The organism is Flavobacterium sp. Root420 (genome assembly GCF_001427905.1).
GTDB lineage: Bacteria > Bacteroidota > Bacteroidia > Flavobacteriales > Flavobacteriaceae > Flavobacterium.
Genome location: NZ_LMEF01000012.1, coordinates 581,292 through 626,513, shown reverse-complemented (window position 1 = coordinate 626,513; position 45,222 = coordinate 581,292). Strand labels below are relative to the sequence as shown.

At 33.4% G+C, this 45,222-nt stretch carries 42 protein-coding genes, 1 tRNA gene and 1 riboswitch (1 of these 44 cut by a window edge); of the genes, 25 read left to right on the top strand and 18 right to left on the bottom strand.

Annotation, left to right across the window (positions count from 1 at the left end):
• Nucleotides 1-129 precede the first annotated feature (129 nt).
• Nucleotides 130-1,338, bottom strand: coding sequence for an MFS transporter (locus ASC72_RS10370; RefSeq protein ID WP_056190469.1), 1,209 nt, complete (start codon nt 1,336-1,338; stop codon nt 130-132).
• 100 nt (nt 1,339-1,438) lie between these two features.
• Here ASC72_RS10370 and ASC72_RS10365 point away from each other — a divergent pair, with 100 nt between their 5' ends.
• On the top strand, nt 1,439-2,245 hold the full coding sequence (locus ASC72_RS10365) for a helix-turn-helix domain-containing protein (protein ID WP_056190467.1): 807 nt from the start codon (nt 1,439-1,441) through the stop codon (nt 2,243-2,245).
• Between the two features lie 145 nt (nt 2,246-2,390).
• Here the strand turns inward: ASC72_RS10365 and ASC72_RS10360 are convergent, their stop codons facing one another.
• The 4 genes from ASC72_RS10360 to rimP all read right to left on the bottom strand — a co-directional run bounded on the left by ASC72_RS10360 (nt 2,391) and on the right by rimP (nt 7,704).
• A complete protein-coding gene (locus ASC72_RS10360) occupies nt 2,391-2,900 on the bottom strand; it encodes a DUF4920 domain-containing protein (protein ID WP_056190465.1) in 510 nt (169 codons plus the stop codon).
• Nucleotides 2,901-3,035: 135 nt separating this feature from the next.
• On the bottom strand, nt 3,036-5,924 hold the full coding sequence (gene infB / locus ASC72_RS10355; RefSeq protein ID WP_056190463.1) for a translation initiation factor IF-2: 2,889 nt from the start codon (nt 5,922-5,924) through the stop codon (nt 3,036-3,038).
• A 48-nt stretch (nt 5,925-5,972) separates the two neighbouring features.
• The gene (gene nusA / locus ASC72_RS10350) at nt 5,973-7,226 is read right to left on the bottom strand and encodes a transcription termination factor NusA (protein WP_056190461.1); all 1,254 of its coding nucleotides are present in this window, start codon (nt 7,224-7,226) and stop codon (nt 5,973-5,975) included.
• 13 nt (nt 7,227-7,239) lie between these two features.
• Complete coding sequence (gene rimP / locus ASC72_RS10345) at nt 7,240-7,704, bottom strand: ribosome assembly cofactor RimP (protein WP_056190519.1); 465 nt, start codon at nt 7,702-7,704, stop codon at nt 7,240-7,242.
• 177 nt (nt 7,705-7,881) lie between these two features.
• Between rimP and ASC72_RS10340 the strand changes: the two genes are divergently transcribed.
• Entirely contained in the window at nt 7,882-8,706 is an 825-nt protein-coding gene (locus tag ASC72_RS10340) for a universal stress protein (RefSeq protein WP_056190459.1), read from the top strand.
• A 75-nt stretch (nt 8,707-8,781) separates the two neighbouring features.
• Here ASC72_RS10340 and ASC72_RS10335 read toward each other — a convergent pair.
• Nucleotides 8,782-8,852, bottom strand: a tRNA-Gln gene (locus tag ASC72_RS10335).
• Nucleotides 8,853-9,097: 245 nt separating this feature from the next.
• On the opposite strand from ASC72_RS10335, the gene ASC72_RS10330 reads away from it, so the two are divergent.
• On the top strand, nt 9,098-12,379 hold the full coding sequence (locus tag ASC72_RS10330) for a DUF2723 domain-containing protein (protein ID WP_056190456.1): 3,282 nt from the start codon (nt 9,098-9,100) through the stop codon (nt 12,377-12,379).
• 95 nt (nt 12,380-12,474) lie between these two features.
• Nucleotides 12,475-13,113 carry a polysaccharide deacetylase family protein gene (locus ASC72_RS10325; RefSeq protein ID WP_056190455.1) on the top strand — a complete coding sequence of 213 codons (639 nt, stop codon included), beginning with the start codon at nt 12,475-12,477 and terminating at the stop codon, nt 13,111-13,113.
• Nucleotides 13,114-13,139: 26 nt separating this feature from the next.
• On the opposite strand, the gene ASC72_RS10320 is transcribed toward ASC72_RS10325, so the two are convergent.
• The 6 genes from ASC72_RS10320 to ASC72_RS10295 all read right to left on the bottom strand — a co-directional run bounded on the left by ASC72_RS10320 (nt 13,140) and on the right by ASC72_RS10295 (nt 17,640).
• Nucleotides 13,140-13,442 (bottom strand): co-chaperone YbbN, encoded by a 303-nt coding sequence (locus tag ASC72_RS10320; RefSeq protein WP_056190453.1) that lies wholly within the window; start codon nt 13,440-13,442, stop codon nt 13,140-13,142.
• Between the two features lie 70 nt (nt 13,443-13,512).
• Nucleotides 13,513-14,748 (bottom strand): metallophosphoesterase, encoded by a 1,236-nt coding sequence (locus tag ASC72_RS10315; protein ID WP_056190451.1) that lies wholly within the window; start codon nt 14,746-14,748, stop codon nt 13,513-13,515.
• 178 nt (nt 14,749-14,926) lie between these two features.
• Nucleotides 14,927-15,109, bottom strand: coding sequence for a hypothetical protein (locus ASC72_RS10310; protein ID WP_056190449.1), 183 nt, complete (start codon nt 15,107-15,109; stop codon nt 14,927-14,929).
• 102 nt (nt 15,110-15,211) lie between these two features.
• Entirely contained in the window at nt 15,212-16,549 is a 1,338-nt protein-coding gene (locus ASC72_RS10305; RefSeq protein ID WP_241775675.1) for a cell wall metabolism sensor histidine kinase WalK, read from the bottom strand.
• A 10-nt stretch (nt 16,550-16,559) separates the two neighbouring features.
• Entirely contained in the window at nt 16,560-17,234 is a 675-nt protein-coding gene (locus ASC72_RS10300; RefSeq protein ID WP_056190444.1) for a response regulator transcription factor, read from the bottom strand.
• Between the two features lie 187 nt (nt 17,235-17,421).
• The gene (locus ASC72_RS10295; RefSeq protein ID WP_056190442.1) at nt 17,422-17,640 is read right to left on the bottom strand and encodes a hypothetical protein; all 219 of its coding nucleotides are present in this window, start codon (nt 17,638-17,640) and stop codon (nt 17,422-17,424) included.
• Between the two features lie 326 nt (nt 17,641-17,966).
• On the opposite strand from ASC72_RS10295, the gene polA reads away from it, so the two are divergent.
• Both polA and ASC72_RS10285 read left to right on the top strand, forming a co-directional pair.
• Complete coding sequence (polA, locus tag ASC72_RS10290; RefSeq protein ID WP_056190440.1) at nt 17,967-20,816, top strand: DNA polymerase I; 2,850 nt, start codon at nt 17,967-17,969, stop codon at nt 20,814-20,816.
• A 145-nt stretch (nt 20,817-20,961) separates the two neighbouring features.
• The gene (locus ASC72_RS10285; protein WP_241775674.1) at nt 20,962-21,972 is read left to right on the top strand and encodes a hypothetical protein; all 1,011 of its coding nucleotides are present in this window, start codon (nt 20,962-20,964) and stop codon (nt 21,970-21,972) included.
• Between the two features lie 40 nt (nt 21,973-22,012).
• On the opposite strand, the gene ASC72_RS10280 is transcribed toward ASC72_RS10285, so the two are convergent.
• Nucleotides 22,013-23,038 (bottom strand): LacI family DNA-binding transcriptional regulator, encoded by a 1,026-nt coding sequence (locus ASC72_RS10280; protein WP_056190436.1) that lies wholly within the window; start codon nt 23,036-23,038, stop codon nt 22,013-22,015.
• 190 nt (nt 23,039-23,228) lie between these two features.
• Between ASC72_RS10280 and ASC72_RS24085 the strand changes: the two genes are divergently transcribed.
• From ASC72_RS24085 to tsf, 5 genes are all read left to right on the top strand, one after another.
• Entirely contained in the window at nt 23,229-23,366 is a 138-nt protein-coding gene (locus ASC72_RS24085) for a hypothetical protein (protein ID WP_157849276.1), read from the top strand.
• A gap of 295 nt (nt 23,367-23,661) precedes the next feature.
• Nucleotides 23,662-24,117 carry a 50S ribosomal protein L13 gene (rplM, locus tag ASC72_RS10270; protein WP_026983738.1) on the top strand — a complete coding sequence of 152 codons (456 nt, stop codon included), beginning with the start codon at nt 23,662-23,664 and terminating at the stop codon, nt 24,115-24,117.
• The gene (rpsI, locus tag ASC72_RS10265; RefSeq protein WP_007808909.1) at nt 24,117-24,503 is read left to right on the top strand and encodes a 30S ribosomal protein S9; all 387 of its coding nucleotides are present in this window, start codon (nt 24,117-24,119) and stop codon (nt 24,501-24,503) included. The genes rplM and rpsI overlap by 1 nt, the downstream gene beginning before the upstream one ends.
• A gap of 173 nt (nt 24,504-24,676) precedes the next feature.
• Entirely contained in the window at nt 24,677-25,480 is an 804-nt protein-coding gene (gene rpsB, locus ASC72_RS10260) for a 30S ribosomal protein S2 (RefSeq protein WP_026983739.1), read from the top strand.
• Nucleotides 25,481-25,617: 137 nt separating this feature from the next.
• The gene (gene tsf, locus ASC72_RS10255) at nt 25,618-26,580 is read left to right on the top strand and encodes a translation elongation factor Ts (RefSeq protein ID WP_056190433.1); all 963 of its coding nucleotides are present in this window, start codon (nt 25,618-25,620) and stop codon (nt 26,578-26,580) included.
• 118 nt (nt 26,581-26,698) lie between these two features.
• Here tsf and ASC72_RS10250 read toward each other — a convergent pair whose 3' ends face one another.
• Nucleotides 26,699-28,819: a M3 family metallopeptidase gene (locus ASC72_RS10250; protein ID WP_056190516.1), complete on the bottom strand. Its 2,121-nt coding sequence runs from the start codon at nt 28,817-28,819 to the stop codon at nt 26,699-26,701.
• A gap of 244 nt (nt 28,820-29,063) precedes the next feature.
• Between ASC72_RS10250 and ASC72_RS10245 the strand changes: the two genes are divergently transcribed.
• The 13 genes from ASC72_RS10245 (at nt 29,064) to ASC72_RS10190 (ending at nt 41,971) form a co-directional block, all read left to right on the top strand.
• A complete protein-coding gene (locus tag ASC72_RS10245; RefSeq protein WP_056190431.1) occupies nt 29,064-32,744 on the top strand; it encodes a TraB/GumN family protein in 3,681 nt (1,226 codons plus the stop codon).
• 58 nt (nt 32,745-32,802) lie between these two features.
• Nucleotides 32,803-33,465 (top strand): queuosine precursor transporter, encoded by a 663-nt coding sequence (locus ASC72_RS10240; RefSeq protein WP_056190429.1) that lies wholly within the window; start codon nt 32,803-32,805, stop codon nt 33,463-33,465.
• 25 nt (nt 33,466-33,490) lie between these two features.
• Entirely contained in the window at nt 33,491-33,679 is a 189-nt protein-coding gene (locus ASC72_RS24010) for a hypothetical protein (protein WP_131725805.1), read from the top strand.
• Nucleotides 33,680-33,682: 3 nt separating this feature from the next.
• A complete protein-coding gene (locus tag ASC72_RS10235) occupies nt 33,683-34,252 on the top strand; it encodes a DNA-3-methyladenine glycosylase I (protein WP_056190427.1) in 570 nt (189 codons plus the stop codon).
• A gap of 89 nt (nt 34,253-34,341) precedes the next feature.
• Nucleotides 34,342-34,440: riboswitch (TPP riboswitch) on the top strand.
• Between the two features lie 63 nt (nt 34,441-34,503).
• The gene (thiS, locus tag ASC72_RS10230; protein WP_056190425.1) at nt 34,504-34,710 is read left to right on the top strand and encodes a sulfur carrier protein ThiS; all 207 of its coding nucleotides are present in this window, start codon (nt 34,504-34,506) and stop codon (nt 34,708-34,710) included.
• A 121-nt stretch (nt 34,711-34,831) separates the two neighbouring features.
• Nucleotides 34,832-36,655 (top strand): phosphomethylpyrimidine synthase ThiC, encoded by a 1,824-nt coding sequence (gene thiC, locus ASC72_RS10225; RefSeq protein WP_056190422.1) that lies wholly within the window; start codon nt 34,832-34,834, stop codon nt 36,653-36,655.
• 75 nt (nt 36,656-36,730) lie between these two features.
• Nucleotides 36,731-37,321 (top strand): thiamine phosphate synthase, encoded by a 591-nt coding sequence (locus ASC72_RS10220; protein WP_056190420.1) that lies wholly within the window; start codon nt 36,731-36,733, stop codon nt 37,319-37,321.
• Nucleotides 37,297-38,052 (top strand): hydroxymethylpyrimidine/phosphomethylpyrimidine kinase, encoded by a 756-nt coding sequence (locus ASC72_RS10215; RefSeq protein ID WP_056190418.1) that lies wholly within the window; start codon nt 37,297-37,299, stop codon nt 38,050-38,052. The genes ASC72_RS10220 and ASC72_RS10215 overlap by 25 nt, the downstream gene beginning before the upstream one ends.
• Complete coding sequence (locus ASC72_RS10210) at nt 38,042-38,680, top strand: thiamine phosphate synthase (protein WP_056190415.1); 639 nt, start codon at nt 38,042-38,044, stop codon at nt 38,678-38,680. Before ASC72_RS10215 ends, ASC72_RS10210 begins: the two co-directional genes overlap by 11 nt.
• Entirely contained in the window at nt 38,661-39,437 is a 777-nt protein-coding gene (locus tag ASC72_RS10205; RefSeq protein ID WP_056190413.1) for a thiazole synthase, read from the top strand. The genes ASC72_RS10210 and ASC72_RS10205 overlap by 20 nt, the downstream gene beginning before the upstream one ends.
• Nucleotides 39,438-39,577: 140 nt before the next feature.
• On the top strand, nt 39,578-39,955 hold the full coding sequence (locus ASC72_RS10200; RefSeq protein ID WP_056190410.1) for a GxxExxY protein: 378 nt from the start codon (nt 39,578-39,580) through the stop codon (nt 39,953-39,955).
• Between the two features lie 90 nt (nt 39,956-40,045).
• A complete protein-coding gene (thiH, locus tag ASC72_RS10195) occupies nt 40,046-41,167 on the top strand; it encodes a 2-iminoacetate synthase ThiH (protein WP_056190408.1) in 1,122 nt (373 codons plus the stop codon).
• A 93-nt stretch (nt 41,168-41,260) separates the two neighbouring features.
• On the top strand, nt 41,261-41,971 hold the full coding sequence (locus ASC72_RS10190; RefSeq protein ID WP_056190407.1) for a HesA/MoeB/ThiF family protein: 711 nt from the start codon (nt 41,261-41,263) through the stop codon (nt 41,969-41,971).
• On the opposite strand, the gene ASC72_RS10185 is transcribed toward ASC72_RS10190, so the two are convergent.
• The 4 genes from ASC72_RS10185 to ASC72_RS10170 form a co-directional block, all read right to left on the bottom strand.
• Nucleotides 41,968-42,762 carry an MOSC domain-containing protein gene (locus ASC72_RS10185; protein ID WP_056190405.1) on the bottom strand — a complete coding sequence of 265 codons (795 nt, stop codon included), beginning with the start codon at nt 42,760-42,762 and terminating at the stop codon, nt 41,968-41,970. The genes ASC72_RS10190 and ASC72_RS10185 overlap by 4 nt on opposite strands.
• Before the next feature lies 1 nt (nt 42,763).
• Nucleotides 42,764-43,402, bottom strand: coding sequence for a leucyl/phenylalanyl-tRNA--protein transferase (gene aat, locus ASC72_RS10180; RefSeq protein WP_056190403.1), 639 nt, complete (start codon nt 43,400-43,402; stop codon nt 42,764-42,766).
• A gap of 140 nt (nt 43,403-43,542) precedes the next feature.
• Nucleotides 43,543-43,914 (bottom strand): DUF3127 domain-containing protein, encoded by a 372-nt coding sequence (locus tag ASC72_RS10175; RefSeq protein ID WP_056190401.1) that lies wholly within the window; start codon nt 43,912-43,914, stop codon nt 43,543-43,545.
• Nucleotides 43,915-43,944: 30 nt separating this feature from the next.
• The gene (locus ASC72_RS10170; RefSeq protein WP_056190400.1) at nt 43,945-44,820 is read right to left on the bottom strand and encodes a flavin reductase family protein; all 876 of its coding nucleotides are present in this window, start codon (nt 44,818-44,820) and stop codon (nt 43,945-43,947) included.
• Between the two features lie 159 nt (nt 44,821-44,979).
• Here ASC72_RS10170 and ASC72_RS10165 point away from each other — a divergent pair, with 159 nt between their 5' ends.
• Nucleotides 44,980-45,222 carry the beginning of a PAS domain-containing sensor histidine kinase gene (locus ASC72_RS10165; RefSeq protein WP_056190398.1) on the top strand. The gene runs 912 nt beyond the window's last position, so the window shows 243 of its 1,155 coding nt (coding positions 1-243); the start codon lies at nt 44,980-44,982; the stop codon falls past the right edge of the window.

Here is a 45,222-nt window from a genome sequence, read left to right as displayed (position 1 = left end):
TTGAATCTCATATATAATCAGCTGTTAATCACTGATTAAATATACAAAATTGACCAGAAAAAAACAAACTCAAAAAAAATAGCTGCCTCAGTTTTGAGACAGCTACTTTTTGTTACATATCTAAATCTATTAAGCTTTCTTACTTTCAATATTAGGCAAAAAACCTGCAATTACACCAATTAACGGTAAAAAGGCACAAATTTTAAACACATATTCAATACTAGTCAAATCGGCGAGCTTACCTAAAATGGCAGATCCCAAACCTCCCATTCCAAAAGCAAATCCAAAAAACAAACCTGCTACCAAACCAACTTTACCCGGCAACAACTCTGTGGCATAGACCAAGATTGCCGAAAAAGCAGATGAAAGAATTAGCCCTATCAATACAGATAAGACACCAACCCAAAATAAAGAAACATAAGGAAACATAAGCGTAAAAGGCGCAACTCCCAAAATAGAAATCCATATTACATATTTTCTACCAAACTTATCTCCTACCATACCTCCTATAAGAGTTCCTGCAGCAACCGAACCCAGAAAAACAAATAAATAAATTTGAGATTCTTGTATCGATACATGGAATTTATCTATTAAGAAAAAAGTATAATAGCTCGTAATACTTGCCATATAAAAATATTTAGAAAAAATTAAAATCAGTAAAATCACCAAAGATGACCACACTCTTCTTTTAGATAGATGATGAACAACAGCCTCTTTTGTAACTGTATTATTTACTCGTTTTATTTCTAAATGTTCACTGTACCAAATCGCAATTTTATACAAAGCAAAAATACCGATCAAAGCAATTAGACAAAACCAAATTATATAAGATTGTCCATGTGGAATAATAATTAATGCAGCTAATAAAGGCCCAATAGCACTGCCTGCATTTCCTCCTAATTGAAAAATAGATTGCGCCAGCCCCCTTTTTCCTCCCGATGCTAAGTGAGCCACTCTCGAAGATTCCGGATGAAATATAGAAGAGCCAATACCAATGAAGCTTACAGCAACCAACAAATAGATAAAACTACTAGCAACAGAAATAAAAAATAAACCCAGCAATGTAAAACTCATTCCAACAACTAATGAATAGGGTTTAGATTTTTTATCTGTATGCATACCAACAAAAGGCTGTAAAATAGATGCTGTAAGTTGATAAGTAAAAGTTATCATACCTATTTGAGCAAAACTTAAATTAAATTTTTCTTTAAATAGTGGATAAACAGAAGGTATTACAGCTTGCAGTAAATCATTTATAAAATGGGAAAAGCTAATTATAAAAAGGATAGAATAAATTGTTTTCTGAATAATTTCAGGCTGCGTTTTGGTAGTTGTCATAGATTATTTTTTATTTTCTTATACATTAATAAATTTTAAATATTTATTTTTTTACAAAGATGGCATTAAAATATATTGTCGGAATTACTACATTTGGACAATGAATAATGAATATCAGACACATCTGGTCGTTGATTACGGATATATAATAAATGCCGCTTTACCTGTTGTAGGTTATACTACAACAATCACAAATGCCATTTGCTCATCACATTCGCATCCTCGCGCACAACTCATTTACGCCACTAGCGGCGTTATGAATGTTGTTATAAAAAATGAAATTTGGGTAGTCAATCCATTACAAGGACTATGGATTCCGGAAGGACTTGAACATCAAGTTTCTTTTCAGCAGAATGTAAATTTATATAGTATTTTTATTGATCCTTCATTTACTAATAATCTGCCAACGAATAGTTTTTCTTTTGATATTTCTTCTTTTTTAAAACAGCTGCTTTTTAAAATTGTTTCTTTTGACGATGATAAAGATATTACCCTTTCACAAAGAAAAATCATGGATGTTTTTTTAGATGAATTAACGTTAATCGAACCGAGTTCTACTTTTTTACCTACCAGCAATCATATACAATTAAAAAACGTTATTGCTCTTTTAATAAATGATGTATCCAGTAAATACACAATAGACTATTATGCTGATTTGTCCTGCATGAGCAGCAGAACATTATCCAGGCTTTTTATTAAAGAATTGGGAATGAATTTTAGTGATTGGAGAATCCGATTAAAACTATTGGAGGCCATAAAAAGATTAGGAGAAAAACAATCCATAAAAGAAATAGCTTTTGATTTAGGATACGAAACAACCAGCGCTTTTATTTTTATGTTCAAAAAAAATCTAGGCAAAACTCCATCAAACTACATTTTGGAAAATAAAATAAATGAAATTTTTTAATTAATTCTAAAATCAAATATCACAGAAAATCAGAATCATATTCAAAGCAAAAGGCCTCAATTCTAAATGAGGCCTTTTGCTTTGAATATAATGATTGTATAAATCCATTCGATAAATTTATACTGCATAAAAACTTAACAATCTATTATTCTACTACCTTAATTCCAGCTGCTAAAAACCGTATTTCTTCTTTGGGTGTAATAATAGCGTCAATTTCTGCTTTTGTTTTTTTAGCATCTTTAGCATAATGTTTCAACTCCTCTATGGATGTGATCATTTTTTCTGCAGTACCTTCTAAAACAACGTTTTTTCCCTTTAATGTAGTAGGGACAAAAAATGCATAATCTTTCATTTTTACAAAAAAGCCAGAACCGTCTTCTGTTTTAATAGTTAACCAACATCCCCTTTTCTCACAGACATCTGTCACCAATCCTTTTACAGTAACATTTTCTGATTTTTTTGTATTCTTTAATTCATTTTCTAATTTCTCTACTGAAATAGCCTTGCTTTCCGAAATTTCAGAAACATCAGTACCATAATAATCTCCTACTATGGCATTCCCTGCTGGCGGAGATTTTTTTTCTACTGCTTCCTGTGAAAAAGAGAGCGTAGAAAAACATATCGATAATAGGATTGAACATATTACTAGTTTCATAATCAAATAATTTTACCAAAAATAATACTAAAATTTGAAATAAATAAACTGTTTTTTTTGACTCGAATCAGAATAAAATATAGCAACAAAAAAGCCCCAATTTTCATTGAGGCTTTAAAATATAATTACTGAATATTATTTCAATTTCTTTTTAATTGCAACTTCATGGTATGCTTCAATAACATCTCTTTCTTCAATGTCGTTGTAACCTTTAATCTGAATACCACAATCGTAACCTTTAGAAACTTCCTTAACATCATCTTTGAAACGTTTCAATGCTACAAGTTCACCTGTATGCACTACTACTCCATCTCTGATAACTCTAATTTTAGAAGTTCTCATGATTTTACCATCCATTACCATACATCCTGCAATAGAACCTACTTTAGAAATTTTGAAAATCTCACGAATTTCAGCAGTTCCTAAAATTTCTTCTTTCATCTCAGGAGCTAACATTCCTTCCATTGCATCTTTCAAGTCATCAATAGCGGCGTAGATAATAGAATAGTAACGGATATCGATTTCTTCTTTATCTGCAAGTTGTCTCGCATTTCCAGCAGGGCGAACGTTAAATCCGATAATGATTGCATCAGAAGCAGAAGCCAACATAACGTCAGTCTCTGTAATTGCTCCAACACCTTTATGGATAATATTAATTTGAATTTCTTCAGTAGAAAGTTTAGAGAACGAATCTGATAATGCTTCAACAGATCCATCAACGTCTCCTTTAAGAATAACATTAAGTTCTTTAAACTGACCAAGAGCAATACGACGACCAATTTCGTCAAGTGTGATATGACGTTGTGTACGTACAGATTGTTCACGCATTAATTGAGAACGTTTAGACGCAATTTGTTTCGCTTCTTTTTCGTCTTCAAAAACGTTGAATTTATCACCCGCAGTTGCAGCACCATCAAGACCTAAAACAGATACAGGAGTAGAAGGACCAGCTTCTAAAACAATATGCCCTCTTTCGTCATGCATCGCTTTAATTTTACCATGATGTTTTCCAGCTAACATATAATCTCCAATTTTCAAAGTTCCATGTTGAACCAAAATTGTCGACACATATCCTTTTCCTTTATCTAAGAAAGCCTCAACTACAGTTCCCTGAGCTGCTTTGTTTGGATTCGATTTTAAATCTAAAATCTCAGCTTCCAATAAAACTTTTTCTAATAATTCTTTTACTCCTGTTCCAACTTTTGCAGAAATATCATGTGACTGAATTTTTCCACCCCAATCTTCAACAAGTAAATTCATACCAGCCAAACGTTCTTTGATTTTCTCAACATTCGCATTTGGTTTATCAATTTTATTGATTGCAAATATAATTGGCACTCCCGCAGCTTGTGCGTGAGAAATTGCTTCTTTTGTTTGTGGCATGATATCATCATCCGCAGCAACAACAATAATAGCGATATCGGTAACCTGAGCTCCACGTGCACGCATTGCGGTAAACGCCTCGTGACCCGGTGTATCTAAGAATGCGATTTTTTGACCATTATCTAAAGTCACTCCGTAAGCTCCAATGTGCTGTGTAATACCTCCAGACTCCCCAGCAATAACATTTTCTTTACGAATATAATCCAGTAAAGATGTTTTACCGTGATCGACGTGACCCATTACAGTAACAATAGGCGCCCTAACAACTAAATCTTCTTCTCTATCAGCAACGACTTCAATAGCTTCTTCGATATCAACTGTGATAAACTCAACTTCGTAACCAAACTCATCAGCTACAATCGTTAAAGTTTCAGCATCTAAACGTTGGTTCATGGTTACCATGATACCCAGAGACATACAAGTTCCAATTACTTTAGTAATCGGCACATCCATCATGATTGCAATTTCACCAACAGTAACAAATTCCGTAACTTTTATAGTTTTACTTCCTTCGTCAATAGCTCTTTGCTCCTCATCAGATTTCTGACGGTGTGTATCTCTTTTATCTCTTCTGTATTTAGCAGCTTTAGATTTTCCACCTTTCCCCTGAAGTTTTTCAAGAGTCTCTCTAATTTGGTTTTTTACTTCCTCTTCAGTAGGCTCAACCTTAGCTACAATTGCAGGACGGTTTCCTTTTACAAAACCAGGTCTTGCACTTCTGTTGGCATTAAAGCCTCCACCACCAGTATTTGGCGTAATTTTATTTGGGTTTGGAGTTCCCGGCGCATTTCCTGTAGCAGGTTTTGGTGCACCTGGCGCTCCTGGTTTAGGAGCAATTCTTTTACGCTTATTTTTATTAGCGTTATTATTTGCACCTGGAGCTCCTGGTTTATTAGGAGTTATTTTCGGATCTTCTTTCTTTTTCTTAGGCTTATTAAATTGAGATAAATCAATTGTTTGCCCAGTCAAAGTAGTTCCGGATAATTTTTGATATTGAGTAGTAATAGTCTCTTCAGCAGTTGCAGGATCTGTTGAAACAACAGGCTCTTGCGTTACTTTTGGTGCTGAAACTTCCGGACTAGATTTTACCTCTTTTTTCTCTGTAATAATAGGTTTTTCTACCTTTTTCTCTTCAGAAACGACAGGAGCAACTGGCTCAGGCTGTACAATTTCTTTTTGAACAGGTTTTTCTGGTTGAGCTGGAGCAACAACTGCTTTTGGTTCTTCTGCTTTAGCAGGTTCCTCAGCAGGAGCAGAAACAATTGCAGGTTTCTTTGGATTTAAATCAATTTTACCAACTTGAACAGGTCCGGTTACAACAGCTCTCGCTTTTATAATCTCTTGCTGTTTTTGGCGCTCTTCGTCTTGTCTGCGTTTGTCCTCAATTTCTTTCTCACGTTCAACACGTAAAGCCTCTTTTTCTTTTCTTTTCTCTTCTCCTACCTCTTTAGAAGCTTCCTTATTCCCCTTATCGCCCGCAAATTGGCTTTGTAGGATATTAAATTCGCTATCAGAAATTTTCGCATTTGGATTTGCATCAATAGCAATTCCCTTATCTTTTAGATAATCAACAGCTCTTTCTAACGAAATATTTAATTCCCTTAAAACCTTGTTTATTCTTATTACTCTCTCTTCAGACATATAACCTTTTTATTATTACCTTTTTCGTTGTGTTGTTAGAGTAGATAATTAGTTATCAAACTCTTCTTTTAGTATTTTCATAACGTCAAGAATAGTTTCCTCTTCTAAATCCGTTCTTCTTACTAAATCTTCTACTTCTTGTTTTAAAATACTTTTTGCAGTATCTAAACCTATTTTAGCAAATTCTTCAATTACCCAGTCTTCGATTTCGTCTGAAAACTCTGTTAATTCAACATCGTCTTCATCAGCAGTTGCACCAGCAACATCTCCCTCACGAATAACATCTAATTCGTAACCTGTTAGCTGACCTGCTAATTTAATATTGTGACCTCCTCTACCAATTGCTTTAGAAACTTCTTCTAATTTCAAGAAAACTTCAGCTCTTTTATTTTCTTCATCAATTTTGATAGAAGAAACCTTCGCAGGGCTTAATGCTCTTGTAATAAACAATTGAATATTACTTGTATAATTGATTACATCAATATTTTCGTTTCCTAACTCACGAACAATTCCGTGAATACGAGATCCTTTCATACCTACGCAAGCTCCAACAGGATCAATTCTGTCATCATAAGAATCAACAGCTACTTTTGCTTTTTCACCAGGAATACGAACTACATTTTTAACTGTAATTAATCCGTCGAATACTTCTGGAATTTCTTGTTCAAATAATTTCTCCAAAAACTTTTCAGAAGTTCTGGACATAATAATTTGAGGTTTATTTCCTTTTAATTCAACGCTTTCAATAATTCCACGAACATTATCTCCTTTACGGAAAAAGTCAGATGGAATTTGTTTTTCTTTCGGAAGTACAATTTCGTTTCCTTCATCATCTACTAAGATAACTACTCTAGGACGTACGTGGTGCACTTCGGCAGTATAAATATCACCGATAATATCTTTAAATTGCTTGTAAAGATTTGTATTATCGTGTTCGTGAATTTTAGATATTAAGTTTTGACGCAAAGCCAAAATAGCTCTTCTTCCTAAATCGATCAATTTAACTTCTTCAGAAACTTCTTCACCAATTTCAAAATCCGCCTCGATCATTCTAGCTTCAGTCAAGGTAATTTCCTCGTTCTCAAAATCAAGATCTTCGTCAGCAACGATTACTCTTCTTCTCCAAATCTCCATATCCCCTTTATCAGGATTTATAATAATGTCGAAGTTATCATCAGAACCGTATTTTTTTTTCAATGCATTTCTAAACACGTCCTCTAAAATTGCCATAAGCGTTACACGATCAATAAGTTTATTATCCTTAAACTCTGAGAATGAATCGATTAATGCTAAATTTTCCATGCGAATTCTTTAATTAAAATGTTACTGTAACAATTGCCTCTTTAATTTCTGTATAAGGTATTTGTTGCTCTTTTTGAACTGTTTCTTTTCCTTTTCCTACTTTTTTAGGTTCTCTTGCTTTCCAAGACAAAATTATAAAAACATCGTTAGCTTCTACTAATTCTGCTTCAATTTTTTCAGTATTTGTAGTAACAATCAACGTTCTACCAATATTTTTCTTGTATTGCCTTGTCATTTTCAAAGGAGACCCTACTCCAACCGATGCTACTTCAAGCGAAAAATCCTGTTCTTCACGATCCAGATTATTCTCGATTGCACGACTAATATCAATACAATCCTGCAGCGCCACTCCATTATCTCCGTCTAAACCAACACTAATTTTGAAAGAATCCGAAATAGACAAATCAATCAAAAAGACTGAAGGCTTTTCCAGAAGAGCTTCTGCGATTAATCCGTTTACTTTTTCTTTAAATGTCATAATTTTATAAAAAGAGGGGACACTTAGTCCCCTCATTATTTAGATTTTAATAAATAACGGTGCAAATATAGTGTTTTTTTTATAAATCAAAATAAATTGATTGCTCTAAAAATATTTCTTATCTTTATAGAAGCATTAAAATCACGGATTATTCAAATAATTTAACCTCAAAAAATTATGAAACGAATTTTAGTCCCTACTGACTTTTCAGAACACGCAGAAGATGCCCTAAAAGTTGCCGCTCAAATCGCTAAAAAAAACGATTCCGAAATCATCGTTTTACACATGCTCGAACTGCCACATCAAATGAATGATGCCATACTAGGCGGCGCAAGCATTCCTGAAACCATGCTTTTCATGAAAAAAGCAAACGAAATGCTTGACGAGATCTCATCAAAACCCTATTTAGACGGAATTCCTGTTACTGAAATTGTAAAAATGGACAAACCCATTCACGGAATCACACAAGTTAGCAAGGATTACGACATTGACTTAATCATCATGGGATCACATGGCTCTTCTGGTGTTGAAGAATTATTAATTGGCTCCAACACTGAAAAAGTTGTTCGAAATTCAGAAATCCCTGTTTTGATTATCAAAAAAGACATTTCTAATTTTAATGTATCTAATATTGTTTTTGCTTCTGATTTTTCTGCAGAAACAAAAAAACCATTCGAAAAACTCCTAAACTTTACCAAATTCTTTGAAGCAAAAATACATCTGGTTACAATCTGCACACCAAACAGCTTCAAACCGACACACGTTATCGAAAAAGCGATGAAAGATTTCGTAACCGAATTCAATATTACCAATTACACCACTCAAATTTACAACGACACTAATATTGAAAAAGGAATTATCAATTTTGCAAATAGCATAAATGCAGACATCATAGGAATGTGCACTCACGGAAGAACCGGTTTTGCACACTTTTTTAACGGAAGCATCAGTGAAGGCTTAGTAAATCATGCCGTTCGGCCTGTTATTACTTTAAAAATTTAAAAGTAAATCAGATTTATCAGGATTCACTTGAATTTGTTCCATAAAAAAAGCCTCTCAATCGAGAGGCTTTTTATGTTGGTCTACTAGGACTCGAACCTAGAAAGACTGCACCAAAAACAGTTGTGTTACCATTACACCATAGACCAGCAGTGCGGTTAAGCGAGTGCAAATTTAAAGCTTTTTTTAGTTTGCGCAAACTTTTTGAGAAAAAAAATCATTTTTTTTTCATTTTTTTTTCTTTCGATTCTGTAATATCACTGCAAGTATTTCACAAACAATGCGTTACTTTCGCCAAATAGTTTTGTAGAATTTTTTGTTAATGCTCGTTTCTTTACACAAAAAAACATTTTCTTTGTAGAATAGAAAACATACAAAATTTTAACATCTAAATATGGCACAATTCAATTTCAATAAATGGAATACAATTATTGGTTGGTTTGCATTTGCAATCGCTTTAACTACTTATACACTGACTGTTGAACCTACTATGAGCTTCTGGGATTGTGGCGAATATATTGCTACAGCCGCCAAACTAGAAGTTGGTCACCCACCGGGAGCACCTTTATTCCAGATGATGGGAGCTTTTTTTGCCATGTTTGCCATAGACAATCAACATGTAGCGGTGATGGTAAATATGATGTCTGTTTTTTCTAGTGCTTTCACTATTTTATTTATGTTTTGGTCATCGTCTATGATTTTGAAAAAAATTGTATCTCGTTTTGCAGAAATTGATCAAAACAATTCAATTGTTATTTTAGGAAGTTCATTTGTTGGTGCATTGGCCTATACTTTCTCTGATAGTTTTTGGTTTAATGCTGTTGAAGCCGAAGTTTATGCAATGGCTTCCTTATTAATTGCATTGCTTTTCTGGCTTGGTCTTCGTTGGGAACAAGATATGGATCAGCCAAAAGGAAATAAATGGCTGTTAATTATTTCACTTGTTGTCGGACTTTCTTTTGGAGTTCACTTTATGGCTTTATTGACAATTCCTGCAATTGGTTTTCTATATTACTTTAAACATTACGAAAAAGTCACTGTTAAAAATTTTATTATTGCGAACGCTGTTGTAATTGCTATTTTATTATTCATTTTCAAATTACTTTTGCCTTTAACCATGGCTTTCTTTGGAAAAACAGAAGTTTTCATGGTAAACAGTATGGGACTTCCTTTTAATTCAGGATCCATTTTCGTTGCTTTACTTTTTATCGCTTTCTTTTATTTTGGATTAAAATATACAAAGCAAAAAGGCTTGGTTTTCTATAACACTATTATTCTTTGTGTTTTATTTATCCTGATTGGTTTCTCAACCTGGATAATGCTGCCTGTTCGTGCAAATGCCAATACAGTTATCAATGAAAACAAACCATCAGATGCTACAGAGGTTTTAGCGTATTATAATCGTGAACAATATGGTGTAAATCCATTATTTTATGGACCTCAGTATACTGAAGTTTTTTCCGGACTTGACGAAAAAACTCCTTATTTAGATAAAAAACCTAACTACGAAAGAGATTATAAAACTGGTAAATATGTGATTACCAACAATTACAAAAACGCAGATCAAAATTCTGATGACAATCAAAAAACGATTTTGCCAAGAATGTGGAGTACCGAAACCGGGCACATTCAAAACTATATCAGTTTCACTAATCCTCCTGCCTTTAAAATAAATCCAAATTATCCTTATGAAGATGATTTAGCAAAATACGGTATTGATGCGAGTCAATTAAGTGAAGAGGAATACAATAAAGCTACAGCCCAATTACGAAACGAGGTTGAAAAAACTGTTTCTGAATTCAGAAAAGCTTACTCGCAAAAACAAATTGACAATGAAGGCTATGTTAAGTTCTTAAATAGTTATAAAGATTATTTAATCATAGAAAAACCATCAACCGCAGACAACTTCAGTTTTATGTTCGAATATCAGTTTGGATACATGTATTGGAGATATTTGATGTGGAATTTTGTTGGACGTCAAAGTGACGAACAAGGAAAATACGATAATTTAGACGGAAACTGGATTAGCGGAATCAAAGCTCTTGATTCATTACATCTTGGATCTCAGGACAATTTACCTTCTGATGTTTTAAACAACAAAGGAAGAAATGTTTACTTTTTCCTTCCATTTATCTTAGGACTTATTGGAATAATGTATCATGCCAATAAAGATCTTAAAAGCTTTTATGTGCTTTTGGCATTGTTTTTATTTACTGGTATTGCATTGAAAATTTATTTAAATGAAAGGCCTTTTGAACCTCGTGAAAGAGATTATGCACTGGTAGGATCATTTTATGTATTTGCAATCTGGATAGGTTTTGGAGTCTATTCCTTATACGAAAGTATTCAGAAATACATTGCTCCAAAAATCGCCGGGCCAATTATTATTACCGCAAGTTTATTAGCTGCGCCTATTTTAATGGCGTCTCAAAACTGGGATGATCATGACAGATCAAACAAATATACTGCAGTTGCAATGGCTAAAGCATATTTAACTTCATGCGACAAAAACGCTATTCTATTCACTATTGGAGACAATGATACTTTCCCGCTATGGTATGCCCAGGAAATCGAAGGCATTAGGACAGACGTAAAAATCGTAAATACAAGTCTGTTTATGACGGATTGGTATATTGATCAAATGAAGGCAAAATCATATGAATCTGATCCATTACCAATATCATTCACTCATGATGAATATGTGGGAGATAAATTAGACTACGTGGCTTACATTCAGAAAATAGACACTCGTTGGAATGTCAATGACTTTATTAGTTTTATTAAAAATCCAAAATCGACCGTAGGTTTACAAAACGGACAAACAATTCATTTTTATCCAACGAATAAAATTAGAGTTCCCGTAGATAAAAATCTAATCATCAAAAACAAAGTTGTTAACCCAAAATACAACGATTCTATCGTTCCGTATATGGACATCGATATCAAAGGAAGCGCGATCTACAAAAATCGTTTGATGATGCTTGATATTTTAGCCAATAACAACTGGAAAAGACCAATCTATTTTAGTGGTGGTGCTTTTGACGATGAAGATTATTTATGGTTAAAAGATTATTTACAATTAGATGGAATGGTATACAAATTAGTTCCTATTAGAAATGTCCCTTCAAAAGAAGGCGGACCAATGGATATGGGACAAATTGATGCAGATAAAATGTATGATATTGTAATGAAATGGGACTGGGGTAATAGTGATAGTGATAAAATTTATCACGATCCTGAAACCAGAAGAAACAGCATTACATACCGCACTAATTTATCTCGCTTAAGTGATCAATTAATTGCAGAAGGTAAAATAGACAAAGCTAAAAATGTGATTAATCTGGCAATGACAAAATTACCTGTGGACAAGTTTGGATATTACTCATTAGTCGAGCCTTTTGCAAATGGATATTACAAAGTTGGTGAAACTGCAAAAGCACATGACCTGCTAAATAAATTAGTTCAGAAATATAAAGAGAACTTAAATTATTATGCAACATTGACTCCAGGCGATCAAACCGATTTAGCTATGGATATTATCACTGATATTGAGCGTTACAGAAGTCTGCTACAGGTTATGGAACATAACAAGGATAAAGCATTCTACGAAAAACACAAGGTTACGTTTAATACGTATGTAAATGTTTTCGAACGTTTTGGACGCGAAAAAGAATAATAAGATACGAAAAATATACTGATTAAAAAAATGCAGTGCTACTAGTTAAATAGCGCTGCATTTTTTATTTTTACATATATCTAAATCATTTCACAATGAGCTTTTATTGGGTAAAAACAAATTCATTTATAAAAAGGGTGTTTTCTAAGTATTGTTGGGATATTCCAAATCAAGAAAAGAAAATATACCTCACTTTTGATGATGGTCCAACTCCTGAAGTTACAGATTGGGTTTTATCCGAATTAAAGAAATTTGATGCAAAAGCCACTTTCTTTTGTATTGGAAAAAACATTAATGCCAATTCATCTTTGTTTGAAAGATTAATCGCAGAAGGACATTCTATTGGAAATCACACCATGAATCATATCAATGGATGGAAAAGCCAAACAAATGATTATATTGAGAATGTAAAAACTTGTGCTTCTATTTTATCAAATGAAAAAAGGCTGAATGGCTTACTATTTCGTCCTCCTTATGGGAAAATAAAAAAAGCACAATCTAAAATTTTACGAAGTTTAGGCTACAAAATAGTAATGTGGGATGTTTTAAGTGCGGATTTTGATCAGAGTATTACACCAGAAAAATGTCTTGAAAACGTAACTAAAAATGTAACATCGGGAAGTGTAATCGTTTTTCATGACAGTATAAAAGCATCGCAGAATTTAAAATTTGCGTTACCTAAAACTTTACACTTTTTAAAAGAAAATGGATATACGTTTGATATTATTCATTAACAATACCAACTTGAGAAGAAGGAGTTTTAAATACTGAATTGATCCTGGACAATTCCTATAATCGTATTTGCATCAAGTTCTCCTGATTGCCTCCAGATCATTTGTCCTTCTTTATAAATCATTAAAGTAGGAAGTCCTTTTATACGCAAGGCTTCAGCAAGTTCCTGATTTTTATCTACATCAATTTTAATTACTTTGGCTTTATCGCCTAGTGCAGCAGCTACATCCTTAATAACAGGATGCATTGATACAGATGATTCGTTCCAATCTGTGTAAAAGTCTATTAACACTGGAACCTGAGCATTTATAAGTTCTCCAAATTTTGACATAAACCAAAAATTTAATTCTTTTAATCTATTAAAAAGAGATAATTAATACAAATGTAGCATTTTTAACGAATTAAGCCACATTCTTGCCTTTTTTTAGTTCGATGACTGTTATTTCCGGCATGATACCAACTCGTCCCGGATACGCATGAAAACCAAATCCACGATTCACGTAAACATATCTGCCAACATTTTCATACAGACCAGCCCATTGTTTGTAAATATATTGCGCCAGACTCCATTTAAAATAACCCGGAATTTCTATTCCAAATTGCATACCATGCGTGTGGCCTGACAATGTTAAATGGAAGTTTTTGGGATGGTCTTTAATTTCAGCTTCCCAATGACTAGGATCATGGCTCATTAAAACCTTAAAATCATCCTCAGGAACATTTTCTGATGCTTTATTTAAATCGCCTGCCTTTTTAAAATTAACCCCCCAATTCTCCACTCCAATTAAGGCAATTTTATCATCCCCTTTTTGAATATAAGTATGTTCATTTAGCAATAGTTGAAATCCAATTTTTCCATAAAGACCCTTAATCTCCTGAAAATTTTCGTTTTTTTGCTTTTCAGAAGGCCAGGTAACATATTCCCCATAGTCATGATTTCCTAAAATTGAAAACTTACCGTATTTATACTCTTTAATTCGATTAAAAGTCTCCAGCCAGGGATGCATTTCTTTTGCGTGTGTATTTACAATATCTCCTGTAAACAAAATCATATCGGCTTCCTGCTCATTGATTAGATCAATTGCATAATTTATCTTTTCGGGATCGTCAAAACTCCCACTATGAACATCTGAAATCTGAGTGATTCTAAAACCATCAAAAGCATCTGGTAAATCAGGAAAAAAGACGGTTTGCTTAAATACTTTGAAATTATATTTTCCTTCGAAGATTCCGTAAATCAAAGATAAAAATGGAACAGCTGCCAAACCTAATGCTATCTGACTGATAAACTTTCGTCTGTCTGGCATCATTTCTTTTCTTGGAGCATTGTACATAAAATAATTTAAAAGACTTGCTCCTATTCTAAAAATATCTTCTCCAAACATTATAAGAGTTAGTACAATTTTTGGCACATATACTAACAACATCAAACCCATTGTAAACATGGTTTGCTTGGTTTGTCCAACAGAACGATCAAACTGTGTAAATGAATAAACAATAAAAACCAGAAGAAGTAAACTTATAACCTGATAACTTATCAAAACCCACCTTAATTTGATTAAAGTTCGGAAAGCCTGATAAGAATAAAACTCAATAAATAAAAATAGAGCACATAGAATTACAAAACGAAGGATCATGTAGGTGTAGTTTTAAGCAAAGTAACAAAGAATGAAAATCTTATCACTTTTTATTATCAAAAATTTAACTCAAATAACAACAAAAAAAGCTGGCAAATTTCTCCACCAGCTTTTTCTCTACCAAATTTTTTAAAACCTTTTAATCCACAATAAAGTTTATAAATAAACTTATGCCTTCTTATTTTTGAGCTTTTGCCGCTTCTGGCTTAACTTCTGCTTTTTTAGCTTTTTTATCTGCTTTTTTATCCTTTTTAGAAACTTTAGCTTCTTTTGCCGGAGCTGTTTGAGCAGGAGTTGTTTGAGCGCTTACCATTGCAGTTGTTCCTAAAATAGCTACTGCTAACATTACTAATTTTTTCATGATTTAAGTTTTTATGATTATTATCTTATTATTTATAGCTCAAAGATATAATCGGAAAATGAAGACAAAATGAAGATTGAAGCAGTTTTCAAAATTTAACTTTTAATTGTGTAATTGCACTTCCGGAAACAAAAGAGTAAAGTTGGTTCCTTCATTTATTTCAGAAGTAACTTTAATCTCAATATGATGAAAAAGAGCAATACTCTCAGCAATGGCAAGTCCTAAACCCTGCCCGTCCTGATCAGAACTTATTCGGGCAAATCTGTTGAATATCTTTTCGATTTGTGTGGCATTCATTCCAATACCGGAATCTTTTATAGCAATAAAATATTGACTATTATAAAACCCGTCTTCAACTATAATACTGCCCGTTGGTTTATTATATTTTATAGCATTTGTAACTAAATTATAAATCAATATGTGAATCAAGGTTTTATTTCCGGTAAAGACAAAATCATGGTTTATATTGTTCAAAAACTGAATTTCTCGGTCTTCAATTCTATCTTGTAAATCTTCTTCTAAATCTTTGAAAATATTTTTGAAATTGATTTTTTCATTAGCCTCATACTGATTGTTTTCGATTCTGGAAATCAGCAATAAGTTATTGATAATTTTTTTCAGCATATCTAATGTTCTCAATGCACCGGCGATTTTATCAAAAGCATTGTCGTCTAAAGATTCATTCTGTAATAAATTTTCGAACTTATTTTTTAGTAAAGCAATTGGTGTTAACAATTCATGGGAAACATTCGAAATAAATTGTTTTTCTTTTTTAAAAAGCTCCGTAATCCTGTCCATCATTTGATTTAAAACCAAATCTAGTTCACGAAAATCTCTTGATCTTGCCTTAATTGGAGTATGATCAAAAGCTTCAGGTTCGTTAACGCGCCTAATTTTAGTATCAATGATTTTATAGAAAGGTTTGAGCAGGTATTCGATATAAACTGTATCTGCCAAAAAAGTCACTAAAAGAATAACGACCAAAACGATAATAATGAAGAACCTAATTATAAATGTAAGATCGTTTACTTCACCTAAACTACTTCCAATTTCCAACTGATAACCCTGGTTTTCATAGGTAAAATGATATTGCAAAATTCGATATTCATTTTCTTCACCTTCAATCACCCGGTAATCGTTGCTGAAAGTTGTTTTCTTCTGATTTGGTTTTAGAGGAATTTTAGAAAGCACCAAAAATTCACTGTGCAAAGTGGAAAACTGCGAATACGTTTCGGTAGAATCATCTGAATTTTCGATAAAATCATTGATCTCATTTTGATTCAAATGATCAATAAATTTTTTCTTTTTCTCTACCAATCCATTATTAATATGTCTGTACACCACATTTTCGACTAAAATGGGTAACATCAGCCATAAAATCAAAATCACCAACAATCTTGTCAGTGCATTAAAAATAGCCAATTGGTGTTTTATTTTCACAGAAATTTATTTACTCGTTTATACGATAACCTACATTCCGTACGGTTTCGAACCAATTTATTGTAGTGTGTTTGTCCAATTTTTTTCGGAGATTTCGAACATGAACGTCAATAAAATTTGAATCAGAATTAACTTCTAAAATATCTCCCCAAATATGCTCTGTAAGTTGTAGCCGGGTGATGACACGATTTTTATTCAATACAAGATATTGAAAAATATCAAACTCTTTTTTAGTCAAATTAATTGGAATTTCATCATAACTCACTTTATAATCCTGCAATTGCAATAAGAAACCATGCACTTCTAAATTGTTCAAAGTAAAACCATGAATTCTGCGAATAACCGCAAATAATCTTGCACTTAATTCAGTCAAAGCAAATGGCTTTGTCAAGTAATCATCAGCTCCTAAATGCAATCCATTTATTCTGTCATCTAATTCTCCACGCGCCGTCAGGACAATTACAGCCATTTTAGATTTTGTTTTACGAATGGTTTTCAAAACCTCAAAACCATCACCATCAGGCAAACCAAGATCAAGCAGCATCGCATCATAATCATTACTAGCTGCTTCTTCAAGGGCATCAGCGCAAGTATTTGCAATTTTACATATATAACCGGCATTACACAAAAAATCGTAAATTTCTACGGCAAGCTCCTTATTATCTTCAACAATTAAAATATTCATAAAAACAGCGTTTAAGCGCAACTAAATTTAAGCAATTAAAAAAAGTCTTGTTGTGCATTATTAAAAAATTAACGAATCAAAAAAAAGCTGACAAATTTCTTCATCAGCTTTCTCATCCACATTCCATAACCATTATTCCTGTTTTGTTTCCTTCTACCATGATTTGAAAACAAAACAAAAGCAATACTTATTTTTTCACTTTTGCTGTTTCTGATTTTGAAGTTTCACTTTTCTCAGTTTTCGCTTTTTTTTCAGATTTGTGTTTAGGATGTCTGGTAGATTTAACTTCTTTTGCAGGAAGTGCTTTTACTTCTTTTGCAGGACCTACTTTTACAGCAGGAGGAAATGCATGTACCATTGCACTTGTTCCTAAAACGGCTACTAGTAACATCAATAAATTTCTCATGATTTCTAAATTTTAAATTAATACCTTTTATTTTATAGATCAAATGTACTCTCGTAAAATGAAGGCAAAATGAAGAATTGCATCAACATAAATACTTTAACTTGATATTAACGCTTTTTATGTTTTTCCACCATATAAGTAATATAAGTTCATTTTAACAATGGCGCTTAGCAGTGTGTCAATAGTTTGGTTAACATATAGCAGGGCATATAAGATAGCCTCGAATAATAAAATGAACTTATATTACTTATATGGTGGAAAAAAAATCTTTTTAGTTTAATTTTTGAGAACCCAATTGTTTATTTTTACAGACTAATATTTTTTTTATGTCTACTCAAAAACGTCTTTTTCTTCTCGATGCTTATGCATTAATTTTTCGTGGTTATTATGCCTTTATAAAAAATCCGAGAATTAACTCTAAAGGAATGGATACATCAGCAATCATGGGATTCATGAATTCGCTTTTGGATGTTATTAAACGTGAAAAACCAGATCATTTAGCTGTAGCTTTTGATAAAGGCGGAAGTCACGTAAGAACCGAAATGTTTGTCGAATACAAAGCCAATCGTGACGCTACTCCGGAAGCGATTAAAATTGCGATTCCTTATATTCAGGACTTATTAAGAGCCATGCACATTCCGATTATCGAAATAGCAGGTTGTGAAGCTGATGATTTAATTGGAACTATTGCAAAACAAGCCGAAAAAGAAAACTACAAAGTCTTTATGGTAACTCCTGATAAAGATTTTGCTCAATTAGTTTCTGAAAACATATTTATGTACAAACCAGCCCGTATGGGGAATGGAATAGAAATTTGGGGCGTTCCCGAAGTCTTGGCAAAATTTGAAATCGAAAGACCGGATCAGGTTATCGATTTTCTTGGAATGATGGGAGATGCTGTTGATAATATCCCAGGATTACCAGGTGTTGGTGAAGTTACTGCCAAAAAATTCCTGAAGGAATTTGGTACGATGGAAAATCTTCTGGAAAACACACATTTACTGAAAGGTAAAATGAAAGAAAATATCGAAGCCAATAAAGACAAAGGAATTTTATCTAAAAAATTGGCTACAATTATCTGCGATTGTGATGTTGTTTTCAATGAAAACGACTATGAACTTTCGCGTCCGGATATAGAAAAAACAGATGCTATTTTTCAGGAATTAGAATTCAGAAGAATGGCAGAACAATTTGATAATTTATTTAAAGTTGGTGGAGGAAATGAATTAGCCACTTCATCAACTCCTGCTTCTGATGCTAAATTATACAAAAAACCACAACCTAAAAATGAGGATCAATTTGATTTATTTGGTGGAGGAAGTTCTGATGAAAATCCTGAAACTGCCAGAACTTCATTCTACAATACTTTAGAAAACACACCACATTCCTATCAGGCAATTGAAGGCGATTTGGGAGTTAAATTACTTTTGCAAAATTTACAAAAACAAACTTCTGTTTGTTTTGATACCGAAACTACTGGATTAGATGCTTTAAATGCGGAGTTAGTAGGGATTTCATTCTCATATGAAAAAGGAAAAGGATATTACGTCCCGTTTCCGGAAAATCAGGAAGAAGCTCAGGTTTTAATTGAAAAATTCAGACCATTTTTCGAGAATGAAAGCATCGAAAAAATTGGTCAGAATTTAAAATACGATTTAAAAATCCTTTCTAATTATGGTATTACTGTAAAAGGGAAGCTTTTTGATACGATGATTGCGCATTATCTGATTAATCCGGATATGCGTCATAATATGGATATTTTAGCGGAAACCTATTTGAAATATTCTCCAAAATCAATTGAAACTTTAATTGGTAAAAAAGGGAAAAATCAAATTACGATGCGTGATGTTGCCCTTGAAGACATTAAGGAATATGCCGCTGAAGATGCTGATGTAACTTTTCAATTAAAAGAACTTTTTACTGCAGAATTAGACAAAACAGAAACCAAAAAGCTATTTGATGAAATCGAGATTCCGTTAGTGAGCGTTTTAGCCGCTATGGAAACCGAAGGTATTCGTTTGGATGTTGAGTTTCTAAAACAAATGTCGACTGAAATGGAAGTTGAAATTAAATCTTTGGAACAAAAAATCTACGAAACTGCCGGCGAGAAATTCAATTTGGCTTCACCAAAACAATTGGGAGATATTTTATTTGATAAAATGAAAATTGGCGGTGCCAAACAAAAGAAAACCAAAACCGGTCAATATGCGACCGGCGAAGATGTTTTAACGTATTTAGCCAATGACAATCCGATTATAAAAGAAATTCTGGATTGGCGTCAAATGGTAAAATTACAAAGCACTTATATTTTGGCTTTGCCGGAACAAGTCGACAAGAAAACATTACGCGTTCATACGGATTATATGCAAACTGTTGCCGCAACCGGACGTTTGAGTTCGAATAATCCAAACTTGCAAAATATTCCGATTCGAACGGAAAGAGGTCGTCAGATTCGTAAAGCCTTTGTCGCACGCGATGAAAATCATACTTTAATCTCTGCCGATTACTCTCAGATCGAATTAAGAATTATTGCCGCTTTAAGTGGTGAAGAAAATATGATTAAAGCTTTCCAGGATGGAGAAGACATTCACAAAGCGACCGCAGCTAAAGTTTTTAATGTTCCTTTAGAAGAAGTTTCACGCGAACAAAGAAGTAATGCAAAAACCGTAAACTTTGGGATTATTTACGGTGTTTCTGCATTCGGATTGAGCAATCAGACTTCATTATCAAGAAGCGAAAGTTCGGCATTGATCGAAGCCTATTATAAAACATATCCAAGATTAAGATCATATATTAATGAACAAATTGAATTTGCGCGCGAAAAAGGATACGTGCAAACGATTTTAGGTCGTCGTCGTTATTTAAAAGATATTAATTCGGCAAATGCTGTAGTGAGAAGTGCTGCGGAACGAAATGCTGTAAATGCACCAATTCAGGGAAGCGCTGCCGATGTGATTAAAATTGCAATGATTAATATTCATAAAAAATTGACAGAAGAAAACTGGAAATCTAAAATGTTGCTTCAGGTTCATGATGAGCTTGTGTTTGATGTACATAACGATGAATTAGAAAAAATCCAACCGATGATTAAACACGAAATGGAAAACGCCTTTATGATGAGCGTTCCTTTGGATGTGGAATTAGGCATGGGTGCAGATTGGCTGGCGGCGCATTAAAAAATTTTAGATTTTCTCATAACCACTATATGATAAACGAATAATGAAGAAAGCTTTTTTCCTGTTTTTTGTATTTTATTCAACAATTACTTTTTGTCAGGAAACCTTTTATTTGGAAGGGACTTTGGCAAAAAGTAAAATCTACATGAAAATTGAAGTTTATAAAGATGGCAAAGAAACAAACTTAAATGGCACTTATTTTTATCAGAATTCGCTAAAAGACATCAAGTTAGAAGCCGTTTTAAAAAACGACATTTATACTTTCTTCTTTAAGCCGGACAATGTAATAACTGAAAAATTTTATTTGAAGAAAGTGGCTAATAACCACTTTGAAGGATCTTGGTATAATACTGATGGAAAACAACTTCCTGTTCAATTACAACCGATCAATTTTTCAAATTACAAATCAAACCTGGACCCATATTATGCAGATGAGAAATTAAATCTTGTGAAATGTAAGTTTTTGGAATTCAAAAAACAAAAAACTACCCTCTACAATCACAAAGAATTTATCTGGTATTCTGAGAAACATTGTAATTCGGATTTTTTTAGATTGGGAAATAATTTCTCCGAGAAAAACAAAGCGCTCATTAATCCTATTTTAGAAAACATACATATTGAAAACACATTAGCACAACTTAATTGCGCTTCTAGTTTTGAATATAGCGAAGGAAAAGGAATTGAAAGAAATTCGACCATAAACTTTTTAAATGAAAATTTATTAGGCTTTGAAATTTCAAGATTTTGGGACTGTGGAGGTGCTCATCCCGATTTTGGAACAAATGGTTATTTAATTGATTTGAATAATGGGAAAGACTATGAAATCGATGAAATTCTTGCTTTTGACAAAAGTGTAACAACCGAGAAACAAAGTGATTTTTCAAGCTTTTCAAAATATCGATCAACTTATTTTGCACCAAATTTACTTGCTGTCATCACTTCAATTGAGCATTTCGTAAAACCAAAAGACGGAGATGATTCCTGCGATTATACCAATACAGAATATTGGGATTTTATTTCGTGGAACTATACTGAAAAAGGTATCGAATTTACGCCTTACTTTCCCAGAGTAGACAGATCTTGTGAAGAATCTTTTTTAGTACCGTTTGAAAAATTGAAAAAGTATAAAAATTCTAAATTCCCCTATTCATTATAACAAAAAACCATTCGCCGCGGCGAATGGTTTTTTGTTTATTTTAAGCTTTTCTTGTAGACTCTCGTTCTTTCAATTTTGTTTTAATTACGATTGTTTCGTAATCTGAGGTTTCACCTTCAGCTTCTTCTAATCTTTCAATTAGTTTTTTGGCAGCAACTTCTCCAATTTCAATTCCGTGTTGACTTACGGTTGTTAAACTTGGTGATAAACGTCTTGATGCTAAAATTCCATCAGCAAAACCAATTATTGAAATATCTTCCGGAACTTTATACCCTTTTTTCAGACTCACTCTCAAAGCGGCAACTGAATCATTTTCATCCAAAGCAAAAATAGCGTCAATTTTATTGTCAAAAATGGCATCAATTTTACTCTTCATATCATCTTCTGAATCGGTACGAAGAATAATTTTTTCGTTTACCGGAATATTATTATCTGCCAAAGCTTTCAAATATCCATCAGCTCTTAATTTCCCAACACTTAAATTATCTACAGAAGAAATTAAGGCAATATTTTTACATCCTAAATTGATTAAATGCTGTGTCGAATTCAAAGCCGAATCAAAATCATCAACTACAACTTTGTCACATTCCACTTCATCTGCAATTCGGTCAAACATTACAATTGGAGTTCCGTCATTGATAATGGCAGAAAAATGACTGTAATCTTGTAATTTCTGAGCTTCCTGAGAAACCGACAGAATAAATCCGTCAATGGTACCGTTACTCAACATTTCAAGCGTATGAATTTCTTTCTCTAAAGATTCGTTCGAAATACAAGTAATTACATTGTATCCTTTTTTATCAGCTACTTTTTCGATACCACTAAAAACCTTTGCAAAAAAGGAGTTTAATATATTAGGTATAATTACACCAATCGTTTTGGTTTTACGATTCTTCAGATTCAGACCAATAACATTTGGCTTATAATTTTTGAGTTTGGCATACTCCTTAATCTTCACCTTGGTTTGCTCACTAATTTCCGGGCTATCATTTAATGCCTTAGACACCGTAGATACAGAAACACCAAGTTCTTTCGCAATTTGTTTTAGAGTTGCTTTAGCTTTCATCTATTAAAATTTTATGTAATTAATACAAATATAGTAGAATTACCTAAAATAAAACAAAAAGCACCTACCAGTATTTAAAATTATAAGGCTTTTTAGAATAAATTTAAAAAACATCTGTTTTTCAAAACCGGTGGTCTTTAAATCGTTAATACCTTAATATATGTTATTAACCTTTTAAAAGACCTTGCTTATGAAAAACGAAGTTAAAATTCATGAAGTTGATCCTTCACTGAATAACAGAAGAATCCCGAAAGAGGCGCTCGCAATGCCAGCAGCCACACAAACAGTATATGTATGGAGAAGGCGTTACCATGCAGGCCGGTTATAATATTGCCAGTTTAATTGGGACAGCCGCAGGATCAAAGCTAATCATGAGCTACTTACAACACAACAGGTTGTATATATCACAAATAAATATTTATTGTATAGCAAAAAATATTTCAAAAAAACAGAACCACCCTCGCGTAATTGTGAAGGTGGTTTTTTTTATTCTTTTAAATAAAAAACTGAAGGCCTGATTTTCAACAGATAAAATATTCTTTTCAGGTATTTGGTTTTAAAATAATTAATTGTACTTTTGCATCCCCTTTATTGGGGATGGAATGTTTAATTAAAATAATATTATGGACGCATTAAGCTACAAGACAATTTCAGCTAGCAAAGCCACTGTAACGAAAGAGTGGATCGTTGTAGACGCTGAGGGTCATAACTTAGGTCGTCTTGCTTCAAAGGTTGCGATGATCTTAAGAGGTAAGTACAAACCAAGTTACACACCACACGTTGACTGTGGAGATAACGTAATTGTTATCAACTCAGAAAAAATTAACCTTACAGGTACAAAAATGAATGACAAAATTTACATGCGTCATACAGGTTACCCAGGAGGACAAAGAACTTTAACTGCTAAAGTATTGCAATCTAAAAACCCTGCATTATTAGTAGAAAAAGCTGTAAAAGGAATGTTACCTAAAAACAAATTAGGAGCTGAACTTTTTAGAAATCTAAATGTTGTTGTAGGTGCTGAGCATACTCACGGAGCTCAAAAACCTAGAACTGTTAACCTAAACGATCTTAAGTAATGGGAGTTATTCACAAAATCGGTAGAAGAAAAACCGCTGTTGCACGTGTTTATGTTTCTGAAGGAACAGGAAAAATCACTGTAAACAAAAAAGAATTCGCAACTTACTTTCCAACTGCAACTTTACAATACAAAGTTTTACAACCAATGTCTATGACAGAAAATGTAAACAACTTTGACGTTAAAGTAAACGTTTACGGAGGTGGTTCAACTGGTCAGGCAGAAGCTGTAAGAATGGCATTGGCACGCGTTATGTGTGAAGTAAATGCTGAAAACAGAGCTATCTTAAAACCAGAAGGTTTATTAACAAGAGATCCAAGAATGGTTGAACGTAAGAAATTCGGTCAGAAGAAAGCTCGTAAGAGATTCCAATTCTCTAAACGTTAATATTACCTGTCTTGTGCATATGGTACAAGACATCATCAATTTATTGAAATTAAAAAACACAGTTGTTGTTGCTCTCCTATCGAGGTAGGAAATAGTTTAGCATCTAAATGTATAAAGCCTGGGAAACCGCCATTTATACATTGCTAATCAACAGAACGTAAACTAGTACAAAAATGGCAAACAAAATAGAAGTAAAAGACTTACTAGAAGCAGGTGTTCACTTTGGACACATGACTAGAAAATGGGATCCGAACATGGCTCCTTACATTTATATGGAGCGTAATGGTATTCACATTATCAATCTATATAAAACTGCAGCAAAAATTGAAGAAGCTAATGAAGCTTTGAAAAAAATCGCTGCATCAGGTAGAAAAATCTTATTCGTAGCTACCAAAAAACAAGCTAAAGACATCGTTGCTGAAAAAGCAAAGGCTGCAAACATGCCTTACATCACTGAAAGATGGCCTGGTGGAATGCTAACTAACTTCGTAACTATCAGAAAGGCAGTAAAAAAAATGTCTTCTATTGATAAAATGAAGAAAGATGGTACTTTCATGACGTTATCTAAAAAAGAGCGTTTGCAAGTTGATCGTCTACGTGCTAAATTAGAGAAAAACTTAGGTTCAATCGCTGACATGTCCAGACTACCAGCTGCATTGTTCGTAGTAGATATCAAAGCTGAACACATCGCAATAAAAGAAGCACAAAAATTAAACATTCCAGTTTTCGCAATGGTTGATACGAATTCTGACCCAAGAGAGGTTGATTACGTTATTCCTGCAAATGATGATGCTTCTAAATCAATTGACAAAATTTTATCTTTAGTTACTGCTGCTGTAATCGACGGTCTTTCTGACAGAGGTTCTGACAAAGAAGCTGAAGTTTTCACAGAAGAAGCTCCAGCTACTGAAGCTGCTGCTCCGGCTGTTGAAGCTGCTCCAGCTGTTGAGGCTGCTGCTCCTGCAACTGAAGAATAAATAAACATTTAAATTCCAAATTTTAAATTCTAAAATCCAAACACAAATTAAAAACGTTATGTTGATAATTTAATAAAATTGGAGTTTAGAATTTAAAAGATGGAATTTTTACTTTTAACATTAAAATTCAAAATATTATGGCAACAATTACTGCTGCAGACGTAAATAAATTAAGACAAACTACAGGTGCCGGAATGATGGACTGTAAAAAAGCTTTAGTTGAGGCTGACGGAGATTTCGATAAAGCTATACAAGTCCTTAGAGAAAAAGGACAAAAAGTTGCTGCTAACCGTTCTGACCGTGAGTCTTCTGAAGGAGCTGCTGTTTCTTTTGTTAATGCTGACAAAACTAAAGGAGCTATCATCACTTTAAACTGCGAAACAGATTTCGTAGGTAAAAATGAGGCTTTCGTAACTTTGGCTAAAGAATTAGTAGAAAGAGCTATTAACTTCTCTTCTAAAGAAGATTTTTTAGCTTCAGATTTCAACGGAATTACTGTTGCTGAAAAATTAATCGAGCAAACTGGAGTTATCGGAGAAAAAATCGAAATCGGTGGTTTCGAAATTTTAGAAGGTGCTTTTGTTGGATCTTATGTTCACGTTAACAAAATTGCTGCATTAACTGCAATTTCTGCTGCAATTCCTAACGCTGACGTTTTAACTAAGGATGTTTCTATGCAAGTTGCTTCTATGGGAGCTGATACATTATCTTACAAAGATTTTGATCCTGCTTTCGTTGAATCTGAACTTGCTGCTCGTATTGCTGTAATCGAAAAGGATAATGAAGAGGCAAAACGTTTAGGAAAAACTTTAAAAAATGTTCCTAAATATATTTCTTACTCTCAATTAACTGAAGAAGTTATCAAACAAGCTGAAGAAGATGCTAAAGCTGAATTAAAAGCTGAAGGTAAACCAGAGCAAATTTGGGATAAAATTATTCCAGGAAAAGTACAACGTTTCATTTCTGACAACACTACTTTAGATCAGGAAAAAGCTTTATTAGATCAAAACTTCATTAAAGACGATAGTAAAAAAGTTGGTGATTACGTTAAAGGATTCAACGTTGAAATTACAGGTTTCAAAAGAGTTACTTTAGGTTAATATATTATTTTTTCAATACCAAAAAGCCCGAATATTAATTTATTCGGGCTTTTTTATTCTTTAATTGTAAAAGAAAACGCACCGGAGTGCGTCGTCTATAATTTATATTGAAATGTTTTTATTTTTTCTTCGCTACGATTGGAAAATCTCTTGCACGCATTAAAGCATCAGATTTAGGAGCTCTTCCTCTAAAGTTTTCGTATGCTTTTTCCTGATCGATAGTATTTCCAACACTAAAAACAGTATCATATAATCTTTTTGCTACCACTTTATCATATGGACCTTTTCCTTCTGTAAAAGCTTCCCAGGCATCTGCATTGATTACATCTGCCCATAAATAGCTATAATATCCGGCAGCGTATCCATCACTTGAGAAAATATGTCCAAATTGTGGAATACGGTGACGCATTACAATTTCTGATGGCATATGAAGCGCATCTAACGTTTCTTTTTCAAATTTATGCGGATCGATAGGTGTTGTTGTCAAATGCAGTTTCATATCAACTAAAGAACTTGAAATGGTTTCTACAGTAGAAAATCCTTCATTAAAATTAGCCGCTTTTTTAATTCTGTCAACTAAAGACTGTGGCAACGGTTGATTTGTTTTATAATGCAAAGCAAATTTGTTCAATACTTCGGGAGTAGACAACCAGTGCTCTAACAATTGCGAAGGAAATTCAACATAATCTCTTGCTACAGCTGTTCCTGCTAAACTTGGATAAGTAACATTTGAACACAATCCGTGAAGCGCGTGACCAAATTCATGAAACAAAGTTGTTGCATCTGTCCATGAGATTAAAACCGGCTCGTTTGCGGTTCCTTTAATAAAATTACAGTTGTTAGATACAATAGTAAGTACATCTCCACCTAACTTTTGTTGATCGCGATACGCATTCATCCAGGCTCCGGAACGTTTTCCTGTACGAGCATAAGGATCAAAATACCATAATCCAACTACTTTTCCGGTAACTTTATTACTTACTTCCCAAACACGAACATCAGGATGATATACCGGTACATTTGTAATTTGTTTAAAACTTAAGTTAAACAATTCTCCTGCAACCCAAAACATACCTTCACGTAAGTTTTCTAATTGTAAATAAGGCTTAACCTCATTTTGATCTAAATCGTATTTTGCTTTTCTAACTTTTTCAGCGTAAAAGCGGTAATCCCAAGGTTGAATTTTAAAATTCCCACCTTCTGCATCCACAATTTTTTGCATTTCAGCTACATCCTGATGCACTTTTTCTACCGCTGGTTCCCAAACTGACATCATTAAATCTAATGTCTTCTGAGGATCTTTTGCCATTTTATTAGACAAACTCCAATTAGCAAAAGTTGGATATCCAAGTAATTTAGCCTTTTGCGTACGCAATTCTAAAATAGAAACAAGTGTCGAATTGTTATCATTTGCGTTTCCGTTGTCCCCACGTTTCACAAAAATATCAAATGCTTTTTCTCTTAGGTCTCTACGGGTTGAGAAAGTCAAAAATGGCTCAATAGAGGAACGCGTATTGGCAATACATCCCATAACATCCAATTTTCTGTCTTTTGCTTCTGCAATTGCAGCATTTTTTACTTCTAATGGCAAACCATCAAAGTCACTTTCTGTTTTTAAAGCCAGATATTGATTATGTTCTTCAGCTAATAAATTCTGACTGAAAAGGGTAAAAAGCGTTGCCAGTTCCTGATTAATCTTAGTCACTTTTTCTTTGTCCGCATCATTTAGCTTAGCGCCCTGACGAACGAAATTAGTATAATACAACCATATTAGACGTTGCTGCTCACTCGTCAGTTTTTTACTTTCCTTCGAATTATAAAGCGTTTCTATTCTGGTAAATAACTTTTTGTTTTGATTGATTTTATCTGAAAACGCAGAAAATTTTGGAGACATCTCTCTGTCAATGGCATTAAACTCCGGGGTACTTAAAGTAGATCTGTAAATTCCGTAAGATGTAGAAATACTGGTCATTGTTTTACCCGAAAGCTCTAAAGCTACAATCGTATTATCAAAAGTTGGCGCTTTTGGATTATTGGCAATAGCATCAACTTCATTTAATTTTTCCTGAATAGCAAATTCAATTGCCGGTTTAAAATCTGATACCTTATACTCATTAAAAGCAGGAACTCCCCCATAAGGGCCAGTCCATGGTTTAAGCAAAGGGTTATCAGAATTGTTTTGTGCGGTAGCCGCAAAAAAGGTTGTACCCATGATAAAAATTGACATTAATTTTTTCATTCTCATTAATTTTGTTTTAAATAATAGAACTTGTTCTTATTTCAAAAGTACCTAAAAATTACCAATCAAAAGCAAATTCAATTATCTTAAAAAAGATTGATTAGCTATACCATTAAAGTTCTTAAAAGCCATTTCTGGTTTTTAAGAAAATCCCTGATAAAAAACAAAGAAAAAGTAAAATTCATAAACGAAAAGACCGCAATGTATTTTATATTTGTTTAGCAAAACCACTAAACCGACCCTCTTGAAAAAACTACTTTACATCTCATTACTAATAACTTCAGTCCTTCAGGCACAAAACAAAAGTTTATTTTGGGAAATATCCGGCAACGGTTTAACCAAAAACTCTTACTTGTACGGTACGATGCATGTCAATGATAAGATTTCTTTTCATTTGTCAGATTCGTTCTTTAAAAATCTTTTAAGCTCAGATATTGTGGCCAACGAAAGTAATCCTGAAACATGGGGAGATTTGAATGATTTGATGAAGAACAATGATTTTAATTCTTATAAAAAGTTCTATACTGAATTCTATCTCTTCCCAACAACAAAAGAGAATATTCAGACCATTTTTATTAATGACAATGCCAAATATTTCAGAAACATGTTATCCGGAGCTGAAGGAGATCAGGCAGATTTTCAGGAAGATACTGTATTAGATATGTTTATTTTTCAAACCGGAAAAAAATACAAAAAGAAAATTGTTGGTTTGGAAGACGCCAAAGAATCGATGCTTTCCATCTTACAAATTATTGATGAAGACGCAAAACCAAAGGAAGAGAACAAACTTGCTTTAGTAAAAATCTTAAAAAACAGAAATCCTCAGGAGGTTCTGAAAGAATATTACAGAGAGAAGGATATCATTATGCTTGACTCGGTTTATAAACTAATATTTTCAAAAAAAGCACATGATGCCCTTATTGTTAATCGCAACAAAATCATGACCAAAAGCATTGATTCTATTGCCAAAACAGGAAGTTTGTTTTCAGCCGTTGGAGCAGCGCATTTAGCAGGGAATGATGGTATAATCGAACTTTTAAGACAAAAAGGATATACCGTAAAACCTATAATTGATACTTTTAGTGAAAACGGAAAAAACCAGAAGAAAACGATTGAAGCTTATTTTCCAAATCCCAATTTTACTGTTTCGCAAACCAAAGATAAAATGGTACAATTGCCATTATACAAAACTACTATCGAAGAAAACGAAAGTATGGGCTCGCCGGATTTCACCAATGGAGGCGCGATCACGATAAAGAGAATTCCGTTAAACTATTTCTTAAAAAACAACATTATTACATATAATCCGAAATCATTGGATAGTTTGTTTTTTGAAAAAATTCCCGGGGATATAATTGAAAAAAAATATGCTGAACAACCTAATTTTGCTAGTTATGATATAAAAAACATTACAAAAACAGGAAACGCCCAACATTCTAAATTTTACATCACTCCTTTAGAAATTATCTCTATTGCGATGACCGGACCTGCAAATTACGTTCGTCAATACGAAAATGAAGTTTTTGAAAATATTAAAATAAAACCTTTTAAAAACGAATGGGAAAAGATTAAACCTCTGAAAGGCGGTTTTGAAACAGAAGTTCCTTCGTTTAATTTTGTTTTTGGAAACAGTGTCGAAAAAGGAACTAATATTGACATTCAGGCGTATGATAATCAGGAAAAAGCCTATTACTTTTTAAGGGAAAAAACATTAAATGATACTAGTTTTCTTGAAAATTCTGAATACGAGCAAAAACAAATTCACTACCAATTTTATCTGCAACAAAATCAGGATTCAACTGCTACTCAATATAACAAAATTGAAAATTCTTTTGTTTCATCCTCTAAAATTGGTGACCGAAATATCAAATTAAAAACTTTTATTTCCGGAAACAAATATTATATGTTGGGCTCTGTAAATGCATCAGAAGCGAACGCCAATCGCTTTTTTAATTCATTTGTATTAATTCCGTTTGATTATAAATCTAAATCGAAAGTTTTAATAGATTCAATCACAAACTATAAAATCGAAATTCCGGAAGAGGAAAACGAAAATCTATTTTTAAAATTAAACAAAAACCAACGCGAAACAAAAAATGCTTTTAAGGTTGTAAACCAGTATCAGGCATTTAATTCTGAAACGGGTCGGAAAATTAAATTGGCTTATCATAAATTCCCAAAATACGAAAGAACATTATCTATTGATTCTCTTCAGCGCATGCTCAAAAAAGAGTTTTTAAATCAATACGATGAAGATCCTCAACAAAATTATTTTGAAGCAGAAGATGAAAGTTATGAAACTGCAACTTCTTTATTAAGTCCGGAGTTATTTCTTAAAAAAGGATTTTCAAGATCTCTGTGGGATGAAATTCTTGCTGACAAAAAAGATAATTATGAGTTTTTATCTGAAAGCACCACTTTTAACAAAGAACAAAATAGTTATACAATTAATGCACTCATTTCTAAACCAAACGCTACTCAATCTATTAAATACAAAGTTCTTTACAAAAACAATGCTTATTATTTACTGAATACTCTGGTTGAGAAAAACTACAAAAATGACGATCCTTTTATAGAGAAAGCCTTTAACTCATTAGATTTTGTTGAGAACATCAAACCGGATACAGCTGAAGATAAAGTCAAACTTTTTATAGAAGATGCAAAAAGCGAAAAAGACACCATTCGTTATTCGGCTTTAAACACAATAGCCAATCTGGATATTACAAAAAATGATTTTGAAGTTATTACCAATTTCATCAACACTTTTAATTTTAAAGAAAGTGAAACCGATGCTATAACTTCATTGCTGGAAAAAATTGGCAAAATTGATGATGAAAGAGTGATTCCGTATCTGGAGCATTATTATAAAAAAGAATCGACGAAAACCGATGTACAAATCAGTATCTTAAAGAGTATTTCGTATCAAAAATCAAAAGCAGCCTATAAAAAAATCAATGAATTATTAGAATACGATTTACCAATATCCGATTTACAGTATGAGATAGGAAGTCTCTTTTACACGTTTGAAAAAGATCCGGAAAACAGTAAGGAATTATTTCCAGAAATTTTTCAATATTACAGTATCAAAGAATACAACAAACCAATCATTAGCTTTTGCAATTCCTTATTAGAGCAAAAATTGATTTCGGTTAAAAAATTAAAAGCATTTAAAAAAATAATCCTGACCAATACAAAACTCGAATACAAAAGAGTCGCAAGCTGGAACCAAAAAAACAAAGCGACACAAGAAGCTACAGCAAAAGAAGACGAAGTAACTTTTTATTCTGAGTCATCAAAATCATTGACAGATTTGATAAATTACACCAATTTAATCTATAATTATGCCGATGATAATGCCGTAAAGGAAATATTGAAAAAAATAAAAAGCCTCGATATTCCGGAATTAAACATAGAGTTAGCCCGATTAGGAATTACACATAGCGCACTAAATACAACTGAAATTGAAGGTTTTTTAAACGATCCTAAAACTCAATTTGTAACAATCAATTTGTTGCTAAATCAAAACAAAAAAGACCTGATTCATTTTACAGACGATGAGATTGCAAAATCTGCTGCTTTAAATTTTCAAAATCTGTCTAAAAAGGATTCTATAACTTTATTAAAAAAACAAATTGTAGAAAAGGACAATCATGAAATTTCATTCTATTTTTATCAAATACATAGAAAAAATGATGAAACAAAGGCGGTCAAAAAACAACTATATACCATTGCTTTTTTAAACGAAAACAAAAAAATAAATCCTTTAGCCTACACTACTGCTCCCATAAAAACAATAAATATTGAAGAGGATTCAGAAAAGACATATGCTCTTATTATCAATGAAACTTTGAATGGAGATCATATCAGAGCAAGTTTTGAAAAAGAAAAAGAAGAAGAGGAATTATCACTTGGCGAAGAATATTAAATCAATTTTCTGCATAAAATAGTTAACTTTGATTTATCAGATTTTATAGTACGTATTTATGTTCAAAACCAAAAAAGAAATTGTTTTTGTAATTCTGGCGGGAATTTTTATAACAAATGCAGTTGTCGCAGAGCTTATTGGAGGAAAATTAATTCAGATTGGACCGTTTGTAATGAGTATTGGTATTTTACCATGGCCAGTGGTTTTCCTGACAACCGATTTAATAAATGAATATTTTGGAGAAAAAGGAGTTAAAAAACTCTCTTTTATAACAGCTTGCTTAATTGCATATGCCTTTTTGATTTTATTTATGGCAATTGTAATTCCGGCAGCAAAAGGAATAAGCCCCGTAAATGACGAACAATTTCAGGCTGTTTTTGGACAAAGTATGTGGATTATTGTCGGTAGTTTAATTGCTTTTATGGTATCTCAATTAATTGATGTATGGATATTTTGGTTTTTTAAAAGACGAACAGGCGAAAGAAAAATATGGTTACGAACAACAGGCTCAACCGTCGTTTCGCAATTATTTGATTCTTTTATCGTACTTGGAATAGCGTTTTGGCTACCTGGAAAAATCGACTTCGATACGTTTCTTTCGTCAGCATTGATTGGATATACTTTTAAATTATCGATAGCCGTTTTATTGACACCATTAATTTATGCAGGACATCATTTGATTAAAAAATATTTGAAAGGAGATATTTCTCATAAGGATTAAAAGATATATTGTTATAAAAAAACTAATGTTATATTACTATTTATCCGATGCCGAACTTGAAGATGGTAAAATGAAAATTAGATTTCAGGCCAATAAAATGTTCATGTCAGGCAAAGCAATTGGTATTAAATACAATAGAAGAGTCTATAATGATTTAATAGGCCATTCCCCCTTATATACCCAGCGTAAAAGGGTATCATTGGCAAATTGGTAAATAATGGAAAACGAAAATTTAATTCGATGTGGCTGGTGCACTTCCAGCGATTTATATAAAAAATATCATGATGAAGAATGGGGCGTTCCGGTTTATGACGATCCTACTTTATTTGAATTTTTAATTTTAGAGACTTTTCAGGCTGGACTAAGCTGGATTACCATTTTAAACAAAAGAGAGAATTTCAGAAATGCTTTTGATCATTTTGATTATAAAAAAATAGCGCATTATTCTGAAGATAAAATCGAAGAATTAATGCAAAATCCAGGAATCATCAGAAATAAACTAAAAATAAAAGCCGCAGTTTCCAACGCGCAGGCTTTTATGAAAGTACAAGACGAATTTGGCAGTTTCTCTGATTATATCTGGAGATATATCAATGGAAAACCAATTATAAATAACCTCAAAACGTCAAAAGACGCTCCGGCTACTACTCCACTTTCTGATGAAATCAGCAAAGATTTAAAAAAAAGAGGTTTTAAATTCGTAGGCTCAACCGTAATTTACGCACACATGCAAGCCACCGGAATGGTCAATGATCACGCCGAAGATTGCTGGAAAAGAAGCCAGTAAACAGTCTCAGTTTTCAGTTCCCAGAGATAACTTGAAACCTGAAACTTGAAACTTTTTTAAACAACCAAACAAAATTTTATTACATTTGCTTCACACTTTAGGGGTGTCTGCTAAATAAGCAGGCTGAGATTTTACCCTCTGAACCTGATCTAGTTCATACTAGCGTAGGGAAAAGTAAGATGACTTCTGCACGCATTTTTATGCGTTTTTGTAGCCATTCCTAAAGTATAACTATACTAATTCAAAAAGGAATGGAACTAAAAATCAACCAACAAATCAAAAAGTTCAATGCTGACTCGCTAAGCGTTCAATCATTGCTCGATCTCGAAATTCCCAACAAACAAAACGGAATTGCTGTTGCCATTAACAACACCGTTGTTCCAAAAATAAATTGGAGCCAACATCTCGTACACGAAACCGACGAAATTTTAATTATTTCTGCCACGCAAGGAGGATAGAAGTTAAATTCCAATAGATCCCGAAGCTTCGGGACCAAATTCCAATTTCGTACAGGACGTAGACGCACTGCTGTGCGCCTCTACAATAACTCATAACTTATAACTCACAACTTCTTTCCTTATGACAACAGAAGAACAAATCTCCAGAACACCTTTTCCGAATTCTAAAAAAGTATACGTCAATGGTGAAATTCATCCCATAAAAGTGGCGATGCGCGAAGTCATTTTAAGCGACACCAAACTTTCAAATGGCGGAATTGAGAAAAACCCACCTGTAACGATTTACGATACTTCAGGTGCTTATACTGATCCAAATATTGAAATTGACATTAGAAAAGGGCTTCCACGCTTACGCGAAAGCTGGATCCTGGATCGAAATGATGTAGAAATTCTAGAAGAAATCTCATCTGATTATGGGCAAACCCGTTTGAAAGATGAAAGTCTAAATCACCTTCGATTTGAATATTTGCATCAGCCAAAACGTGCTAAAAAAGGTGCAAACGTAACGCAGTTGTATTACGCCAAGCAAGGAATCATTACCCCAGAAATGGAATATATTGCGATTCGTGAGAATCAACGAATTGAACTTTTAAACGAACAAACCAAAGCAATGCAATGCCAGCATGCCGGACATAGTTTTGGAGCCAATACACCAAAAAGCAAAATTACACCTGAATTTGTAAGATCTGAAGTTGCTTGCGGAAGAGCAATCATTCCTAACAACATCAACCATCCTGAAAGCGAACCGATGATTGTAGGCCGTAATTTTTTGGTTAAAATAAACGCCAATATTGGTAACAGCGCCGTGACTTCGAGTATTGAGGAAGAAGTAGAAAAAGCAGTCTGGGCTTGTCGTTGGGGAGCTGACACGATTATGGATTTATCAACTGGAAAAAATATTCATGAAACCAGAGAATGGATTATCCGAAATTCACCGGTTCCAATTGGTACGGTTCCCATTTATCAGGCTTTGGAAAAAGTCAAAGGAATTGCCGAAGATTTAACCTGGGAAGTTTTCCGCGATACTTTAATCGAACAGGCAGAACAGGGCGTTTCGTATTTTACAATTCACGCCGGAGTTTTACTTCGCTACATTCATTTAACTGCAGATCGTGTTACCGGAATCGTTTCTCGTGGCGGATCGATCATGGCAAAATGGTGTTTATTTCATCATAAAGAAAACTTTTTATATACGCATTTCGAAGAAATCTGCGAAATCATGAAACAGTATGATGTTGCTTTTTCTTTAGGAGATGGTTTACGTCCGGGTTCTATTGCCGATGCCAATGACGCTGCTCAATTCGCCGAGCTGGAAACGCTTGGAGAATTAACCAAAATTGCATGGAAACATGATGTTCAGGTTTTTATCGAAGGTCCAGGGCATGTGCCAATGCACATGATTAAAGAAAATATGGACAAACAATTGGAGCATTGTAACGAAGCGCCTTTTTACACTCTTGGACCATTAACTACTGATATTGCTCCGGGTTATGATCATATTACATCTGCCATTGGAGCTGCCATGATTGGTTGGTACGGCTGTGCGATGTTGTGTTACGTAACGCCAAAAGAGCATCTTGGCTTGCCAAACAAAAAAGATGTAAAAGATGGTGTCATCACGTATAAAATTTCAGCTCACGCTGCAGATCTGGCCAAAGGACATCCGGGTGCGCAATATCGCGACAATGCTTTAAGCAAAGCACGTTTTGAATTCCGTTGGGAAGATCAATTCAATTTATCGTTAGATCCTGACACTGCGAGAGAATTCCATGATGAAACCCTTCCTGCCGATGGTGCAAAAGTGGCTCATTTCTGTTCGATGTGTGGTCCAAAATTCTGTTCTATGAAAATATCTCAGGAAATTAGGGATGTAGCTGCCGCCGAAAAAGGAATGCAAGAGAAATCAGAAGAGTTTATTGAACAAGGGAAAGAGATTTATATTTAGTAGAAAATAGAGTCAAGAATAAAGAGAATAGAATCAAGAGGATAGAATCAAGAGTAAAGAGTAAAGAGTAAAGATATGATTGTGATTACAAATCCTTCTGCAATTTCTGGCGAAATTGGCATTATTGATTCTTTGTTTAAGGAAGGATTGTCTTTGCTTCATATTCGGAAACCTGATTTTTGTGAGGTTGAAATGGCTCAGTTTATTAATCAGATAAAAGTGAAATTTCGATCTAGTTTGGTTTTACACAGTCATCATCAATTGGCAGAAGACCTCGGAATTAATAGAATTCATTTTTCTGAAAAAGACAGAAAACATTCTCACGACTTTCCTGCAAGGTTTTTAAAACCTTGTAGGTATTCAACGTCAACTCATTCTATAGAAGATTTTAACTCTTTAGAAAAAGATTTTGAATATGCTTTTTTAAGTCCAGTTTTTAAAAGCATTTCTAAAGAAAATTATCATCCGGAAAAGGATCTTTTTGATACTATAAAATCAAGAACAAATTTCAGGACAAAAGTCATCGCTTTAGGTGGAATTGATCCTGAAAATATTAAAAAAACACTTGAAAATGGTTTTGATGATATCGCACTTTTAGGAAGCATCTGGTGTAGTGAAAATCCTGTAAAACAATTTAAATTATGTCAGCAAATCGCCCATTCGTAGTTAGTATAGCAGGATTTGATCCTTGTGGTGGCGCGGGTGTTTTGGCAGATGTTAAAACATTCGAGCAGCATCAGGTTACAGGTTTTGCTGTTGTAACGGCAAATACAATTCAGACAGAAAATGGCTTTTATGAAATTCAATGGACCAATTTGAGTTTTGTAATTCGTTCGATCGAAACGCTATTTCTAAGCTATAAAATCAAAACAGTAAAAATCGGGATTATGCCAAGCCTGCATTATTTAAACCGGATTCTTTCGACGATAAAATTGTTGTCTCCAACGACCAAAATTGTTTGGGATCCGGTTTTAAAATCGACAACAAAATTCGAATTTTTGAAACTCGAAGAAGATTGCAATCTCAATAAAATCCTTTCAAAAATTGATTTGATTACGCCTAATTACAACGAAATTGAAATTTTATTTCCTGGTTTTGTTCCAAACAAACTTTGGCTCCAAAATGAAATTCCAACAAACATTTTGCTTAAAGGAGGGCATAACGAATCAGCAATGGGTACTGATCGTTTGTTCTTAAAAGATGAAATTATTGAATTAGCCCCATCAGAAAAAAAATGCTTTGAAAAACATGGTTCCGGCTGTGTTTTATCAGCAGCAATCGCCGCAAATCTGGCATTAGATCAAACTTTGCAAGAAGCTTGTAAAAATGCCAAAACCTACATAGAAAAATACCTGAGTTCAACATCAACTTTAATCGGATATCACTATGTACCATAAACTGCAATACATTTCGCAAGGAAATACAATCGAAGAACAACTGTATAATATTCATCACGCCTTAGATGCCGGATGCGATTGGATACAACTGCGTTTCAAAAATCAAACGGCTAAAGACACTTTTGCTTTAGCGGAAGCGGTAAAATTTTTATGCGAAGAATATCTCGCCAATTTTATTGTAAATGACAATTTATATCTGGCACAACAAATCGCTGCAGACGGGGTACATCTAGGCTTAACTGACATGAATATTGCAGAGGCAAGAGCAATTTTAGGAAACACAAAAATTATTGGAGGAACTGCCAATACATTTGAAGATATTGAAAATCACGTAAAAAATGGCTGTGATTATATCGGATTAGGGCCGTTTAAATTTACCAGTACAAAGGAAAAATTAAGCCCAATTTTAGGTCTATCAGGTTATTATGCTATTCTTCAGAAAATGAAAGATAGTAAAATAAAGATTCCTGTTTATGCCATTGGCGGAATCACATTAAACGATATAAACCCACTAATGGAAACCGGAATTCACGGAATAGCAGTCTCCGGAATGATTACCAAAAGTGATCAAAAAGAAAAATTAATTCAACAACTCAACGAAAAATTATATGCAAACGTCATTGTTTAATATTGGTGATAAGGCCTTTACCTCCCGTTTGTTTTTGGGAACGGGAAAATTTGGTTCAAATATCCAGATGGAAGAAGCGATCCTGGCATCAGAAAGTGAATTGGTGACGGTAGCTTTAAAACGTATCGATCTTGAGACGGATACAGACGCTATTTTGTCACATTTAAAACATCCAAAAATTAATTTATTACCCAATACTTCAGGAGCCAGAAATGCAAAAGAAGCTGTTTTTGCAGCTCAATTAGCCAGAGAAGCACTTGAAACAAATTGGGTAAAACTCGAAATTCATCCGGATCCGAAATATTTAATGCCGGACCCAATCGAAACTTTAAAAGCAACGGAAGAACTGGCAAAACTTGGATTTTTTGTGCTACCGTACATTCATGCCGATCCTGTTTTGTGTAAACACTTAGAAAATGCAGGAACTACGGCTGTGATGCCTTTGGGTTCTCCAATTGGAAGTAACAAAGGCTTAAAGACTATTGATTTTTTAGAGATTATTATCGAACAAAGTAATGTGCCTGTAATTATCGATGCCGGAATCGGAGCACCATCCGACGCTGCAAAAGCAATGGAAATTGGTGCCGATGCTGTTTTGGTAAATACCGCCATTGCAGTAGCCGGAAATCCAAAATTAATGGCCGAAGCTTTTAGGGAAGCTGTTATTGCAGGAAGAAAAGCTTTTGAAGCTAAAATTGCTAATCAACAAAATTATGCTGTTGCTTCTAGTCCTTTGACATCATTTTTATATGAATAAGATTGTTTCACGCAGATTTTGCAGATTTAAGCAGATTAAAAATGATTTCTAATTTTGAAAACTATAAAATATGGGATAAGAAGTCAACTAAAAAAGAAAGAAAATTCTTTAATTTTGAATTAAATTTAAATTAAAGAATAATGACTGAAAATGAAATATCATATCTAGTTCGAGGAGCAATTTTTAAAGTTTACAATAATTTAGGGCCTGGATTATTTGAATCAGTTTATGAAAGTGCCCTGTTTTATGAATTAACAAAAACAGATTTACAAGTTCAAAAACAAGTTGAAATTATTATTTCTTACGAAGGAATAATATTAGATGGCGCATTCAGACTTGATTTGTTAGTAGAAGATAAAGTAATAATTGAATTAAAATCTGTTGAAGAATTGGCACCAATACATTATAAACAGCTTTCTACTTATTTAAGGCTCTCAAACAAGAAATTAGGTTTGCTTGTTAATTTCAATACTCTAAACATACTAGATGATATAAAACGAATTGCAAATAAGGTATAAACATACACAAATAGAGATATTATAAAGATTAAAATCATTTTTTAATCTGCTTAAATCTGCAAAATCTGCGTGAAACAAAAACACAATCCAATGAAAACATTCAAATCCGTTTTTGACAATTACAATTGGGATTCCATTCAATCTAAAATATACCAGACAACTTATCAGGAGGTCGAACGTGCATTGGCAAAAACAAAACGCAATCTCGATGATTTTTTAGTTTTGATTTCTCCTGTTGCTCAAAATTATTTAGAGCAAATGGCACAACAATGCCATGAAATCACCAAGAAGCGTTTTGGAAAAACCATTCAAATGTATGCGCCGTTGTATTTAAGCAACGAATGCCAGAACATTTGTACGTATTGCGGTTTCAGCTTAGATAATAAAATCAAACGAAAAACACTTACTGACACTGAGATTAAACTCGAAGTCGAAGCATTAAAAAAAGTTGGTTTCGATCATGTTTTATTGGTTACCGGTGAAGCAAATTATACCGTAAATATTAATTATTTCCTGAATGCCATTGCCTTGATAAGAGAACAATTTTCGATTATTTCTGTCGAAGTTCAGCCACTTTCTACCGAAGATTATGAATGTCTGCATGAAGCTGGTGTTTATTCGGTTTTGGTCTATCAGGAAACGTATCATCAGGAAGTTTATAAAAAGTATCATACCAAAGGAAAAAAATCAAACTTTGATTATAGATTAGAAACTCCGGACCGAATTGGAACAGCCGGCATTCACAAAATTGGTTTAGGGGTTTTATTAGGTTTGGAAGATTGGAGAACCGACAGTTTTTTCAACGCCCTTCATTTAGATTATCTGCAAAAGAAATATTGGCAGACTAAATATTCGGTTTCATTTCCAAGACTTCGTCCGGCAGAAGGTATCATTGAACCCAATTTTATCATGGATGACAAAGATCTGACACAGTTAATCTGCGCTTATCGTTTATGGAATGAAGATCTCGAAATCTCCATTTCGACTCGTGAAAACGAAAAATTCAGAAATAACATTATTCCGATTGGAGTTACAAGTATGAGTGCAGGTTCTAAAACAAATCCGGGTGGTTATGTTGTTGATCCACAATCGTTGGAACAATTTGAAATCAGCGACGAAAGATCTGCGAAAGAAATATCAGAAATCATAAAAAAATCAGGCTATGAACCCGTGTGGAAGGACTGGGATAAAACATTTAGTCAAATGTCTTAAAGTCGAAAGTCATAAAGCCCAAACTTTACTTTATAATTTGATTTCACTTTACGACTTTCGACTTTCGATTTTCAAACTTTAAGACTAAAAAAAATGAGCATTATACAAGAATTTCTGCGTTACAATCGACAAACTATTCTTCCGGAAATTGGAGACGAAGGTCAGGAAAAACTCAAAAAAGCCAAAGTATTAGTAATTGGTGCCGGTGGTTTGGGTTGCCCTATTTTACAATATATTGCAACGGCCGGAGTTGGTTTTATTGGAATTATGGATTTTGATATTATTGAAATTCACAATCTACACCGTCAGATTTTATATACTGAAAATGAAATTGGGAAAGAGAAAGCTCATGTTGCGAAAGAAGTCGTTTCAAAATTAAATCCTTTAATTGAAGTTTTGGCGATACCTGAGAAATTGACTTTAGAAAATGCATCAACAATTATTCAGCAATACGATGTTATTGTTGACGGTTCTGATAATTTTGCCACACGCTATTTGGTAAACGATACTTGTGTGAAATATAAAAAACCTTTAGTCTACGGAAGTATTTTGAAATTTGAAGGACAAATTGCTGTTTTTAATCATAATGGAAGTAAAAACCTGCGTGATTTATTTCCTGAAATGCCAGATCCTAAAGAAGTTCCAAATTGTAATTTGAATGGTGTTTTAGGAACTTTGCCCGGAATCATCGGAACCATGATGGCACACGAAACACTCAAATTGATTTTAGAATTACCAACTCTAAAAAATGAATTGGTACTTTTTAATACGTTGAATTGGAGTTTTACAAAATTGAATTTCTAAAAAACAATGGCGTCACCAACTTGAATTATTCCTGAATTCAAACTAACAATATTAGTTCCGAATAAAACGGAATTATTTACATTTCGATATTTGCTTAAGGTTTTCAAAGGTTCTTTTTTGACGATACCTTTTTGTGGATCATTATTTACCATGATACATCTCCCGCAAGGTTTTACATTTTTAAATTGAACTTCGCCAATTTTGAAAGTATTAAAACCATCTTCTTCATGTTCTTTTTGAGTACTGATCACAATGTTTGGACGAAATCTTTTGATTGTAATTTTTTCCGTTAATTTATTATTCAAAAAGTCAAGACTTTCCGTGCCTATTAACAAATACGGATAACCATCAGCAAGACTTACATTGAAAGTTTCCTTTAGTCGGGAACTTTCATGTTTACGATCTCCAATTTTAATGATTTTAACCATTTTACATTCAAAACCCAATTGCTCACTAAACCATTTTGAAGTTGATTTATTTACCTCAACAACCTCACTTTGATCCTCCCAAACATTTACCTGAAATGGAGTATCTAAATATTCTGCTGTAGAAAATTCATGTTTTTGATCCTGAAAAGTAATGCTGATTTTTCCATCAAAAATTTGCGGATAAAACTGACTCATAATAGGATATTCTCTTTGCGTTATCATTTGATTTTCTGCATCCAGCAACATCCAACGACGATCATTTTCAAATCCCATTTCTTCTGCTTTAGCATTTTCACAGCTAATTCCAGCCAAACTTTTTATAGGATAAATATAAATTTCTTTTACAACATGAATTGTACTCATTTTACTTACTTTTTAAAACAGATATAAATGCATCACGATCAATTTCGCGACATCCTAAACTCTCTAAATGCGGATTATAAACCTGACAATCCAATAGTTTATAATTTTCCTCTTCTAATTTATTCACCAAAGAGATAAAGGCAACTTTTGAAGCATTGGATACTTTTGAGAACATGCTTTCACCACAAAAAATATCACCCAAATCAATTCCGTACAAACCACCTACTAAAACCTCATCCTGCCAAACCTCAACTGATTTTGCAATTCCCTGAGCATGAAGTTTGCAATACGCTTCTATCATTTCATTTGAAATCCAGGTTCCGTCTTGCCCATCGCGTTTTATTTTTTGGCAATTTGAAATTACAGCTTCAAAATTCTGATTAAAGGTCACTTTAAACTGGTTTCTATTCAAAATATTACGCATGCTTTTAGACACAATTAATTCATCCAAAAACAAAACCATTCTCGGATCCGGAGACCACCACAAAATAGGTTCACCGTCATTAAACCAAGGGAAAATTCCACTTTTATAAGCCAGTTTTAATCTTTCCGGATTTAAGTCACCGCCTATTGCCAGAACACCATCTTCATCGGCTTCTGAAACGGGAGGAAAAACTATATCATCAAATAAATAATACATCTTTTACAATAATCAATTTTTAAATTCCAATAGTGAAATTCCAAATCCCAAAATCTGGTGTTTATACAAAAAATTCCAAATCCCAAATACACATTTTTGCGAATTGGAATTTGGAATTTTTTATATTGGAATTTAAACTTTTAGAAAGGCAAATCGTCTGGTTCGTCTTCGTTTAAGTTTGTTGCCGGAGCAAAAGTTTCTGCAGCAGGCATTGGTGGCGTCTGACCAGGACCTTCCGGAGCTAATCTTTCGATTCTCCAACCTTGAATACTATTAAAATATCTGGTTTCTCCTTGTGGATTAACCCATTCTCTTCCTCTTAAATTGATAGAAACTTTTACCGCTTCACCTTGTTTGTAGCTGCTTAATAAATCGCATTTATCCTGAGTAAATTCAATCAAAATATGTTGAGGATATTGCTCATCTGTAGTAACAACCAACTCTCTCTTTTTGAATGCAGCACTAACTTGTTGCTCTGGATTAACCACTTTTACTTTTCCTGTAACTTCCATCTTCGTCTATATTAATTATTGTTTCTATTCTTATTTTTTAGCTAAAAGCACTTTCCAGGCCGATGAAATATCATCATTATCCAAGTATTTTTTGGCTTCTAAATGAATTTTTTCCTGATCATCTGAGCTTAAAACTCCTTTCACTGAAAAATTTTCTTTCACAAATATACTAACTTCTTCCGTTGTAGGCAAGGCTTCTATATTTCCTAATTTTCCAAGATCGTTTCCGTTAAAAACGGAGCTTTCTTTGATAAAATTCGGAATTATATCTACCCCAACTCCTAAAGTCGTTAATGGTTTTGGCACTTCAAAAAGTCCTTGGTTTGATCTTGAGTACCAATTATTTCCCAATCTTGAAACCAAATCAATTTTATGTTGATCAATACCACCATTTTCATCTAAAACGGCTTCATGAATATGCATTTTCACCACTTCACAAAGAATCAGATTTCCTGCTCCGCCTTCTGTTCCTAACGGAATAATCTGCGTGACTTTGCACTCAAACTGCACCGGAGATTCTTTTACACGATACGGTTTTACCAAATCTGATGGAATTTGTGTTAATCCTGCTTTGATAAATTCGTTTACACCTTCTGCATATTCTGTACTTGCCAATGAAGTTTGCTGCACTAAATCATAGTTAACCACATTTATAACAACCTCGCGAGTTGCCTCAACATTAATCAACGTATGTTTCACAGTATTGTCACGTACGCGTCGTGACGGCGAAAAAACCAAAATTGGCGGATTGGCACTAAATACATTAAAGAAACTAAAAGGTGATAAATTCGGAATTCCTTTTGCGCTGATTGTACTGGCAAAAGCAATTGGTCTTGGCCCTACAGCACTTTGCAGATAACCATGTAATTTTGCCGTTGGTATTTCTTTTGGATCAATGCTAATCATATTTTTTCTTTTTAACCGAACCTCATTTCGGTATCTGCAAAAGTAGAGAAATCGTTTAATCCAAAGAAATACTTTAAGATATAAAAACAAAAATCTTTAGCAAATAACAAAATATAAAATGTGTTTATTTCGTTATATTTATACCTCAAAAAAATACCTATGTCTTTTTCCGAAAGAAGAAATACGACCCGTTGGATTATCATTTCCATTTCCTTTTTAATCATTTCTCTGATTCTTTGGAATACCTATATCTTTTTTCAGGTTTTCAAAAATGAAGAAAGGTTAAAAATGAATCTTTTAGCGAATGCACAGAAGGCGCTGGTCAATGCAGATGAAAACACAGACTTAGATTTACCGCTTGAAATTTTAAACAACAATCACTCGGTTCCGGTAATGCTAACG

Coding starts and splice junctions, on each gene's coding strand:
- ASC72_RS10370 (WP_056190469.1), bottom strand. CDS start 1,338: ATGACAACTACCAAAACGCAGCCTGAAATTATTCAGAAAACAATTTAT.
- ASC72_RS10365 (WP_056190467.1), top strand. CDS start 1,439: ATGAATAATGAATATCAGACACATCTGGTCGTTGATTACGGATATATA.
- ASC72_RS10360 (WP_056190465.1), bottom strand. CDS start 2,900: ATGAAACTAGTAATATGTTCAATCCTATTATCGATATGTTTTTCTACG.
- infB (WP_056190463.1), bottom strand. CDS start 5,924: ATGTCTGAAGAGAGAGTAATAAGAATAAACAAGGTTTTAAGGGAATTA.
- nusA (WP_056190461.1), bottom strand. CDS start 7,226: ATGGAAAATTTAGCATTAATCGATTCATTCTCAGAGTTTAAGGATAAT.
- rimP (WP_056190519.1), bottom strand. CDS start 7,704: ATGACATTTAAAGAAAAAGTAAACGGATTAATCGCAGAAGCTCTTCTG.
- ASC72_RS10340 (WP_056190459.1), top strand. CDS start 7,882: ATGAAACGAATTTTAGTCCCTACTGACTTTTCAGAACACGCAGAAGAT.
- ASC72_RS10330 (WP_056190456.1), top strand. CDS start 9,098: ATGGCACAATTCAATTTCAATAAATGGAATACAATTATTGGTTGGTTT.
- ASC72_RS10325 (WP_056190455.1), top strand. CDS start 12,475: ATGAGCTTTTATTGGGTAAAAACAAATTCATTTATAAAAAGGGTGTTT.
- ASC72_RS10320 (WP_056190453.1), bottom strand. CDS start 13,442: ATGTCAAAATTTGGAGAACTTATAAATGCTCAGGTTCCAGTGTTAATA.
- ASC72_RS10315 (WP_056190451.1), bottom strand. CDS start 14,748: ATGATCCTTCGTTTTGTAATTCTATGTGCTCTATTTTTATTTATTGAG.
- ASC72_RS10310 (WP_056190449.1), bottom strand. CDS start 15,109: ATGAAAAAATTAGTAATGTTAGCAGTAGCTATTTTAGGAACAACTGCA.
- ASC72_RS10300 (WP_056190444.1), bottom strand. CDS start 17,234: ATGAATATTTTAATTGTTGAAGATAATAAGGAGCTTGCCGTAGAAATT.
- ASC72_RS10295 (WP_056190442.1), bottom strand. CDS start 17,640: ATGAGAAATTTATTGATGTTACTAGTAGCCGTTTTAGGAACAAGTGCA.
- polA (WP_056190440.1), top strand. CDS start 17,967: ATGTCTACTCAAAAACGTCTTTTTCTTCTCGATGCTTATGCATTAATT.
- ASC72_RS10285 (WP_241775674.1), top strand. CDS start 20,962: ATGAAAATTGAAGTTTATAAAGATGGCAAAGAAACAAACTTAAATGGC.
- ASC72_RS10280 (WP_056190436.1), bottom strand. CDS start 23,038: ATGAAAGCTAAAGCAACTCTAAAACAAATTGCGAAAGAACTTGGTGTT.
- ASC72_RS24085 (WP_157849276.1), top strand. CDS start 23,229: ATGAAAAACGAAGTTAAAATTCATGAAGTTGATCCTTCACTGAATAAC.
- rplM (WP_026983738.1), top strand. CDS start 23,662: ATGGACGCATTAAGCTACAAGACAATTTCAGCTAGCAAAGCCACTGTA.
- rpsI (WP_007808909.1), top strand. CDS start 24,117: ATGGGAGTTATTCACAAAATCGGTAGAAGAAAAACCGCTGTTGCACGT.
- rpsB (WP_026983739.1), top strand. CDS start 24,677: ATGGCAAACAAAATAGAAGTAAAAGACTTACTAGAAGCAGGTGTTCAC.
- tsf (WP_056190433.1), top strand. CDS start 25,618: ATGGCAACAATTACTGCTGCAGACGTAAATAAATTAAGACAAACTACA.
- ASC72_RS10250 (WP_056190516.1), bottom strand. CDS start 28,819: ATGAAAAAATTAATGTCAATTTTTATCATGGGTACAACCTTTTTTGCG.
- ASC72_RS10240 (WP_056190429.1), top strand. CDS start 32,803: ATGTTCAAAACCAAAAAAGAAATTGTTTTTGTAATTCTGGCGGGAATT.
- ASC72_RS24010 (WP_131725805.1), top strand. CDS start 33,491: ATGTTATATTACTATTTATCCGATGCCGAACTTGAAGATGGTAAAATG.
- ASC72_RS10235 (WP_056190427.1), top strand. CDS start 33,683: ATGGAAAACGAAAATTTAATTCGATGTGGCTGGTGCACTTCCAGCGAT.
- thiS (WP_056190425.1), top strand. CDS start 34,504: ATGGAACTAAAAATCAACCAACAAATCAAAAAGTTCAATGCTGACTCG.
- thiC (WP_056190422.1), top strand. CDS start 34,832: ATGACAACAGAAGAACAAATCTCCAGAACACCTTTTCCGAATTCTAAA.
- ASC72_RS10220 (WP_056190420.1), top strand. CDS start 36,731: ATGATTGTGATTACAAATCCTTCTGCAATTTCTGGCGAAATTGGCATT.
- ASC72_RS10215 (WP_056190418.1), top strand. CDS start 37,297: ATGTCAGCAAATCGCCCATTCGTAGTTAGTATAGCAGGATTTGATCCT.
- ASC72_RS10210 (WP_056190415.1), top strand. CDS start 38,042: ATGTACCATAAACTGCAATACATTTCGCAAGGAAATACAATCGAAGAA.
- ASC72_RS10205 (WP_056190413.1), top strand. CDS start 38,661: ATGCAAACGTCATTGTTTAATATTGGTGATAAGGCCTTTACCTCCCGT.
- ASC72_RS10200 (WP_056190410.1), top strand. CDS start 39,578: ATGACTGAAAATGAAATATCATATCTAGTTCGAGGAGCAATTTTTAAA.
- thiH (WP_056190408.1), top strand. CDS start 40,046: ATGAAAACATTCAAATCCGTTTTTGACAATTACAATTGGGATTCCATT.
- ASC72_RS10190 (WP_056190407.1), top strand. CDS start 41,261: ATGAGCATTATACAAGAATTTCTGCGTTACAATCGACAAACTATTCTT.
- ASC72_RS10185 (WP_056190405.1), bottom strand. CDS start 42,762: ATGAGTACAATTCATGTTGTAAAAGAAATTTATATTTATCCTATAAAA.
- aat (WP_056190403.1), bottom strand. CDS start 43,402: ATGTATTATTTATTTGATGATATAGTTTTTCCTCCCGTTTCAGAAGCC.
- ASC72_RS10175 (WP_056190401.1), bottom strand. CDS start 43,914: ATGGAAGTTACAGGAAAAGTAAAAGTGGTTAATCCAGAGCAACAAGTT.
- ASC72_RS10170 (WP_056190400.1), bottom strand. CDS start 44,820: ATGATTAGCATTGATCCAAAAGAAATACCAACGGCAAAATTACATGGT.